The 57,671-nt window shown below is 40.4% G+C and carries 54 protein-coding genes (1 of these 54 running past the window's edge); 29 read left to right on the top strand and 25 right to left on the bottom strand.

The window, feature by feature from the left end:
- Both CSC79_RS15165 and CSC79_RS15160 read right to left on the bottom strand, forming a co-directional pair.
- Positions 1-2,764, bottom strand: the 5' portion of a protein-coding gene (locus CSC79_RS15165; protein ID WP_099296588.1) for a multidrug efflux RND transporter permease subunit. 347 nt of this gene lie to the left of the window's left edge; the window shows 2,764 of its 3,111 coding nt (coding positions 1-2,764); it begins with the start codon at positions 2,762-2,764; the stop codon falls past the left edge of the window.
- 11 nt (positions 2,765-2,775) lie between these two features.
- Positions 2,776-3,981: an efflux RND transporter periplasmic adaptor subunit gene (locus CSC79_RS15160; protein WP_237114037.1), complete on the bottom strand. Its 1,206-nt coding sequence runs from the start codon at positions 3,979-3,981 to the stop codon at positions 2,776-2,778.
- A gap of 262 nt (positions 3,982-4,243) precedes the next feature.
- On the opposite strand from CSC79_RS15160, the gene CSC79_RS15155 reads away from it, so the two are divergent.
- The 7 genes from CSC79_RS15155 to CSC79_RS15125 all read left to right on the top strand — a co-directional run bounded on the left by CSC79_RS15155 (position 4,244) and on the right by CSC79_RS15125 (position 10,352).
- On the top strand, positions 4,244-5,035 hold the full coding sequence (locus CSC79_RS15155; protein ID WP_099296587.1) for a crotonase/enoyl-CoA hydratase family protein: 792 nt from the start codon (positions 4,244-4,246) through the stop codon (positions 5,033-5,035).
- A gap of 100 nt (positions 5,036-5,135) precedes the next feature.
- Positions 5,136-5,522 (top strand): CidA/LrgA family protein, encoded by a 387-nt coding sequence (locus tag CSC79_RS15150; RefSeq protein ID WP_099296586.1) that lies wholly within the window; start codon positions 5,136-5,138, stop codon positions 5,520-5,522.
- Entirely contained in the window at positions 5,515-6,222 is a 708-nt protein-coding gene (locus CSC79_RS15145; RefSeq protein ID WP_099296585.1) for an LrgB family protein, read from the top strand. The genes CSC79_RS15150 and CSC79_RS15145 overlap by 8 nt, the downstream gene beginning before the upstream one ends.
- 45 nt (positions 6,223-6,267) lie before the next feature.
- Positions 6,268-7,092: a mechanosensitive ion channel family protein gene (locus CSC79_RS15140; protein ID WP_099296584.1), complete on the top strand. Its 825-nt coding sequence runs from the start codon at positions 6,268-6,270 to the stop codon at positions 7,090-7,092.
- 425 nt (positions 7,093-7,517) lie between these two features.
- The gene (locus CSC79_RS15135; RefSeq protein ID WP_099296583.1) at positions 7,518-8,660 is read left to right on the top strand and encodes a PepSY-associated TM helix domain-containing protein; all 1,143 of its coding nucleotides are present in this window, start codon (positions 7,518-7,520) and stop codon (positions 8,658-8,660) included.
- Complete coding sequence (locus CSC79_RS15130; protein WP_099296582.1) at positions 8,660-9,133, top strand: hypothetical protein; 474 nt, start codon at positions 8,660-8,662, stop codon at positions 9,131-9,133. The genes CSC79_RS15135 and CSC79_RS15130 overlap by 1 nt, the downstream gene beginning before the upstream one ends.
- Positions 9,134-9,194: 61 nt before the next feature.
- Positions 9,195-10,352 carry a hypothetical protein gene (locus CSC79_RS15125; RefSeq protein WP_099296581.1) on the top strand — a complete coding sequence of 386 codons (1,158 nt, stop codon included), beginning with the start codon at positions 9,195-9,197 and terminating at the stop codon, positions 10,350-10,352.
- 2 nt (positions 10,353-10,354) lie between these two features.
- Here the strand turns inward: CSC79_RS15125 and CSC79_RS15120 are convergent, their stop codons facing one another.
- From CSC79_RS15120 to CSC79_RS15110, 3 genes are read right to left on the bottom strand one after another with little or no spacing between them, the layout of a single operon-like run.
- Positions 10,355-10,936 carry a VTT domain-containing protein gene (locus tag CSC79_RS15120; protein ID WP_099296580.1) on the bottom strand — a complete coding sequence of 194 codons (582 nt, stop codon included), beginning with the start codon at positions 10,934-10,936 and terminating at the stop codon, positions 10,355-10,357.
- Between the two features lie 34 nt (positions 10,937-10,970).
- Entirely contained in the window at positions 10,971-11,966 is a 996-nt protein-coding gene (locus tag CSC79_RS15115; protein ID WP_099296579.1) for a D-Ala-D-Ala carboxypeptidase family metallohydrolase, read from the bottom strand.
- A 17-nt stretch (positions 11,967-11,983) separates the two neighbouring features.
- Entirely contained in the window at positions 11,984-13,348 is a 1,365-nt protein-coding gene (locus CSC79_RS15110; RefSeq protein ID WP_099296578.1) for a L,D-transpeptidase family protein, read from the bottom strand.
- A 427-nt stretch (positions 13,349-13,775) separates the two neighbouring features.
- Between CSC79_RS15110 and CSC79_RS15105 the strand changes: the two genes are divergently transcribed.
- Positions 13,776-15,968, top strand: coding sequence for a fasciclin domain-containing protein (locus tag CSC79_RS15105; protein ID WP_099296577.1), 2,193 nt, complete (start codon positions 13,776-13,778; stop codon positions 15,966-15,968).
- Positions 15,969-16,039: 71 nt separating this feature from the next.
- Here CSC79_RS15105 and CSC79_RS15100 read toward each other — a convergent pair whose 3' ends face one another.
- On the bottom strand, positions 16,040-16,903 hold the full coding sequence (locus CSC79_RS15100; RefSeq protein WP_099296576.1) for a PA4780 family RIO1-like protein kinase: 864 nt from the start codon (positions 16,901-16,903) through the stop codon (positions 16,040-16,042).
- A gap of 122 nt (positions 16,904-17,025) precedes the next feature.
- Here CSC79_RS15100 and CSC79_RS15095 point away from each other — a divergent pair, with 122 nt between their 5' ends.
- The 6 genes from CSC79_RS15095 to gbpA all read left to right on the top strand — a co-directional run bounded on the left by CSC79_RS15095 (position 17,026) and on the right by gbpA (position 21,412).
- Positions 17,026-17,244 (top strand): hypothetical protein, encoded by a 219-nt coding sequence (locus CSC79_RS15095; protein WP_099296575.1) that lies wholly within the window; start codon positions 17,026-17,028, stop codon positions 17,242-17,244.
- A 93-nt stretch (positions 17,245-17,337) separates the two neighbouring features.
- The gene (locus tag CSC79_RS15090; RefSeq protein WP_099296574.1) at positions 17,338-18,228 is read left to right on the top strand and encodes a dienelactone hydrolase family protein; all 891 of its coding nucleotides are present in this window, start codon (positions 17,338-17,340) and stop codon (positions 18,226-18,228) included.
- Positions 18,229-18,243: 15 nt separating this feature from the next.
- Positions 18,244-19,005, top strand: a complete 762-nt coding sequence (locus tag CSC79_RS15085) for a transporter substrate-binding domain-containing protein (protein ID WP_099296573.1) — start codon at positions 18,244-18,246, stop codon at positions 19,003-19,005.
- A gap of 32 nt (positions 19,006-19,037) precedes the next feature.
- Positions 19,038-19,406 (top strand): hypothetical protein, encoded by a 369-nt coding sequence (locus tag CSC79_RS15080; RefSeq protein ID WP_180270446.1) that lies wholly within the window; start codon positions 19,038-19,040, stop codon positions 19,404-19,406.
- Positions 19,403-19,786, top strand: a complete 384-nt coding sequence (locus CSC79_RS15075) for a hypothetical protein (protein ID WP_099296572.1) — start codon at positions 19,403-19,405, stop codon at positions 19,784-19,786. The genes CSC79_RS15080 and CSC79_RS15075 overlap by 4 nt, the downstream gene beginning before the upstream one ends.
- Before the next feature lie 165 nt (positions 19,787-19,951).
- Entirely contained in the window at positions 19,952-21,412 is a 1,461-nt protein-coding gene (gene gbpA / locus CSC79_RS15070; protein ID WP_099296571.1) for an N-acetylglucosamine-binding protein GbpA, read from the top strand.
- A gap of 168 nt (positions 21,413-21,580) precedes the next feature.
- Here the strand turns inward: gbpA and CSC79_RS15065 are convergent, their stop codons facing one another.
- Both CSC79_RS15065 and CSC79_RS15060 read right to left on the bottom strand, forming a co-directional pair.
- Complete coding sequence (locus tag CSC79_RS15065) at positions 21,581-22,054, bottom strand: VOC family protein (protein WP_099296570.1); 474 nt, start codon at positions 22,052-22,054, stop codon at positions 21,581-21,583.
- Between the two features lie 142 nt (positions 22,055-22,196).
- On the bottom strand, positions 22,197-22,724 hold the full coding sequence (locus tag CSC79_RS15060) for a GAF domain-containing protein (RefSeq protein ID WP_099296569.1): 528 nt from the start codon (positions 22,722-22,724) through the stop codon (positions 22,197-22,199).
- 217 nt (positions 22,725-22,941) lie between these two features.
- Here CSC79_RS15060 and CSC79_RS15055 point away from each other — a divergent pair, with 217 nt between their 5' ends.
- Positions 22,942-25,314 (top strand): TonB-dependent receptor, encoded by a 2,373-nt coding sequence (locus CSC79_RS15055; RefSeq protein WP_099296568.1) that lies wholly within the window; start codon positions 22,942-22,944, stop codon positions 25,312-25,314.
- A gap of 77 nt (positions 25,315-25,391) precedes the next feature.
- Here the strand turns inward: CSC79_RS15055 and CSC79_RS15050 are convergent, their stop codons facing one another.
- From CSC79_RS15050 to CSC79_RS15040, 3 genes are read right to left on the bottom strand one after another with little or no spacing between them, the layout of a single operon-like run.
- The gene (locus CSC79_RS15050) at positions 25,392-26,537 is read right to left on the bottom strand and encodes an ABC transporter permease (protein WP_099296567.1); all 1,146 of its coding nucleotides are present in this window, start codon (positions 26,535-26,537) and stop codon (positions 25,392-25,394) included.
- On the bottom strand, positions 26,534-27,268 hold the full coding sequence (locus CSC79_RS15045; protein ID WP_099296566.1) for an ATP-binding cassette domain-containing protein: 735 nt from the start codon (positions 27,266-27,268) through the stop codon (positions 26,534-26,536). Before CSC79_RS15045 ends, CSC79_RS15050 begins: the two co-directional genes overlap by 4 nt.
- Positions 27,269-27,271: 3 nt before the next feature.
- Positions 27,272-28,786, bottom strand: a complete 1,515-nt coding sequence (locus tag CSC79_RS15040; RefSeq protein WP_099296565.1) for an alpha/beta fold hydrolase — start codon at positions 28,784-28,786, stop codon at positions 27,272-27,274.
- 94 nt (positions 28,787-28,880) lie between these two features.
- On the opposite strand from CSC79_RS15040, the gene CSC79_RS15035 reads away from it, so the two are divergent.
- The 3 genes from CSC79_RS15035 to CSC79_RS15025 are packed head-to-tail and all read left to right on the top strand — an operon-like array spanning position 28,881 to position 31,338.
- On the top strand, positions 28,881-29,261 hold the full coding sequence (locus tag CSC79_RS15035) for a GntR family transcriptional regulator (protein WP_099296564.1): 381 nt from the start codon (positions 28,881-28,883) through the stop codon (positions 29,259-29,261).
- Positions 29,258-30,094: an ABC transporter ATP-binding protein gene (locus CSC79_RS15030; RefSeq protein WP_099296563.1), complete on the top strand. Its 837-nt coding sequence runs from the start codon at positions 29,258-29,260 to the stop codon at positions 30,092-30,094. Before CSC79_RS15035 ends, CSC79_RS15030 begins: the two co-directional genes overlap by 4 nt.
- On the top strand, positions 30,091-31,338 hold the full coding sequence (locus CSC79_RS15025; RefSeq protein ID WP_099296562.1) for a hypothetical protein: 1,248 nt from the start codon (positions 30,091-30,093) through the stop codon (positions 31,336-31,338). Before CSC79_RS15030 ends, CSC79_RS15025 begins: the two co-directional genes overlap by 4 nt.
- 395 nt (positions 31,339-31,733) lie before the next feature.
- Here CSC79_RS15025 and CSC79_RS15020 read toward each other — a convergent pair whose 3' ends face one another.
- From CSC79_RS15020 to CSC79_RS14995, 6 genes are all read right to left on the bottom strand, one after another.
- On the bottom strand, positions 31,734-32,441 hold the full coding sequence (locus CSC79_RS15020; RefSeq protein ID WP_099296561.1) for a TorF family putative porin: 708 nt from the start codon (positions 32,439-32,441) through the stop codon (positions 31,734-31,736).
- A 9-nt stretch (positions 32,442-32,450) separates the two neighbouring features.
- Positions 32,451-33,668 carry a BCCT family transporter gene (locus CSC79_RS15015; RefSeq protein WP_099296560.1) on the bottom strand — a complete coding sequence of 406 codons (1,218 nt, stop codon included), beginning with the start codon at positions 33,666-33,668 and terminating at the stop codon, positions 32,451-32,453.
- 171 nt (positions 33,669-33,839) lie between these two features.
- A complete protein-coding gene (gene betA, locus CSC79_RS15010; RefSeq protein ID WP_099296559.1) occupies positions 33,840-35,510 on the bottom strand; it encodes a choline dehydrogenase in 1,671 nt (556 codons plus the stop codon).
- Positions 35,510-36,973, bottom strand: coding sequence for a betaine-aldehyde dehydrogenase (gene betB, locus CSC79_RS15005; RefSeq protein ID WP_099296631.1), 1,464 nt, complete (start codon positions 36,971-36,973; stop codon positions 35,510-35,512). The genes betA and betB overlap by 1 nt, the downstream gene beginning before the upstream one ends.
- Position 36,974: 1 nt before the next feature.
- A complete protein-coding gene (betI, locus tag CSC79_RS15000) occupies positions 36,975-37,565 on the bottom strand; it encodes a transcriptional regulator BetI (protein ID WP_099296558.1) in 591 nt (196 codons plus the stop codon).
- 499 nt (positions 37,566-38,064) lie between these two features.
- Positions 38,065-38,595 carry a hypothetical protein gene (locus CSC79_RS14995; RefSeq protein WP_099296557.1) on the bottom strand — a complete coding sequence of 177 codons (531 nt, stop codon included), beginning with the start codon at positions 38,593-38,595 and terminating at the stop codon, positions 38,065-38,067.
- Positions 38,596-38,797: 202 nt separating this feature from the next.
- On the opposite strand from CSC79_RS14995, the gene CSC79_RS14990 reads away from it, so the two are divergent.
- Complete coding sequence (locus CSC79_RS14990) at positions 38,798-39,826, top strand: substrate-binding domain-containing protein (protein ID WP_099296556.1); 1,029 nt, start codon at positions 38,798-38,800, stop codon at positions 39,824-39,826.
- Positions 39,827-39,908: 82 nt separating this feature from the next.
- Positions 39,909-42,080 (top strand): exonuclease domain-containing protein, encoded by a 2,172-nt coding sequence (locus CSC79_RS14985; protein ID WP_099296555.1) that lies wholly within the window; start codon positions 39,909-39,911, stop codon positions 42,078-42,080.
- Positions 42,081-42,133: 53 nt separating this feature from the next.
- Here CSC79_RS14985 and CSC79_RS14980 read toward each other — a convergent pair whose 3' ends face one another.
- The 4 genes from CSC79_RS14980 to CSC79_RS14965 form a co-directional block, all read right to left on the bottom strand.
- Positions 42,134-43,354: a hypothetical protein gene (locus CSC79_RS14980; RefSeq protein WP_099296554.1), complete on the bottom strand. Its 1,221-nt coding sequence runs from the start codon at positions 43,352-43,354 to the stop codon at positions 42,134-42,136.
- The gene (locus CSC79_RS14975) at positions 43,329-44,741 is read right to left on the bottom strand and encodes an MBOAT family O-acyltransferase (RefSeq protein ID WP_099296553.1); all 1,413 of its coding nucleotides are present in this window, start codon (positions 44,739-44,741) and stop codon (positions 43,329-43,331) included. The genes CSC79_RS14980 and CSC79_RS14975 overlap by 26 nt, the downstream gene beginning before the upstream one ends.
- A gap of 214 nt (positions 44,742-44,955) precedes the next feature.
- Positions 44,956-46,500 (bottom strand): M56 family metallopeptidase, encoded by a 1,545-nt coding sequence (locus CSC79_RS14970; protein WP_099296552.1) that lies wholly within the window; start codon positions 46,498-46,500, stop codon positions 44,956-44,958.
- Between the two features lie 26 nt (positions 46,501-46,526).
- The gene (locus CSC79_RS14965) at positions 46,527-46,907 is read right to left on the bottom strand and encodes a BlaI/MecI/CopY family transcriptional regulator (RefSeq protein ID WP_099296551.1); all 381 of its coding nucleotides are present in this window, start codon (positions 46,905-46,907) and stop codon (positions 46,527-46,529) included.
- 213 nt (positions 46,908-47,120) lie between these two features.
- On the opposite strand from CSC79_RS14965, the gene CSC79_RS14960 reads away from it, so the two are divergent.
- Positions 47,121-47,900 (top strand): DUF2189 domain-containing protein, encoded by a 780-nt coding sequence (locus CSC79_RS14960; RefSeq protein ID WP_099296550.1) that lies wholly within the window; start codon positions 47,121-47,123, stop codon positions 47,898-47,900.
- A gap of 4 nt (positions 47,901-47,904) precedes the next feature.
- On the opposite strand, the gene CSC79_RS14955 is transcribed toward CSC79_RS14960, so the two are convergent.
- Positions 47,905-48,879, bottom strand: coding sequence for a hypothetical protein (locus CSC79_RS14955; protein WP_099296549.1), 975 nt, complete (start codon positions 48,877-48,879; stop codon positions 47,905-47,907).
- 168 nt (positions 48,880-49,047) lie between these two features.
- On the opposite strand from CSC79_RS14955, the gene CSC79_RS14950 reads away from it, so the two are divergent.
- Both CSC79_RS14950 and CSC79_RS14945 read left to right on the top strand, forming a co-directional pair.
- Positions 49,048-49,509: a DUF4920 domain-containing protein gene (locus tag CSC79_RS14950; protein ID WP_099296548.1), complete on the top strand. Its 462-nt coding sequence runs from the start codon at positions 49,048-49,050 to the stop codon at positions 49,507-49,509.
- Positions 49,502-50,074 (top strand): PepSY-associated TM helix domain-containing protein, encoded by a 573-nt coding sequence (locus tag CSC79_RS14945; protein ID WP_099296547.1) that lies wholly within the window; start codon positions 49,502-49,504, stop codon positions 50,072-50,074. Before CSC79_RS14950 ends, CSC79_RS14945 begins: the two co-directional genes overlap by 8 nt.
- Positions 50,075-50,227: 153 nt before the next feature.
- Here the strand turns inward: CSC79_RS14945 and CSC79_RS14940 are convergent, their stop codons facing one another.
- Both CSC79_RS14940 and CSC79_RS14935 read right to left on the bottom strand, forming a co-directional pair.
- Entirely contained in the window at positions 50,228-50,761 is a 534-nt protein-coding gene (locus CSC79_RS14940) for a cytochrome b (RefSeq protein WP_099296546.1), read from the bottom strand.
- Positions 50,748-51,833, bottom strand: a complete 1,086-nt coding sequence (locus CSC79_RS14935) for a catalase family peroxidase (protein ID WP_237114036.1) — start codon at positions 51,831-51,833, stop codon at positions 50,748-50,750. Before CSC79_RS14935 ends, CSC79_RS14940 begins: the two co-directional genes overlap by 14 nt.
- Before the next feature lie 211 nt (positions 51,834-52,044).
- Here CSC79_RS14935 and CSC79_RS14930 point away from each other — a divergent pair, with 211 nt between their 5' ends.
- The 3 genes from CSC79_RS14930 (at position 52,045) to dps (ending at position 54,620) form a co-directional block, all read left to right on the top strand.
- Positions 52,045-52,464, top strand: coding sequence for a CBS domain-containing protein (locus tag CSC79_RS14930; protein ID WP_099296545.1), 420 nt, complete (start codon positions 52,045-52,047; stop codon positions 52,462-52,464).
- A 160-nt stretch (positions 52,465-52,624) separates the two neighbouring features.
- Entirely contained in the window at positions 52,625-53,806 is a 1,182-nt protein-coding gene (locus tag CSC79_RS14925) for a diguanylate cyclase (RefSeq protein WP_237114035.1), read from the top strand.
- A 298-nt stretch (positions 53,807-54,104) separates the two neighbouring features.
- Positions 54,105-54,620 (top strand): DNA starvation/stationary phase protection protein Dps, encoded by a 516-nt coding sequence (dps, locus tag CSC79_RS14920; protein WP_099296544.1) that lies wholly within the window; start codon positions 54,105-54,107, stop codon positions 54,618-54,620.
- A gap of 75 nt (positions 54,621-54,695) precedes the next feature.
- Here the strand turns inward: dps and CSC79_RS14915 are convergent, their stop codons facing one another.
- A complete protein-coding gene (locus tag CSC79_RS14915) occupies positions 54,696-55,202 on the bottom strand; it encodes a DUF3087 domain-containing protein (RefSeq protein WP_099296543.1) in 507 nt (168 codons plus the stop codon).
- 410 nt (positions 55,203-55,612) lie between these two features.
- Here CSC79_RS14915 and CSC79_RS14910 point away from each other — a divergent pair, with 410 nt between their 5' ends.
- The 3 genes from CSC79_RS14910 to CSC79_RS14900 are packed head-to-tail and all read left to right on the top strand — an operon-like array spanning position 55,613 to position 57,424.
- Positions 55,613-56,251, top strand: a complete 639-nt coding sequence (locus CSC79_RS14910) for an energy transducer TonB (protein ID WP_099296542.1) — start codon at positions 55,613-55,615, stop codon at positions 56,249-56,251.
- A 23-nt stretch (positions 56,252-56,274) separates the two neighbouring features.
- Positions 56,275-56,826 carry an RNA polymerase sigma factor gene (locus tag CSC79_RS14905; RefSeq protein WP_099296541.1) on the top strand — a complete coding sequence of 184 codons (552 nt, stop codon included), beginning with the start codon at positions 56,275-56,277 and terminating at the stop codon, positions 56,824-56,826.
- Positions 56,813-57,424, top strand: a complete 612-nt coding sequence (locus CSC79_RS14900) for a hypothetical protein (protein WP_099296540.1) — start codon at positions 56,813-56,815, stop codon at positions 57,422-57,424. The genes CSC79_RS14905 and CSC79_RS14900 overlap by 14 nt, the downstream gene beginning before the upstream one ends.
- Positions 57,425-57,671: the final 247 nt, after the last annotated feature.

Here is a 57,671-nt window from a genome sequence, read left to right as displayed (position 1 = left end):
CATAAATATTGTTTTCCATCCCCAATACATATAGCGCAAGCATTGCACCAAACATAGCCAGCGGTATAGCAGCGATAACCGAAAACGGAATAGTCCAACTTTCATACTGTGCCACGAGAAACAAGTAGACAAAAATAACCGCTAAACCAAATAAAATTGGCGCCATATTCCCCGCTTCAATCTCTTGCTTTGACTGTCCTGCCCATTCAAATATATAACCATTTGGTAATTGCGCTGCAAGCTCTTCCATAGCCGCAATGGCATCACCACTGGAAAACCCAGTTGCTGCTTGGCCACTAATACTGGCACTTCTGTACAAGTTAAAATGGTTCAATGTGGTAGGACCAAGGATAGGCTCTAATTTAGCCAACGTAGTCAGCGGAACCATATCACCTTGATCGTTGCGGACGAAGTAATGCTGTAGATCACTGGGGTTTTTCCTAAACTCACTTTCAGCCTGCATGATTACTTTGTAAGTTCGGCTAAACTGATTAAAATCATTAATATACAGTGACCCTAATTGAGCCTGTAAGGTAATAAATATATCACTCAGTGCAACGCCCTGTGCCTTCGCTTTATTTCTATCAACCTCTAAGAAGTATTGTGGCACATTTGCACGGAACGTACTGTATACATTTGATAAGCTAGGGTGTTGATTAGCCTCATAAATTAGACCATTAAGCACTTGTGCTAATTCGTTAGGGTCACGTCCTTCACTATCTTGTAGACGGAATTCAAAACCTGAACTATTGCCAAGCCCTGGGATTGGTGGCGGGTTAAATACCATTATTTGGGCATCTGGCATCGCCCATAATTGCCCCATCAAACGGCCAATCGTTGCTTTTAAACCAAGTTCTGGTGTCGTTCTCTCCTCCCAGTCTTTTAAAATTACAATACCAAGTGCATTGTTCGAGCCAGCTCCACCAATTAATGAAAAGCCTGATACCGCAATAAAATCGGTTGCAGTGGGTTCATTTTTAATTACTTCGCCAATCTTCTTCATCACCTCTTCTGTACGCCCTGAAGCAGCGGCATCTGGTAATTGAACATCAACAAATACAAAGCCCTGATCTTCTGCTGGTACAAAGCCTGTAGGCACACTTTTAGCGAGCCATGCAGCGGCAACAAATATAACAATAGCAAACAAACTCATACGCCCTACGCGCTTGAGAATAAAGTGAATAACCTTACTGTAAGCGGAAGTTGATTTTGTGATGCTATGCTCAACAGGTGCTAACCACTTTATTGGTTGCATCGCTTTTTCATTAAGCAATAAAGTGCACAATGCTGGACTCAAGGTCAGTGCATTCACAGAAGAAATTATGACCGCAAATGAGATTGTTACAGAAAACTGTTTATATAGCTCACCCGTTATCCCTGGCATAAATCCTACAGGAACAAACACAGCGAGTAGCACTAAGGTAGTGGCAATAATAGGCCCTGTCACTTGCGCCATTGCCTTTGTAACAGCTTCTTTAATTGGCAGCTTTTCTTCTTTTAAAATTCGCTCTACGTTTTCAATAACAATAATTGCATCGTCTACCACAATACCAATCGCTAAAACTAAGCCAAATAAAGTAATTAAATTGATTGAGTAGTCCATCGCCATCATAAATGCAAAAGTACCCACTAATGACACTGGGATAGCAATTGTTGGAATTAATGTCGCGCGCCAATTTTGTAAAAACAAAAACACCACAAGCACAACCAAACCAACGGCTTGAAATAAAGTAACAACAACTTCTTCAATAGAGCGATTGATAAATTCAGTTGTATCATAAGGAATAGAATATTTGACGCCGTCTGGTAACTGCTTAGCAAGTTCAGCCATCGTCGTCTTAACATCTTTAGCTACCTGTGTCGCATTGGCATCTGATAGTTGATAAATAACCAAAAAAGCGGTGTCTTGTTGGTTCAATTTTGCCGTTGTACCGTAACTGGCCGAGCCAAGTTCAATACGGGCAACATCATTTAACCGAACAAAGTTCCCGTTTTGATTTGCTCGTATAATCGTTTGACCAAACTCTTCAGGTGTTTTTAAGCGGCCTTTTGCTTGAATTGAATATTCGAATTGCTGACTGGGCAGTGATGGCGCAGCGCCCAGTTTACCGGCTGCGACGATGGTGTTTTGTTCCTGTAGTGCTGCTTTAATCTCTGTTACTGTTAATCCAAGAGAAGCCATTTTATCGGGCCGCAACCATAAGCGCATAGAGTAAGTTTGCTCACCCATTACTTCTGCTGATGCAACACCATTAATGCGCCCTAGAGGCTCGGTTAAATAATTCGTAGCGTAATTACTTAAGAATATTGCGTCTATATTTTCTTTATCAGAATAAAGGTTAATACCAAGCAACATTGCGCTCGACTTTTTCTTTACAGAAACACCTTGACGTGACACTTCAGTAGGTAATCCTGGTTCGGCTAATGCCACCCTATTTTGAACATTAACTTGAGCAATATCGGTGTCGGTACCCACTTTAAAGTATACAGTAATAACTGCTGTGCCATTATTACTAGCGCTGGACTCAACATACATCATGTCCTCAACACCATTGACTTGCTCTTCAATGGGTCTAATAACCGACTCTTCAACAACTTGCGCGCTAGCGCCTGGATAAACGGCGGTGATCTGTATTTGCGGTGGCGTAATTTCTGGGTACATATTAACTGGCAACAAGCCAACAGAAATCAAACCTGCCAGTGTGATCACAATCGATATCACTAAGGCAAATTTGGGCCGCGCGATAAACGTTTTACTTATCATAAGCGCTCCCTTTAACTCGCTGAGTTTGATTTATTTGAAATGGTACCTGTTGTATGATCGACTTCTTTCTCAACAGCTTTAACTTCAACGCCTTGGCGCACTTTTTGAAGACCCTCAACAATAACCCTTTCACCTTCTTCAAGGCCAGACTCAACAACCCACATAGCATTAATTCGTCTGCCAAGTGTTACTATACGTGTTGCTACTTTATTATCATCACCTACCACTAACACAAACTTACCTTGTTGGTTTTCTTGCACTGCAGCTTGCGGTATAAGTGAATGAGCCTGTTTATCTTTACTTTCAACAATTAGTGTTACGAATAAACCCGGCATAACAATTGCTTTTTCATTCGCAAATGTGGCACGAAGCTCAACCGTCCCTGTACTGCGATCAATCTTTGTGTCAGCAAAATCAAGTTGACCTTTAGATTCAAAATTAGTGTTGTTTGGTAGACGAAGCGCTAAGTCTATTGCTACATTTTTTGGGTTATCGTTTGTGTTTTGATGCTTTTGACGATAGCTAATATAATCAGCCTCTTCTACCTGAAAATTAACATAGATTGGATCCACATCGGTCAGTTCAGCAAGCTCGTTTGAGCCAGGCCCTACAACGTTGCCCACATCATAATTTACCTTACCAATGCGCCCAGCAAACGGCGCTCTAATTTCGGTATAGCTCAGATTAAGTTTTGCTTTTTCCAGGCTTGCTTCAGCTGACTTCACGGCTGCTGTTGCTTGATCGAAGTTGGTGGTGAGTTTGTCTAAGTCTGACTGAGAAATAAAACCTTGGGCTGCAACCTCTTTACCTCGTTTTAAGTCACGTTCAGCGCCATTTGCACCCGCTGTTTTACTTTTTAAATCGGCCTCAATTTGTGCCACACTCGATTGATACTCTGAAGGGTCTATCTTTAATAACAATTGGCCTTTTTCAACATAAGACCCCTCATCAAAATGGCGTTCAATTAACTCACCTTCAACGCGAGCTCGAATTTTAACTTCTTGATGTGCCTCTGTACGAGCAACAAATTCACGATAATTACCCACTTCTTGAGTAATCACGTGAAACACTGATACAGCCGGTGCTGGTGCAGCCTGTTTAGCTGAATTATCATCAGAGCAACCAGCTAGCGACGTAATTAATGTAATGGCTAAGGTGCCTTTAATAGCCAACAGCATATATGTGATCAACATACTTGGCATTAAGCGTTTAAACATGTTTTTATTCTCCTTGTAGTTTAAAGCTAAACTACGGTTTATGATTATTTTTAATACAGGTAAACGCTTTACACGTTTGTCGGCTAATATTGATGGATAAGATAGCAATTTGTTCAATTAAAAATATACACCACTTTGTTACTTTTTGTAGGTTAGGTTAACAATTTAAGCGCTAAATACGCTTTATTTATCAGCAAATATCCCAGACTTTACATCATCCTAATTAACTCGTAAGCTAACCAAACAGGTCAGAGGAGTTGACATGGTTAAATTAGAAATTCAACAGCATACCGCTTTTGTAACACTTGCTAGAGAGCAAAAACAAAATGCACTTAGTTTCATTATGTTTAAACAGCTCAACGAGATTATTAAAAAAATAAAAAAAAATAAATCAGTTCGCGCTGTCATTATTCAAGGTGAAGGGGAGCACTTTTGCGCAGGTCTTGATGTCAGCTCTGTGATGAAAAATCCAATGAATATCCTCCAATTGCTATTTAAATGGTTACCTGGAAATTGTAATTTAGCGCAAAAGGTTGTGTTAGGTTGGCAATCGTTGAGCGTACCCGTTTTTGCTATTATTCAAGGTAACTGCTTTGGTGGCGGCTTACAAATAGCCTTAGGCGCTGATTATCGACTTGTTCATAGCAATGCTAAATTAGCCGTTATGGAAGCACGCTGGGGGCTTTGTCCTGATATGGGTGCAAATGTTATTTTGCCAAGTTTGTTACAGCGTGACCAGGCGCTTTGGTTAGCCAGCCACGCCAACCCAATTGATGCAGAAAAAGCACATCAACTTGGTTTAGTCACTAAAGTTTGTGATGGCCCTTTGCAAGAGTGCCTAAATATGATCACTATTTTATCAAGCCGTTCTCCCGATACGCTGGCAGCGATAAAACGAGTTACTCAGCAAAGCTATGCAACTCCCCGACGACATATACTCGCCAAAGAAACATTTAGCCAGATTAGACTGTTGGTCAATAAAAATACCAAACGTGCAATCGCCAAAGCAAAAGGTGACGATAACATTGAGTATCAAAACAGCAAACGTTGGTAACACTTTCACTATGCTTAGCTATAAAGTCGCATAGTGAAAAAATTCAAAACATGATTAAGTTTTGTTTCCTTAAGTAAAACCAATATTTTAGAGCATTGATATGTCTGCCTTTACTCTTTCACTAAAAGCAAGTGCCCAGCTTTTGCTCAGTATAGCAATCATTCTAGGCTGCCTCGCAGCTGCAAAAGTAATCATGCAATTCACTCAAGGCAGCTTTCCAGCACCTTTGCTCGGTATGCTTTTATTATTAGGGCTTTTGCTCACTGGTTTAATTAAAGAACACCATGTTACCCCTAGCGCATCTCCCTTGTTGAATTATATGCCTTTATTTTTTATTCCCGCAGGTGTTGGCTTTATTGAACATTTAAACTTAATTTCATTACACTGGCAGTTTATCGTTGCCTGCCTAATTTTAGTTCCTTTAACTAGCCTGCTATTAATTAGCCATCTAATAGCCGTCTTCAAAGGGCGAGCGCAGCATGATTAATTTGTGGTGGTTGTGTATACCCGCTGTGGTTACAGGGTTTATTTTACTTAAACATTTAAATAAACTGAGCCAGTCTACAACCTTTATTGCGCTAACCACCCCTGTATTTTTAGCAATTGTTTTTTCAGCCTTAATACTGATCTTATTTAATATACCTTATGAAACTTTTAGTTATCACACCCAGTTTTTGAGCTGGTTGTTAGAACCCGCCATTGTCGCCCTCGCACTCCCGTTATATAAGCAATTTTTACATGTTCGAAAAAGTGCTTTGCTTATTTTCATCAGTAGTGTTGTTGGCATTGTTAACGCAACCGTTGTCGGTTTTCTATTAAGTATCGTATTTGCTGTCCCTAAGGAACTGGCACACTCTGTTGCCGCTTTGTCAGTAACAACACCTATCACTTTAGTGGTTACGGACTCCCTTGGAGGAATTGCTTCTTTAGCTGCTGCAATGGTTATTTTTATCGGTTTGCTAGGCGCGCTTTTTGGATTTATTATTTTGCAATGGAGTGGCGTGTTAAATCATCAAGCCCAAGGCGTTGCAATCGGAACTGCGTGCCATGCAATTGGAACAGCTGCTGCACTGAATAAACACCCGCAAATTGGTGCTTTTTCGTCTGTTGCTATGGCATTAAGTGCACTACTGACGGCAATTATAGTACCTTGGCTTTATCCTTATCTCAGCCAACTTCTGCTATGATAACTTCCCTCACTTAATTGAATTTTATTTACTTATAGGCTTTTCATGATCAGTACAGAAATAGAGCAAGTTGAAAAATACTACACAATGATCAGTGAGTATTTGGTCAAATACAGCATGCAGTTAGTGGGTGCGGTACTCATACTCATTTTTGGATTATGGATAGCGCAAAAACTGTCTAAAGTAGTTGCGGGTATTATGACTCGTAACAATATTGATATTACCTTAACTAACTTTGTCAGTAATGTGGTTAAAGTATTATTGATAATTATGTTTATTATTATAGCGCTTGGCAAAATAGGTATTAGTGTTACCCCTTTTGTTGCGGCAATTGGTGCTGCATCGCTCGGTGCAGGTTTAGCACTGCAAGGCATGCTGTCAAATTATGGTGCTGGTCTTGCAATTATTGCTACAAGACCTTTTATCGTTGGCGACACAATCGAAGTCAAAAATGTTAGTGGGCAAGTTAAAACCATTGAGTTGGGCCATACTGTGCTTATTAATGAAGAAAAAGTAGAGATCACTATTCCTAATAAACATATTGTCGGTGAAATTCTTCATAACTCATTTAACTATTCACTGGTAAAAGGCGAAATTGACATTGCCTATGATGCCAGTGCAGACCAAGCAATTAACCTGATAGAAAACGTGCTAGCCCAACATGATTTAGTGGCTGATAACCCACATTCACAGGTTGGCATAGAAGCCTTTGCCGAAAGTGGCGTTACTATCAGTTACCGTTATTGGGTTCCAACGACCAAAATTATTGAAACAAAACTTGCTGTTAACGGCGGTGTTTATAGTGCTATTCAAGGCGCTGATATTGAAATACCCTTTCCGCAACGAGTGGTTACGCTTAATAAAGAATAGCAAAACACTAGTCTGTTGATTTTTAGGTTAAATCTTAGAAGTCTGTTTGGCATTTAGGCAAGGCAGCATCTATGTGGTGTGGTTATTCCCCATAAATAGGCGATAACGCAGCATCAATACCAAACAGGCGCTGCCCTTCGGGTTCTATCTAGGGCGATATACGCTTTGTTGCCTAAATGGTGCTAAGGGGCGTGAGCAGGACACGGAAGCTTTGCTCGGTTTTGACTTAACCCACTTGGTTACAAACCTTGCGCCGCGATTAATTCGCCCCTCTTTGAACAAATTTCAATCCGCAAAGGTCAACAGACCCTAACTTCCCCCCTGTAAGAAGAGCATTTAGCAAAGCAATTGAGTTTCTCTAAGCTTTAGTAGTACAATCGCAAAAAGAATTGATAATACTTACTATTTACAATACAGGGGTTAACATGGCAAAGGTAAGCCAACGGTTTTGGTTTCAGTTGCATGGTTGGTGCTCGCTACCAATCTGGGTTTTATTTTGTTTTATTTGTGTCACTGGAACCGTATCGGTAATTAGCCACGAGTTAACATGGTTGACAAATTCTGCTGCAAGAGCAACAAACCCAGATAATTTACCAGAAAAATCAAAAGACACACTGATTGCAAGCTTAAAAAGTCAGCACCCTAGCGCCGATGTCATGAGCATTCTTAGCTATGAGCCTTACCTGGTTAACGCGATAATTTTTACCGACACAGATAAACCTTACGCTGTTGCTTATGTAAACCAATATACTGGTGAAGTGCAGGCTATCAATCAAACAATTTCCTTCGTTGAGTTTATGCGGACGTTACATGGCTGGTTATTTTTCCCATGGCAAGAAGGCTATAGTGTTGGTTATTACCTAGTCAGTGCTATGGCAATCGTTATTCTAGGGGCATTGATCACCGGCTTAATCATTTACAAAAGTTTTTGGCGCGCCTTTGCCCAACCTAAAATTCGCTTCAACCAAGGTCGTAAAACTCTACTAAAAGATTTGCACACGGTCAGTGGTGTGTGGTCAATTTGGTTTATGGCCATCATGAGCTTAACTGGGCTTTGGTACTTGGCTCAATCAATTATGTGGCATAACGAAATTGATATTGAAGAGCATGCGCCTTTAGTAAGCGAAGCTCAATTACCCAGTTCTAAAAACACTCAACCTATTAGTTTAGATAATGCTGTTGCCTTGACTAAAAATAAATTTGGCGATTTTACTCCTACTTATATCATGCTGCCTGAACACAATCGTGGTATGTACAACATCATGGGTGCGGGTGATACAATTTTTTACGATGGTTACTCATATTCGACCTCTGTGAATCCATGGTCAGGTGAAATAGCCACGAGCAAAAGCCCTGAAACAATGACCACCTTACAAACATTATCTCACATTGCAGACCCTCTGCATTACGGCACAATTGGCGGTATCTGGACCAAGGTAATTTGGTTTATTTTTGGTGTTATTCTAAGTGGCATGTCAATTACAGGCTTTATGATGTACTCAAAAAAACTAGTTAAAGCTAAAAAAACAAGCTCAGCAATTATCAGCAATACTGCGGAGGCAAACTAATGGCGCGTTTACAAAGTACTTGGTGGCAACAAAAAAAATACTTACTCAATGCTTTGGTTTTGATTTTACCCTGTATATTTATTTACCAAGCTTTAAACCCAACCTTTCCTGACCTATGGCAAGAACAAACCATTGGTGGGTTTAAAATAGCCCCCATGCCACTTAACATGGAACAGCCATATTCTCACCACAACGAGTATGTTAAAGATTTTTATCTAGCGTTTAACCAAGGTGAAATTAATAATATCCGTCAGGCATACTTGAATATAGGCCCTGCACCACTCCCATTAAGTGAGTTTGCTAAAAGTGACGAAGGTATAATGCATGGCACGGATCACGGCCAGCACGCTCATGCAATTGCACCTGTGACTATTGGCCAAAATGACAAGCTTTGGGTCACTATTCAAACGTGGCAAAATGAATTACTCCAGCAAAGTTGGGACATTCCGCAACAACTCATTGGTGATAAATAATTGGCAATAGGTGTTGTTCACTTTATAGTGAATAACACCTATTTGTTTATTAGAGGTTCGCTTGCCTTTTACTTCACACCAAGTCATTAAGTACATACTACTAAGTAGTTTAGTTTTACTAGCTTGGTTACCTCATTTCCAGAGCTTTATTCTGGACTTCATTGATCAAGCATTATTACAGTCAGGTATTCTGTATGCCTCATCGCGCTCTGTAAATGCCATTATCTCGCTATTACAATCCGCTGAGGTAGGCATAGGCATTGCTAGTATTCAACCAGCACAATTGCTCGACCCTGTTAATGATTTAGCTGAATACATGTCAGATGCGATGCGCTTAGCACTAGGCTCTTTATTTATACAGCGTATTTTATTTAGCATTGCCTCGGGAGAACTTTTTAGTGCTCTATTTACCTTAAGCGTTGGGTGCTATGTTGTGTGTGATTACTTTGGTTACTTAAAAAAACTGAGTACGAACGTGTTAGCAAGCTTCATATTAATGCGTTTTTTAATTCCACTGGTGGTAATTACAACAGGGTTTGCAAGCCAAGTATTTTTAGATGATGACATTGATGCGCAAAGTAAAGCAGTAAGTCAAACGGTCGACAAACTAACAGATCAGGCAAATGCCACCTCAGCATTATCTGAAAATATGCGTTCGCAAATTACTAGCCAAAAACAAACAACATTAGATGAGTTAACACTGCTCAGCACTGAACAACGCCAATTAAACAAAACTGTTAAAGATAACCAACAACAATTAAAACAACTTACGGCTGATATCGATGCAATTCAAGCTAATCGTAGCCTGACACAAAAGTTGACAATGACACAACTAGAGCAGGCTAAGCCACTTATTAAGCAACAACAAGATTTAAAACAACAACAAGCCAAACTGAATAATCAGCTTGCGGCATTACACACTAAAACAGAGCAATCAAAGCAACAGGTTCAGCGCTACAATGACCAATTAACAGGCAATACAGGAAATATGGTGAGTAAAGTAGCTGATGCAGTGACATCGGGGATTACTGAAATGGTTACGTCTGTGGAGGCGCTCTTTGTAGACTTCATCAATCTTTTATCTTTGTTAGTTGTGAAACTCATTTTAATGCCACTGCTTTTTTTATACATGTTTAACAAAGCTATTAAAGCTATTTGGCAGCGCTCAATTCAATCTAGTTTTACACTAATGAGCGAGCAACTACCAAATAAACACTAGACTTATAGAGTACTTAACCACCATGCGATCAAAACCAACCCAGTGACAAAAATGAGAGCTTTCGTCTTGTGTTTTTTAATCACCTTTTCTGCTTGGTCGCCAGCATAGTAAACCACCAGCGCGAGAGCAAAGTACCGAATTGAGCGAGCGATAGTTGTCGCCAGCAAAAACAGCATCAGCGAGTACTTAGTCGCTCCAGCTGCTAACATGGCTATTTGAAATGGAATCGGCACAATCCCTAAGGTCAGCACAAACCAAAAGCCTTGTTCCTGCATTTTTTGTTTAACATTTTCGAACTGTTCTGGACTTGAAAATGTATTAATAACCCAATCACCAATGAAATCAAATAAGTAATAGCCCAGCGCGTAACCCACCAAAGCGCCAGCGATACAGCCAATTGTTGCCATTAAAGCAATTACCCACAACTTTTCTCGACGAGCTTGCATCAGTGGCACCATGACCGCCTCAAGTGGAATCGGCACAATGGTCGATTCTAGAAATGACGCAACCGTGATCCCGCTGAGCATATGTTTAGAGTCAATAAACTTACGTGTTTGCTTTTTTAAACTCTTCCCAATAGACATACATTTCCTTGTTAAATCGTATTTAAGTAATAACTTAAGGTTTTCTCCAACGAGCCTTAAAACCCCGCGTGTCAATGTGAATAAATGCACCACGATGAGACTTCGGGCCATATACACCAAGACCACCCATTAACCCTTTAAATGAATCTCGCTTACTAAGTGACTCAACAACATCCGCCATTACATCAGCATCCGCAATGGTGAATTTACCATCGTTATTCAAATCATCCATGCGGTAGTTACCATTATTATCAATAAAAACGTCAGCTGCATCACCAAAAACATGACGGCTAAATTTAACATTGCCAATTGATTTGTTGTAATAAGGTGTGCGATACCCACTCATCACCACCATATTAGAGACCGGGTAACCTTCTAAGGTCATTTCTTTACGAATTTTTTCTAATTTAAGTAATAGCTGACCCTTTAAATAAACATATTTAGGAAACTTACTGCGTTGTTTGCTGATAAATTCTTTCAATTTAAAATGAGGAGACACTTGCATATTCTTATTTTTTTCGGTTACTTCTATATACCCATCAGGCACAATATAGTGCTCTTTGCCCTCTAATTCTGCTTCATTGGGATAATGACCTATGTGAAAGTACTTAAGCTTGCCGCCTTCAACGCGCTCGGATGGGACTTTTACAAATGCGTTAATTTGCATTTTCTCATCACCATTCGCCGATTCAATCATTAGTTTATAGGCACCGGGTTCTTGAGGAGCACGCCACAGCCAGCGATTTTTAGACTTTGCCTTAAGCTCTTTATCAATATCTTTTAAAACATAGCCGCTATCTGATTGCGAATAAAGAACCTCAAATTCAATTTTTTCATTAGGTAATACAAACACAGAAAAGATGGAATACGGAACCACTATGTCATCTATTTTCAAGCTAAATTCCGCATCAGGAAGTGCTGCTGTATTTTTTATTACCACGGCCTGATGAGTCACCTTTGATTCTGCAAACGTCTGCGCAGATAATAAAATTGTGGTAATTAACAGTGTAAAAATATATGCAAATTGCATAACGAATACTCCTTCTATTAAGGCGCTGTGTTCATATTTTTTAATGAATGATTAGCAGCAATCATTGGTTCAGTCGAATGTAATAAATGAAGATTTTTATCCTGATTATAAATATCAGTTCTAAAATTAACGGTATTATTTTCATCTACCCATGCTGTCCAGTAAACCAAATGGATAGGCACTGGTTTTTGTAAGTGAAATGTACGGGTTTCGTCTGTCGTTCTAACATTCTCAATATTAGGAGTAATTCCATCAAGTTGATGTTGTTTAATGATTGCTTTTGCTAAAGAAAACGGGCGCTCCATACGAATACAACCATGCGAGGCAGCACGCTTTGGTTTTTTAAACCAGTTTTTAGCTTTGGTATCATGAATATAAATAGCATTCACGTTAGGAAATAAATATTTGATTTCACCTAAGGGGTTATCTTTTCCTGCACGTTTAACTAAGAAATGTTCAAAATCATAAGGTTCAATCTCATCCCATACAATTTTGTCTGGATCTATCAGGTTTTTATCCAGGTAACTATGTTCCCTAATTTCAATATTTTTCTTTTCTAAATAGTCCGGGTCGTTCGCTACTTTAGGAGCAATCTCTCTAGTGGCGATTGACAGTGGAATACGCCATGTGGGATTGACAACAAACTTTTCAATTTCATCGCTGAACGCTGGGGTTTTCCAGCTTGGCTTACCAACGACCACGCGATTTTTTAAAACCACATCGCCTTTGTTGATGTAGCGTAATTTAAATTCAGGAATATTTACTAATACATATTCTTCATCGGTACGCCCGGGAAACTCGGTCATACGTTGAAAATTTAACTTCAACTGCGCATAGCGTATTTTAGCGGGTACATTTAAATGCCTGAGAGTTTTTCTCCCAACTACACCATCTATCAATAATCCATGGCGTTGTTGAAATCGCTTTACTGCATCTTCAACGCGTATATCAAACACACACGGCGATATATCTTTTATAGGATTGGTAAATATATGAACTTTGCAGGTATCTTCAGTTAAATCTCCGCCAAGTACCAGCCTATTAACCAGCTCGGCTACAAAAGGACCTTCACTTCCTAGCGCTAATACATCATCAAGGTTTAGCTGTTGCCAGCCTCCTCTATTAACAATTTCCTGATGCCAGGCGATTACGTTTTGCATCCTCTCAATTTGCTTTGTTGATTTAGGATCTATATAGATACTTTTTGACACATCACTGGCTTGTTGATTTGCCATTTTGTTAGGTATTTCATTTGAGATGTTTGCTAATAAAGTAGATGTATAGAACCCAGCTAAACAACTTAGCAGTACAGATCCATGTTTAGCTACCTGCTTTAGACCATGCGTTGAATGCTTATGTCCTATTTGTTTAATCGACCTCATTACTTTCACCTATCAGTTAATTGATATGCCAAGCTCAAAAATTTTCTGTAAGAGCGGTTATTGTTTTAACTAATTGCAATACAGGTGCCAGCACTCAGATAAAAAACAACCTATTGATTATTAGTGACTTTTCAGTATCACCACTTAAATTACAATAGCGTCACAACATGCTAAAAATGTAAAGTCGCTACTTTAATGTGTAAAAATGGCTGAATGTATTCGCATTGAAATCTAAGCATGTAGGCTTGCAAGTCACGCGGGAGTAATCGTTAAGTACTAAGTTATATAGATATTAAAAAGCCGACTTTTTTAAAATGGAATTTACCACCGTCCCAATCTGAATAACAAAAAATAAATATGATCACTTTACATAATTACTGCGTAAAGGTTATTCGATTGTTAATTAAATTGTTAAAAGGATTACAAGATGGATAAGTTCGTTAAGCTCTTACTTATTATTTTAACCCTTACGTTTATACAAGGGTGTAATGATGACGATGATGACAAAGAAAATGGTGTAACCCCCCCAATAGAATCTCAATCAACAATTGTTGATGTTGCAGTGAACGCAGGAAACTTCACTACCCTTGTTGCAGCGTTACAAGCTACTGGCTTGGACGACACTCTTGCAGACACCAGTAAATCATATACAGTATTTGCACCCACTGATGATGCTTTTGCCCTGCTTGGCGAAGACACCATCAGTGCATTGCTCGATGATACTGACAAATTGAGCAAAATACTGACTTACCACGTTGTGGAAGGTTCGGTTGACGCTGAAGCTGCCATTGGTTTAGCTGGCACGACGGTTACAACGGTAAACGGTCAAGAAATTGCGTTATCGTTAAGTGGCGAAACCTTACTTGTTAATACAAGTTCTGTTACCAATACAGATATTGCGGCTGACAATGGCATTATTCATATCATTGACGCCGTTTTAATGCCAAGCGAAGAAAACCAACCAGCACCGACTAGCAACATTGTTGAAACTGCTCAGCAAGCTGGTAACTTTACAACCTTACTAGCCGCCCTCGAAGCGACAAACTTAACCTCAGTATTGTCTGATACATCTTCTGAGTTCACAGTATTTGCTCCTACAGATGCTGCTTTTGAAGCCATTGGTGAAAAAATGCTAAACACTTTACTGGCAAACCCAGATGTACTTGCCAGCATCCTAAAGCAGCATGTTCTAGCGGCAAAAGTTGATTCTGTAACAGCCATGTCACTCAACGGCAAGAGCGCTGAAACCGTTCAAGGTAATCAACAAGCAATTGCAATTAACAGTGAGACAGACACCCTGACATTTGGTGGCGCAAACATAACAACAACTAACATCAACACAACAAATGGTTTTATCCACGTAATTGATGCTGTGGTTGTAGGTGACATCGAACTACCACAAAGCTATGGCACATTGGCAGATGTTGCTACGAGTAACGGCAATTTCACAACATTACTCGCAGCACTCAATGCAACAGGCTTAGATACGCTTGTCGCTGATCCAACAAATACTTTTACTGTTTTTGCACCTACCGATGCTGCATTTGCAGCTCTGGGCCAAGACACAATTGATGCGCTCCTTGCGGATACTGATAAGCTTAAAAACATTTTACAGTACCACTTAATTGCAGATGCTAAAGTACTTCAAGATGCGGCAGTAAGCGTCGCTACCAGTGAAAGCAATAAAACAACAATGGCGAACGGCGACATGGCTGCTTTATCGTATGTTGATAGTGCGTTGTTTATTAATGATGCCGCAGTCACTACAGCAAATGTTACTGCTGACAATGGTGTAATTCATGTTTTAAACAAAGTTATTATGCCACCAAAAGACATGGGCACACCGACTAAAACTATCGCAACAGTTGCAACCGAAACTGAATCACTTTCAACATTAGTAACTGCGTTGCAAGCAGCCAACTTAGTAGATACTTTTAACGATACATCGAAAATGTTCACTGTATTTGCACCGACTAATGACGCATTCAAAAAGATTCCATCAGAAACATTAAATTCGCTTTTAGCTGATAATGATGCCTTAACTCAAGTGCTAACTCAGCATGTTTTAGGCGCACAAGTAAGCTCAACGGATGCATTCGCTGCAAATGGTATGATGGTTGAGACTCTAGCGGGCAATAACTTATCGGTTAATATAGTTGATTTTACCAGTACAGCTAACACTCAAGCAGACATCATTGCATATGACAGCACAAACAGCCGTCTTGTTACTGGCATGGGCTCAAGCAATTCAGGAGCAACTGTGTATGTATTTAATGCCGACTTAGAGCAGTCAATGAGCGTGTGTAACGACACCTGTGCTCAAACATGGCCACCGGTTATTGGCAAAGAGCAAAGCATTGCGAATATTCCAGGTCTTTCACTTATTGAACGTCAAGATAGCACCATGCAAGTGGCTTATTTAGGTCGCCCACTTTATACCTACTCAGGTGATGAAGCACCGGGCCAAGCGAATGGCCAAGGTGTGGGTGATAACTGGTGGCAAGTAAGTTTACCTGCGACTTCATTACAAGTGGCTGGTAGCAATGTTGTGACTACTGATATCTACACCAGCAATGGCGTAGTACACTTAATAGACACCGTAATTACGCAAGCTAAATAAACTAATTTATGGGTAAAATTAAAAAAGGGGCTGATTAGCCCCTTTTCTTGTATCTACAGAAGATTATGAGCTTATTCGTCGTCAGCTCGCTCTGCCGCTTTGATTCGCTCTTGGTTTTCTTGCATTTGTTCAAATGCCGCTTTAATTTCATCAAGCACAGAATCGACATCAGCGGAGCTATTATCTTCTTCTAAATCACCATAGAGCGTTGTCTCTGGGGTAAGTTCACCCGCTTGGTATAACGCCCACATTTCTTCGCCAAACCGTGTTGCAAGAATCTCAGGCGCATACTGGCCATAATATTGGCGCATATTACGCACATCGCGCAAAAACATTGCTTGTGCGTTGTTATTCGCTGATGCATTAACCGCTTGCGGCAAGTCAATGATCACCGGGCCATCGCTGTCCACCAGCACATTAAATTCAGACAAATCACCATGCACAATACCGGCACATAACATCAACCTAATGTAATGAACCATAGTGGCATGATCTTCAATAGCCTGCTCTGCGGTCATGCTAACATCGTTTAAACGTGGTGCTACATCACCATCATCGTCCGTAACTAAATCCATGATCAATACACCATCGTAACACCCGTATGGCTGTGGCACTTTGACACCCGCTTTAGATAATGTGAATAACGCATCGACTTCTGCATTTTGCCACACACTCTCTTGCTCTTTGCGACCAAATTTAGACCCTTTTTCCATGGCACGGCCACGTCGGCTGTTACGTACCTTTCGACCTTCTTGGTATTTAGCAGCCTGTTTAAAACTTCTGTGTTGAACATCTTTATACACTTTGGCGCAGCGAATAGCCTCTCCACAGCGTACAACATAGACTGAGGCTTCTTTACCACTCATTAATTGGCTGATGACTTCATCAACAATACCGTCTTCGATAAGCGGTAAGATTTGTTTAGGTGTTTTCATACCGCTCTTATACCGCACTTAGTGCGTATATGTAATCCCCTATTGATAAAATTACAAAAAACTTGACTAATTTAGTTAAATACACAAACTGCAAATAAAATTTTTCTAACAAGAGGCCCAATATGAACTCAGAAATACGCTATCGTTTTCAATCAGCACAAATTGCCAATCGCTTTTTAAATGAGCTCAAAGACTGGCCTATTGCGAAAGTAAAAACCAGGCTACTTAACGGTGGCTTTGATGTCAAAGTTAGCTATCAATTTGATGGTACTGGGTTTGATTATACCTGTTCAGAGTTAGATGATTTAGCCTCCCAACATCAAGGTGTCGAAGTGAATTAAATTAAACCTATTCGGTTATTGACTATAGATTGATATACATTTGCGTATAGCTACGTTAAATTAGTGTAAACATTGTTAATTGTAGAGATATCTATGAATAAGCCTGCCTCTGATCATATCCCTCAAGAAGCATTCGATTGGTATGATGAATATGCTCACGGCACGATGGATAGACGCACCTTTATGAAAAAACTAGGCTCGCTAGCAGTCTTAGGCTATTCAATGGCGACACTCACCACAGCCTTACTGCCTAATTATGTGCTAGCTGAGCAAGTTTCGTTTAACGATGATGATATTAAAGCAACCTATCAAACTTTTAGTTCACCGAGTGGCCATGATAAAGGGCAAGGTTATTTCGTTGAACCGGCGAATATAGCTGGCAGGCGCCCCGTTATACTGGTTATTCACGAAAATCGTGGTTTAAACCCTTATATTAAAGATGTTGCACGGCGCTTAGTAAAAGCTGGTTTTATCGCATTTGCACCTGATGCACTCTACCCACTTGGTGGATATCCCGGTAATGACGACGAAGGTCGTGCAATGCAACGCTCGATGGACAGAGAAAAAATTCAAAATGATTTTCTAGCTGCTGCAAAGTTTTTAAAATCTCACCCTCGCAGCAATAACAAGCTTGGCGCTGTTGGCTTTTGCTTTGGTGGCTATATTGTCAATTACCTAGCTGCTATTGACTCAACACTTCTTAACGCAGGTGTACCATTTTACGGCACGCCAGCAACAAAAGAATTGCGAAAAAATATCAAAGCCCCTTTAATGATTCAGCTTGGCGAACTAGATAAGCGTGTAAATGCCAGTTGGCCTGAATACGAAACGGACTTAAAAGTACATAATGTTCCCTATCAAATGCATATGTACCAAGGCGCCCATCATGGTTTTCATAACGACTCTACTAGCCGATACGATAAAGACAGTGCTGAGCTTGCTTGGCAACGAACATTAGCCTTTTTTACACATTCACTCGTTTAAGGTAAACACCTCTACATGAATAAAGTTTTGTACTTCATAGCCACAGTTTTCGTTATCGTAAATTGTATTAAAAATCCTGCATTAGCACTGACATTTGTGGCCGAAGATCTTCCCCCATACCATTATAAAAATGAGCAAGGCGAAGTTGTTGGCGCATTGGTTGATTTATCAAAAGCGGTATTGAATAAAGCACAGCTCGATGGAACATTCGAAATTATGCCGATGGCACGGGCATACCACCGATTCGAAACACATTCTGACATTATCATGATGTCATTATTAAAAAACCCAAAGCGTTTAGAACTATTTGATTGGATTGGCGCGGTATATTTTGCAGACGCTTATTTAATAAGCTTAGATACCTTTAAAGGTAAAGTAGACAATTTAGAGCAAGCTAAAGAGTACAGAGTAGGCACAATTAATGGTTATTCTAGCGAGCAATACCTTCGTGATGCAGGCTTTTCAGATAACGAAAACTTAGTACTTGTTAGCCACTATACCCAGCTATGGCAGATGCTATTTAAACAACGTTTAGATTTTGTATTAACAAATACGCTTACTTTAAAAAACGAATTAAAACTCGCTGGGTTCGATGTAAGCCAAGTTAAAAAACAAGTACATTTAAACGACTACCCAGCAACACTTTATTTTGCAGCCAATAAAAAACTCGATAAACAAACCAGCCTACAACTTAAACAAGCTCTACTAAAGGTGAAAGAGACCGGTGAGTATCAAGAAATTTTATCAAAATGGCAGTTACCGATGAACTCTTTATAGATTAATTACGGCGCGTCATTTACTCTATTCTAATGACTAAATTTTTTATTTTAAAATACGTTGCTTTTTATTTAGGGTGTAGCCTTTGCTTCATTTTTCACACCCAATTTGCAATTCCACCGCTAATTTCCTCATGTTTAGTTGGCTTGGTCGGCAGCTTTATCCCTGCACCAAAGTCATATGGGCAACATCCCCACTCTGCAATTTATGCCGGTAGTTTTGCCGGAATGTGCTCTGAAGGCCTGATCACTGGGTATTGGGAGTTAGCCGTTATTTCTTTGATTGGCGCTGTGTTATACGCAACAAGCACAAAATTATTTACCGGTTTTGGTGGAAAGCTTGGCAGTATAGCCTTTGTCAGTATTGCACTTTTTGTCATTGCTCGAGGTATTGTTATATGAGCTTACTGTCAATTTTAGTATCGCTATTAGGGGCTTTTTTAACATTTTTTTTAGCCAAGTATGACCGTATTGGGGCCATTAGAGCATCTGCTACTTTATCTATTATCGCTTACACCCTATTTTTATTTTTAGGTCTCAATGCTGAACTCTATTCAATGCTATTCTTTGGCGGTACGTTCATTGGCATGAGCGCCCCCAAGCGCTTCGGCTTTTACACCTTATGCTCTGCAAGTATACTTTTTTCTATTTTATTTCATTACCTTGTACCACTACTTTATAGCTATGGCGGGGCACTGGGGTTAAGTGCTTTCCTCTCAGTCTGTGTATGCCACTTAGCTATTCTTCTCGGCGCACCAAGAAGCCAACCTAAAAACAAATGAGCATATAGGCCAATTGTTTGACCGCCAATTAAAAACACTAAAGAACTAGATAAAAAATTAAAAGCAATACTTTTTGATAATAAAGGGTGATTGTTTCATTGCCACATCTAAATTACCATTTATTGGTACAAATAATGATACGCGATAACATTACCTTGGAAAACAATGAAAATAATGACTAAATCACTGCTTACCCTCAGCCCCGTTGCTCTAGCACTCTTACTACCAATGTCACACCAAGCATCAGCCCATGGCTATATTTCAAAACCAGAAGCTCGCGGTTATTTATGCCGCCTAAGAGAAAATACACACTGTGGCAATGTAGTGTATGAGCCACAAAGTTTAGAAGGACAGGATCGCTTCCCGCAATCAGGGCCGATTGATGGTCATATCGCCAGCGCGGGCTTAAGAGCATTTGGCGCTTTGGACGATCAATCTATTAACCGCTGGACAAAACGCCACATAAAAACAGGCCCGAATGAGTTTAGCTGGCGCTTTACAGCTGCGCACTCATCACGAGACTGGCGCTATTTCATCACAAAAACATCATGGGATCCAAATAGCCCATTGACAAGAGACCAGTTTGAAACAGTCCCTTTTTGTGAGTATCAAGGGTATAACCGACAACCGCCAAAAACGTTAACTCACCTGTGTAATGTACCTGAACGAACTGGTTACCATGTTGTACTCGGTGTATGGGACGTTGCCGATACCCCTATGAGTTTTTATAATGTGGTCGATGTTATGATTGATAACGACGATACACAAAAAGCAACTTGGCAAGATGTGGGTGATATCGTCACTGGTCGCGATTTAAAAGTGGGCGATAAAGTAAAAACTCGTGTATTTGGTGATTCTAAAGAAATTCCATCTCTTCAAACTGTATTAACAATTAACAATGAGAACGAAGGGTTAAATAAAAACTGGACCATCGCGCTCGCTGAGAAAATTAATGCATCTCAATCTTGGATCCAAGCAGGCCAACTTAACGAGAACAATGAAGTAAAAGTCACTGTTGGGCGAAATGAAATTTTTGCTCAGAGCAATGCAGGAATAAGCTCTGTGGAGCTTGAATTTGAAATGGCGCCGTTACCTAAGCCTGATTTTTCTGTTACAGGTGTTTCGCATAACTATTTGATAGAGGGCGACGCTGTCAATTTCGACTTTACTGTTAATTTAGATGCGAATGCACAAATCCAAGCGACATTAAATAAATCGTATAACAGTATTGTTACTAAAGCTTACGAAGTGGTTAAAGGTCAATCTCAACTTTCGCTTAACTACCCAAATGCAGAAACAGGCCATTATAATTTAACTATTAGCTATATTACTAATGAGGGTGTTACAGATGAAAAAATGTTTCATTTAAACATTGTAAACTCTGAGCTCCCTGTAGAACCAACTCCACCTGTTGTTGAACCAATTGCAGATGTCGAATTTATTTTCCCAGAAAGTTTAGCTCGTTATAAAGCGGGTACTGTGGTTTTACAACCTAAAAATAACAAGGTGTATCAATGTAAGCCTTGGCCTTACAACGGCTACTGCGTGCAATGGTCACAAACCGCTAATCAATATGAACCAGGTGTTGGTTTATATTGGAACATGGCATGGATCGAAATAAAATAAGTTAGAGGAATCACCTCAGACAAAAGCCACTTTTACTAAGTGGCTTTTTTATTTACATATTGCCAGAATAAAAGAATATGGTTTGATATTAGGGGCGGTTTAATCGCGGCGCGAGATTTGTAACCTAATGGGCTAAGTCAAAACCGAGCTACAAAGAGTAAATCGCCCCTAGGCATCCTGATCTTTACTCATAAAATCAGCCATTCGCTGATTAACCTCTTCATTGGTCAGGTCTTCTTGGTGAGTACCAATAGTCCAAACATGACCAAATGGATCTTCTAATGTACCCGCTCTGTCACCATAAAATTGATCATGCACCGGGCGTACTTCTGTTGCACCTAACTTAATCGCATTATCAAAAACTGTATCAACGTCATCAACATAAAGCATTAAACTCACAGGTGTCCCCCCTAGCTGACTGGGACTTTTAAAATGTGCCTCTGGACACATATCCGAGAGCATCAGATGAGAGTCGGCAATTTTTATCTCAGCATGTGCCACCCCACCATCAGGCAAGGGCATTTGCATAACGAGCTTAGCTGAAAACGCTTTTTTATAAAATTCAATCGCCTTTGTTGCACCGTCAACAATTAGGTAGGGCGTCACCGCATGAAACCCTTTAGGAATAAATGAAACAGACATGTTGTGCACCGTTTTAGAATATCGACTGTTAACAAAAAGTAGTCAAAAATTCTTCATAAAACAAGCAATGCTAGGACGTGCTCACCTATGACCATTCCTTTTAAAAAGGAACAACGAAGAGAGTAAGTGCCTGCGAAACGCTCTAGCCTTTACACAATTGCAATGCCCTCCCCAATAAGTCAGCAATAAAAAATAATTGAATCGCTTCCTCTTTTGTAAAATCGCCACTAAAACGCGCCACATTTAGTGTTCCAAAGCATTGTTTTTGATAAGTAATAGGAGCATCCATACAGGTAGTTAACCCCGCCTGTGCGAGCATACGACAGTCTTGCTCTTTACTTAAACTTAGATGCTTGCAAATAATCAATTTTTTTGTTTTGTACACACGTCCGACCAAGGTGAAATCTATCGGCAATGGGATTTCATTTGTTATTGCTTCGCTTCCAAACGCAGAGACTAAATTAAGGTAGCCTTCATAGTGTGCTAACACCACACTTGCTCTATCCCAGTTAAACAAAAAAGGCAACCAATGCGTCAAAACACGCAATATAGCTAAGCGTTTATGAGCTTGATTAAGGTCTTTAATGAAACGGTTAGGCAAGCATACCTGCTGATAAAGTGGGTGTTCTAAAAAGCATTCATAACTCAGATGGTACTCGTTCGAAGACATACATATAGATTCGTCAGTTATCGTACCGAAAGTATATTATTTAAGCGCAATAAAAAACGTAAGAAAATTCAGTTTTTAGCAATAGAAAATAAAAACGGCTCAATATCAACACCTCACACCAAATACAAATGAAAATAGTTATTGATTAGATTTACGCTTTCTGTATTATACCCGCCGTCGTACCTAATTGTTGTAAAATAATAAAGAGATGAAATCAATGTCATACCTAGTAAAACCTAGCTTAATCGCACTTGCTGTGGCAGCTAACTTTTCTGTTCACGCCGATGAAAAAATTCCTGAAAAAAACATGGAACGTATGGTTGTTACAGCAACTGGCTTTGAACAAAAAGTCACTGAAGCACCAGCAAGTATCTCTATCATCACTAATGAAGATATTAAGTCTCATGCTTTCACTTCAGTTTTAGATGCAGTGCAATATTTAGAAGGCATTGATGTTGGAACTACACGAGACAAAACAGGTCAAGGTAGTGTAAGCATGCGCGGTCTAACGGGTGAATACACACTATTACTGATTAACGGCAAACGCCAAAATAACCATGGCGACATCTACCCTAATAACTTTGGCGGAAATGCCTTTAATCATGTTCCACCTGCTGATGCCATTGAACGAGTTGAAGTGATACGTGGGCCAGCATCAACGCTATACGGTGCAGATGCACTCGGTGGCGTCATTAACATCATCACGAAAAAGCACACTGCAGATTGGGGTGGCGCAGTCTCATTTAGTCGCTCATTGCAACAAGATGATAGCTTTGGCGATGACATAACAACAGACATTAACGTTTCTGGTCCACTTATTGAAAATGTATTAAGTCTTGGTTTTCGCGGTAGTGTTTACGAGCAGCAAGCGTCATCACCGACTTTTGAAGCTGCGACAGATCCAAACGGAGTTGTTCATGCTCGCTCTTTAGGCTTTGGCAGAGGCGGACGTACGGTTGATAACACCAATGAGCAGTTTGGTTTTACTATTAACTATTCACCATTTGAAGATCATCATTTGAGTTTTGATTATGATAATTCGAGCCAAGTTTACGATAATAGCCCAAGCTATGATCTTGAATCAGGTAGCATCACCTATCCACTTGGCACCAAGGATAATATTGAATCTATTTGGGCAAGCAGAAGAGGAAAAGTAAACCCACGTGCAGGTTATGCAGCAGACCAAAAGTTTGACCGTCAATGGTGGTCTTTAAGCTACGATGGTGAACTTGAATGGGCCACAGTTAAAGCGTCTGTTTCTTATGTTGATACTCAGAATAATGGCCGTACACTTCCTTTAAGTGTTGCAGAGCGCCTACAGTTACAACAAATGTATGACGGTACTGGCGAGTATGCAGATATGGACGAGCAAGCACGTAAAGACCTTGCTGAAGAAACATTCTTACCACGCCCTGTACGTCCACTAGAAAGCAGCCAATATACCTACGATTTACGTTTTGATATTCCAATGAGTGGCGCATTAGGCGATCACAACTTTGTAGTGGGTGGTCAATTAATTGATGGTGAACTAAAAGACGGCGTATTTGGTTTAGAAAGCAATGAAGCAGGTAAAGTACAAGAACAAAACATGTACTCTATTTTTGCTGAAGACAACTGGATGATGACAGACAACTTTACGCTTACAGCGGGCGCTCGTTTTGATAACCATGACGTGTTTGGTAGCCAAGTGTCTCCTCGTTTATACGGTGTGTATAACGTAAATAACACGTGGACAGTGAAAGGTGGTATCAGCACAGGTTATAAGACGCCAAAAACAACGGATCTATACGATGGGATTACAGGTTTTGGCGGTCAAGGGACGAGCCCATTTGCTGGTAACCCTGAGCTTGAGCCTGAAACCAGCGTAAATTCAGAAGTTGCCCTGTATTGGAACTCGTTAGGCGGTGAGCATAACTTTAACATCACCTACTACAACACCAAGTTTGAAGATAAAATTGCCCGTGGTGATACCGTTTTCAGCTGCGAGCAAACCAACGATGTTCGCCCGTGTGTGAACTTGGGTCAATACGACCAACTTGGTTATCAAAGCTATAGCCAAAAAATCAATATTGACGAAGTTGATTTACAAGGTATTGAAATTGCAGGCCAATATACACTCACAGAGACCATTTCATTAAATGGTAACTATACGTGGACTGATAGTGAGCAACAAAGTGGTTCACAAAAAGGCCAACCGCTGACAAACAGTGCTGAACACATGGCTAATATCACCCTAAATTGGGAAGCCACAGACTTCATGGAAATTTATCTTCAAGGTGTATACCGCTCTGATCGTTACCGTGGTTGGGACAATGTTCATGATCAAGCGCTTTATTACAAAAACTATAACCTATTTAATTTAGGTGCTCAGTTTTACGTAAATGAGTACATACAAATCAATGCTCGCGTTAACAACTTGCTTGATGAAGATTTTACCTCGTACAGTACAACCTATACTGATCTTAACGGTGATGGTGAATACGAATATTTAACAGGCCGTGGAGTTATTAGCGAAGTGAGCTTTACCGATGACTACAATGTAAAAGACAAAGGCCGTAACTTTTGGGTTGGCGTAACAGCTTACTTCTAAACAGTTAAGTTAGGTGTATTAAAACACCGACTAAACAACAAAAAGCGGCCAACTGGCCGCTTTTTTAATCACCACTTTTATAAGCCAAATACCACCTTTTCACTTTTAAGCATGCGGGCACTTAAAAAGCTAAACAGAGCAAATAGTACAACCGTTACCCCTGTTGACAATATCAACTGTGGAACAGGGATTGGATTACCTTTAATAAATTCCATCAGGGCAAACTGCTGCGCAGCAATAGGAAGCCACTGCACAATGTCCGTCGCAATATCATAAGTAGTAACCATACTTAAAGCCATTGGGATAAATAACACCATGGTGACGTAAGATTGCGCTTCTTTAAATGACTTAGCCATAAAAGAGACAAACACTTGTAAGCTTGACGACATCAATGCAATTGGGAAACATATCGCAATACAAAACAGCATAAACTCTGGCGTAATCGTTATGCTAAACCCTAATTGCTCCCATGCCACCATAGGGTAAACTACTTTAGAAACAATCAAAATAATCACCAAGCCCAACATTGAAAACGCCGCTATTGCGCCCACTTTGGCAAGCACAATATGCAAACTACTTAACGGATGGCTCAGCAATAAACTTAACGAATTACGCTCACGTTCGCCTGCACTGGTATCGATAGCTAGGCTCATTGCCGCATAAAATAAGGTTAAAATAATAGAAAATGTGACCAGCCCTAAGATCATCCCACCTTTAGAATCAGGAGTTGCTTGATCATTAACTTCAATGGCGAGCGCGCGCATTAAGTTAGGGTCAATACCGCGAGACACCAAACGTAAACTGGCAATTTCTGAACTATAAACGGCCATTGCTTTTTCAACACGATTGATATGCTTACCCAGTTTATCATCTGACTTATCAGCAATTAGCGTCACTGTCGCTGGGCGGCCCTCACTCATATTTTGCTTATAATCATCACTGATAATCAGCGTAATCGCTTTAAGCAGGGGATCATTTTTATCATCGGCTACTTTAATATCACGACTGGCTAAATGAGCAACTAAACCCGGAGCATTGTTTGCGTTTTCAATAGTAATTTTAAGCGCATCAGGAGAAGCTAATTGCTGTAGTAAAATGCTCATCAGTAAGCACATACCAATCGGCGCACCAATCGCATAATAAAGTCCCGCCATCACAGAGCGTTTATCACGACTTGCATCTGTTACTTCTTTTTTAAACAGTACTTTTAATATATTGATCATGCTGCAATCCCCTCATCGCTACCTATTAATGCAATAAATGCTTCTTCTAATGTGTCTTTGCCTGCTTGATCACAGAGCTGCTCAATAGACCCCTGAGCAATCACCTGCCCTTTTGCCATAATGACAACGTGGTCACATAAAGCCGCGACTTCTTGCATCACATGCGATGAAAACAAAACACAATGTCCTTGTGCTTTAAGTAGCAATAACAGCTCTCGTAAAATGCGTGTACTCATTACATCGAGGCCACGCGTTGGCTCATCTAAAATTACGTTTGTTGGGTTATGAACAACCGCTTGTGCTAATGCCGTTTTCATTCGTTGGCCTTGCGAAAAACCTTGGCAACGACGATCGGCAATATCATTCATACTCAATTTATCAATTACTTGCATAGTCGCTTCCTTTGCTTGCGAAGCACTAAGGCCGCTCAACTGAGCAAAAAAGCTGATATATTCCCGCGGTGTAAGTCGCTCATATAAACCACATGGGTCTGGAAATAGTCCCAAGTTTTGTTTTGCTTGCATGGGCTGTTTTGCAACATCAATACCGTCAATTTCAGCAAATCCGCTGTCTGCTTTTAATAAGCCAAAAACAGTGCGTAAACAAGTGGTTTTACCGGCCCCATTAGGGCCTAACAAGCCGGTGATTTTGCCATTCTCTGCACTAAAACTTAATCCGTTTAATGCGTTAACATCACTAATCTTTTTGGTCAAATTAGATACATTAATCATGACTTACTCCTTGTTCGCTGTTGGTGTTGAATACGTGTTTGCAACCCCATTAATGTTCATAAAAAATTGCTTATCATTTTCTTCACTGATGCAATCGGTATTAATATCTTGCATGGCTTTTTGATCAATAAACTGGGCGATAATCTTTGGCGCACAGGTTTGTGAACCAATGCCATGTGTAGCGGTTGGGGCTACTAGATGTGTCGCATCGGTCATATTCACCATTGCAAGTTCCGCCCAGCTTGGGGGTGTTGCTGGGTCGCGTGCGCCGGATAACAATAAAGTTGGTTTATCGCTTTGTAATGGCTTATAAAATGTTTTATCCGTAGGTTTAACTTCTAAAATTGGACAGACAATATCAAGCCCTTCAATCATGGTTTTACCCATGTATGTATTACTGTATTTACTGCGAAGTTGAGGTGTCAATTGGGGCCAATCTTCTGAACATACAATCGCGTTATGCATGCCCATTGCCAGCGATTGAGTTAAATCTGCGTTTGCCATTAAACCTGCCAATGGCGAAAAATCACCTTGAGCTGCTTTAGTAATCACTAGCGGTAAAATCGAACGCGTTGTGTGGCTATAAAGCGCTAAACGAATGGCACTGTAAAACTTCATTTTAGTGACAGTAAAAGGGATGAGTTCATAAGTGCGAGGGTGCCTGACTTGCGCTTCAATGGGTTGTTGCTCAAGTTTAGCTAGAAACTCATTAAAACGCGTTTCTAAAGAGGGGAACTGCTCATTGCAGGCAACATCATTTTTACAACGTTCGAACAAGGCAAGCAATGAATCGTCTATGGCCTCGCCGATAGCAGCAAAGCTTTGCTGCATGGGGACCACACCGTCTAAGGTGCTTGTAATAACAGAAGCAGGAAATTGACGGGTGTACTCTTGCGCTATACGTGTGCCATATGACACCCCATATAAATGAAAGCCTTCATAACCCAGTGCAACACGCACCGCTTCAAAGTCTTTTGCCGCAGCAGAGGTCGTAAAGTGGCTTAAATCAACGTTGAGCTTCGCTTTACATTGCTCGGTGTCTTGTTTGCTCATGGTTTGCAAATCAGTTATCGCATCATTAAATGCAAACTGTGTTTTTAAATCATCGCTATCACATTGCAGCTGATTTGAATAACCAGTACCGCGCTGATCAACAAGTACAATGTCACGTGTTTCACGGGCAAAACGCAAGTTACGATTAAACACACGCGCTAAATCAACCGCTCCTTGACCAGGCCCACCAGCAAACCCCAGAACAGCCTCATCAGGGTTACTTGGTTTTATTGCTGGTATAACTGCAAAGTGAATATCGATTTCACCATCGGCTGGGTTATCTGATAATGGCTGAGCAATACTGCCACACATTAATCTATCCGATAGGCCCTCCATGTAACATGGCGTTAATTTTACAGGATTATTGTTGTTTTCTTGTCCCTGTATCATTGCTGAATTTGCGATTAAAAAAGGTAAAATTGCTAATTTTATCAGCCTATTACGATATTTGAATGTACTTTTCATTGCGCTTTCCCTTATTTGCATTTTACACCTAATGTGATAACTTAGTATGTAGTGTATCGGTGTATTAATGTATTAATACAGTAGAGAAAGAATAATGCTAGAATTTATTAATGTCAACCCTAATAGTGGCGATCCAATATACAAACAATTGCATGAGCAAATTGTGCGCTTGATTGTGGGCGGCCAATTAGCAACTGGGGACGAGTTACCTTCGGTGCGAAAAATAGCCGATCACTTCGCTGTCAACCCTATGACAGTATCAAGAGCAATCGGCCAGTTAGTTGATCAAGGCTGGCTTGAACGTCGCCGTGGCCAAGCCACTCGTGTTGCGCAAAATATAGCCCAGCAATCAGATCAACAAGAAGCCTTACTTTATAAAGCCATTGATCAGCTTATCCAACAAACCAAGCAGCTAGATGTACCGCAAACAACTTTAGTCGAACTTATAAAAAAACGGTGGGAATTAGAACAATGACACAGCCACTTCTTTGTTATCAAAATGTCTGTAAAAGCTACCAGCAACGCCAAATATTAAATGATGTAAACCTTGAAATAGAACCAGGCATGGTGGTCGGTTTATTGGGTAAAAATGGAGCTGGTAAAACAACTTTATTACGTTCAGCGCTAGGACTTTTAACACCTGAACAAGGCAACGTTTACGTTTTTGGCGAAAAAAGTGATCAACTTAGCGCCCAGAGTAAAGCAAGGATTGGCTATGTTGCGCAACAAACCTTCGGCTATGAAGGCTTTAAAATCGCAGATGCCCTCGCCTTACACCGCAGTTTTTATCCTGATTGGGATTGCGAACTTGAAAATAAATGGCTTAAACGGTTTGATCTTGACCCAAGCGCTGCCATAAACAACTTATCGATAGGCCAACGTCAAACATTGGCGCTTATCATGGCCATGGCCTATCGCCCACAGTTACTAATACTAGATGAACCTGTCGCGAGCTTAGATCCCATCGCACGTCGTGAGTTTATGGGCGATTTATTTGATTTGGCACTCGACTCTGATTCAGGAATTTTATTTTCATCACATATAACGTCTGATATCGAGCGCGTTGCCAGTCATATTGCATTGATAAAAGATGGCGAACTATTGATCATGGATGAACTCGATTTAATTCGTGATACGGTTAGAAAAATTAGTTTTTCTGACTCAGGTATCGATTTAAGCGCTTATAACGTACTTAATTTACAAAAAAACAGTGCCATCATCTATGGATACACAGGCGATACAATTCCAGGCGCTATTGCAACTAATACACTGTCATTAGAGCAATTATTTGTGGAGCTGCATGGATGATGCAAGTAGTTAATCGACCTTGGTATCAAGGTATAACCAGCCTATGGTTTAAAGAACCTGGCTGCGCCAGTTATTTTATAGCAGCCCTTGTATCTACTTTACTGTGCTTAGTAGCAACCGGGATGGATGAAGAGCTACTCGAATTAATGATCTTGTTCTCCACTATCTGTATGTACAGCGCTGTTGCTTGGCAAAGCGTAAAAATGCAAGCCACTGAATGGCAAGTATTGGTACCTGATTATTGCAAACATGTCATGTTTCAAGGAAAAGCTTTTCTTGTCTTCAATAATATAATCGCTTTATTGAGTATCACCATTGCAGGTAATGCAGCCCTGCTAACAACACTTTGTGTAGCGAATCTACTTGGTATTATTATTTGGTTTTTAAATCGCTCTAATAGCCGTTTATTTACAGCTAGTTGTTATATCTTCTTTCTAATTAGCATACTTACCTCTGTATTAATCGACCAGCTACCACTTTGGCTAGCACCCGTTAGCACTCTTGGTTTTATCGGTATTGTTTTGGCACATAAAACGTTTACCAATGCATACCGATGGCACTCAAGCTCTTTGGCTAACTATCGTCAAGGCCTTCAATCTGGTTGGTCACCCATACCCAGTGGCTTTTTATCCAATTACGGTAACGCAATAAACAAACAACTCTTCCCGCTCAGCTACTTTGTTGGCGCAAGCTTATCGCAGTATTTGATACTCATCGCTCTTTTTTGCGCCATGGCTGTCGCTGCAAACTTATTTATTAATATTGTAGAGCATGCCGTATTCATATTAACCTTGCTTTTATTCACCATAGTAACATTAAGTTTATGGAGTAAAATTCAAAAGCAAAACTCGTGGGAGCTATTATTTACCCTGCCTATTTATAACTCCAGCCACAACGCAAAAGTAGCGCTTAGTCACAGCGCGTTAAAATTAGCCATTATGATCGCAAGCTTGTTTTTTGTCACTGTATTGGCGCTAGTTATACCTTATGAAGAGTTATTTATTTTCAACACCTTAAGCTATGCTTTAGCCTGCGCTAGTGGCGTATTGGTTAGCTTTGCAATCAGTAATGTATGCAAAAATATAAACGTATTGAGTGTATTTCTTTGCTTGGCGTTTGGTTTTAATATGGGGTTAGCGAACTATATATTCGATCATGGCGATAGCTTATTTGTACTTGTTTTAATAAGCCTATATACCGTGTCAATGGCTGGATTGAACCGCTTTACTGTGAGGTATATGTAGTCTGTTATTAGGGTCTGTTGACCTTTGCGGATTAAAATTTGTTCAAACTAGGGGCGGTTTAATCACGGCGCGAGGTTTGTAACCTAGTGGGCTAAGTCAAAACCGAGCAAAGCTACCGCGTCCTGCTAGCGCCCCTTACCTACATCCATGTAGGCAACAAAGAGTAAATTGCCCCCAGGCTGAACCCGAAGGGCAGCGCCTGTTTGGCATTGATGCTGCGTTATCGCCTATTTATGGGGAATAACCACACCACATAGGCGCTGCCTTGCCTAAATACCAAACAGACTGCTGCAAATTTAACCTTGAAAGGTCAACAGACCCTAGCATTCTGATAGATAAAAAAACGGCCATATAATATGGCCGTTTTGGTGCTTAAACAAAATAATTTTAAACGTTTAAAGTGAGAACGTGCGACCTATTGAAAGCACAATGCGCTCATCAGCCGTATCAATATCTAGGCTAGTGTTTTCCGCAGCCACCTCAATATCAAATCCTTCAAAGCTAGTTTGATAGGCTAAGCGATAGTGATTGTAAGATTTGCCATCGGTATCCCAAGCAAACTTATCGCCATCAAGCGAGTTTGAAATATCAAAACTAGCGCGCAGTGCATGATTAGGCGCAAGTTCAATGGTATGTGCAACCATAGAGATCACATGCCCAGCACCAGTACCAAAGTAGTCCCAGCTGTACCAAAAGTTAAGTTCTGTTTGGCCTAAATCGCTGGCATAACCAAACTTAGTGTACGCTTCAAAGTAGTTACCATCGCTTGAATTGCTTTGCCCATGGTAGCTATAGTACGCTAAACCATAATCAACGCTTAGCGCATCATTTAACTGTGCATAACGACCAAAATACGCATCCCACTCAATGTTGGTATCGTCACCAAAATCCACGTTTGATGCCCACGTTCCAGCATACATGCCCGACTCACCAAATGAATAATCAAGGCTTCCTTGAATTGCTGGGTCGTTTTGCGTTTGGCTCACACCATTAAAAGTATAGTCTGATACGCCTGTAATCGTTGTTGACCAATCAGCCAAAGCTGATGTTGAAAAAAGAGCAAATGGTAGTGCTATTGCAAGTAGTGTTTTTTGTGTTGTCATGTTAATTCCTTAGCTTACTGATTCAATTTTTGTATAGTCAATTTTGTTATCTTTTGGCGAGCTATCGATATTACTCACAGTCTTAAACTTGCTATAGGCAATAAACCCTGCGCAACTAAAGAACAACGCAATTACAAGTGCACCAACCCACTGTATTTGCAAAAAGTTTAGTTTAAATAATAAAGTTAGCAATGTCAGAGCCACTACATTTAAGATAATGTAGTTAAATTTGCCTAAACGTTTTACCGTCATATTTAAGTTATCCGTGTACAAGCGGATAAGTGAATCCAGTGAATTGATAACAAAAACAACACCAACAAAAACCATGGCAATATTTTTAATGCCTTGCGTCGGTATACCTGCTTCATGATAGTGATAAAGCACACCGAACCAAATTGCGATGGGGATTGAAGGGAAAATCAACATTGCACCAAGCACTTGGTAGGTTTTCAGTCCACCAACAAAACGGGAAGTAAATTGACCAATCATTATGCTCCAAGCAAACCACCAGAAAAGATAAAACTCGTGGTAATCATTCAGCGGTAAAATAAACTCATTTAGGTTGCCAAAGTAGCTGCCAATTAACGCAAGGTTATTGGTAAAGTCTGACACCTGACCGTTATCGCCTGTAAACGCACCAACCCACATAAAGCCAATTAAAGCAATAAACAGCCAAGTTGTAGAGATACTTAGAAAGCGCACATATTTAATATCTGTGCTTGAATACACAGCAAAACATATCGCTGCAAAGACGATTAAGTAAAACGAAGGAATAATTGATTCGCCATCACCTAACGCAGGTAAGTACCAAGGTAGGTTTGAGAGGAGTAAAAAGGCAGTAAATGCACAAGTACCAATAATTACTACATTATTGATTAATTTAACCAAAGGAATTTCGAAAAATTTTACTTTAGGTTCTATTACACAGAAATAAAAGCACGTAAGGAAATAAAATCCCCAGATAAGAAAGCCCCAATAACCAAACTCAATGGCCATCGGATTGGCAAACGCATATTCTGGGCTTGCTTTTATGTCTGCATAACCTGCAAACTCTGTTAGTGGAAACATTATCAAGCCGACGTCTAAGCCTGAAGTAAATAAGATTGCGATGAAGGTAAATGTTCTAACCGGTGTAACGCCTACACACTTCACATTTCCCCATTTTACTAAAATTGCGATTATTGCCAGTAGGGTAAAAATAATGCCAGCACTAAGCCATAAGGTCATAATTTGCCCCCCAAAATAAATGATAATATGTCATTTTTTCTCCGTGTGTTTTATCTCGCATTAACGCACCACAAACAACTTGTAGTGCGCGCCACTGCAAGCCCCACAGCAAAAATATGCTGCAGGTGGCGTTTATACCCAACCACCTCATGAAGCGAGTTTGGGTATTTATTAAATCTCCGAGCTACGCTGCTTTGTTTGCCATTGTGATTCCATGGCAACCGCTGCATGCGATTTAGTAAGTGGTGGCTTACCTAATATTAAGTCTGCCGCTTTTTCTGCCACCATAATGGTAGGCGCATTCAAATTACCGTTTGGTATGGTTGGGAAGATTGACGAGTCAACCACTCTCAAGCTTTCTAGGCCATGTACTTGTGTATTTGAGTTCACGACGGCTAGCTCATCTTCACCCATTTTGCATGAACATGACGGATGGTACGCACTCTCAACAGCTTGGCGAACAAATGCATCAATTTGCTCATCGGTTTGGATGTCTTTACCGGGTTGAATTTCATCATCGCGATAGTCATCAAATGCGTTTTGCTCAATGATTTCACGGGTTAAACGTACACACGCTCTAAACCCTTCAATATCATCTTGATGCTGTAAGTAGTTAAACTGAATTTTTGGTGCAACTTTGGCATCGGCTGACTGTATTGATACTGCCCCGCGGCTTTTAGGTTTGTTATGACCCACATGCACTTGGAAACCATGTCCATCAAAGGCACTTTTACCATCATAGCGAATTGCCGCAGGTAAAAAGTGATATTGCAGATCAGGCCATTCAACTCCAGGTTTTGAGCGAATAAACGCACACGACTCAAAGTGATTGGTTGCACCTAAGCCACTGCGATTTAACAACCAACGGGCACCGATAAGGCCTTTAGAAATTAACCCTAACTTGCCGTTTAAGGTAATAGGTTGCTTACACTTGTATTGAAAATAAAATTCCAAGTGATCTTGCAGGTTTTGACCAACACCAGGTAGATGATGCTTCAGTTCAACGCCTGCTGCTGCAAGTGTTTCGCTGTCACCAATGCCTGAAAGCTGTAATAAATGCGGTGAACCAATAGGCCCCGCACTTAATACCACTTCTTTGGCGGCAAATACTTGCTTAGTTTGACCATTGATACTGTACTCAACACCCGTGGCTTTTTTACCTTCAAGCAATACTTTTTCGGCTAATGCACCCGTTACAATAGTTAAGTTACTGCGCGACTTAACAGGGTCTAAATATTCACGACTAGCCGAGCTGCGCACACCGTCTTTAACAGTCATGTGCATTGGCCCAAACCCTTCTTGCTGCCCTGCATTGTAGTCATCGGTAGCGGCATAACCGGCTTGCTGACCGGCATTAATAAAAGCTTTATACAGAGGATTGGCCATTTCATTACCGTTATTAACGCCCAGCGGGCCGTTACCGCCACGGTATTCATCTTTGCCTAAATAAAAGGTTTCGGCTTTTTGAAAATACGGCAAGCATGACTGGTAATCCCAACCCTGTGCGCCATGTTGTTGCCATTCATCAAAATCTTTTGCATGACCACGTACGTAAACCATGCCGTTAATTGATGACGAACCGCCTAGTACTTTGCCACGTGGGCAATGCATTTCACGGTTATCTAAAAACGGTTCAGCTTGGGTGTGAAACTGCCAGGCGTACTTATCCGTATTCATCGGGATAGACAGCGCTGTTGGCATTTTGATAAAAATGCTTTTATCGCTGCCACCAGTCTCTAACAATAAAACACGATTATTGCTCTCTTCAGACAAGCGATTAGCCAATACACACCCTGCTGAGCCTGCACCGACTATGATGTAATCATAAGTTTGTGCAGTCATTAAAATGGGCTCTCTATATCTGTCATACCAACATAAATTGATTTAGTTTGGGTGTAATGATCAAGTGTTTCGATACCGTTTTCACGACCAATACCCGACTGCTTATAACCACCCACAGGCATTTCAGCTGGCGAGTTACCGTAGCTGTTGATCCAACAAATACCCGCTTGTAATTGATGAATAACACGGTGTGCACGCTTAATATCTTTGGTAAATACACCCGCAGCTAAACCCAAATGGGTGTCATTAGCGCGGCGAATTGCATCGTCTTCATCATCAAACACCAGTACGCTCATTACAGGACCAAAAATCTCTTCTTTAACGATAGTCATGTTATCGGTGCAATCAGTAAAGACCGTAGGCGCGACAAAGTAGCCATTCGGTGCAGATTCTGGTTTTAGAGCTTTACCACCCGTAAGTAAGGTTGCCCCTTCGCTAATGCCTTTGTCGATGTAACTCATTACCAAATCGTGATGATTTTTTGAAATAAGCGCACCTAAGTTCACCTCAGGATCCATTGGATCGCCAGCAATAATGTTTTGTTCAGTGCGTGTTTTAAGTTCTTCAATGAATTGCTGATACACGTTTTTATGGACATAAATACGGGTGCAGTTAGTGCAAATTTCGCCTTGAGTATAAAAGTTACCCAGCATAGCCGCACTCACCGCTTGCGAAATATCAGCATCATCAAATACCAATAGTGGCGATTTTCCACCCAGCTCCATGGTCACATCTTTAAGCGAGCCTGCTGCACTTGCGACCACTTTTTTCCCTGTACCTACTTCACCAGTGAACGATACTTTTTCGATATCATCGCTTTGTGTTAACCATTGGCCAACCTCAGCCGCACCTTGTACAACATTAAATACACCTGCAGGGACTCCTGCTTCGATGAATATTTCCGCTAATTTAATTGCGCCAAGCGGTGTCTCCTCAGATGGTTTAAATATAAGCGCATTACCCGCAGCAAGCGCAGGGCCTGATTTCCAACAGGCAATTTGTAACGGGTAGTTCCACGCACCAATGCCTGCACAAATACCTAATGGCTCTTTACGGGTATAATAAAAGTCTTCACCGACCATTTGCTGTTGACCAACTTGCGCAGGGGCAAGGCCTGCAAAATACTCAATAACATCCGCACCGGTTTGTACATCAACACACTCAGCTTCTTGCCAAGGCTTGCCCGTATCAAGTACTTCAATTTTTGCCAACTCATCGTTACGTGCGCGCAGTATTTCTACAGCTTTTAATAAAATCCGACTGCGTTCAATTGGCGTCATAGCAGACCAAGCAGCAAAACCTTGTTTGGCGCTTTCAATAGCTGCGTTTTGTACAAATGCATCGGCGACTTCTACATGGTAAATTACTTCATCTGTAGCAGGATTTTTAACTGCAAAAGTATCGCCACTTTGATTCTTTAAAAAGTGACCGTTGATAAAATTTTGATAAACAGGTGTTGTCACATTAAGCCCCATACTGTTTGATAAGTGAATGTACATAGCCTTTGGCTAATTGCTCGCAATGTTCAAATTGATTTTCGTCAGACTTGCTCAACACCGCTCTTAACCACAGCCCATCAATCATTGCTGCGCATAGCTGTGCGGCAAGCTTGGCATCAGCATCGTTCATTAATTGCTTGAATGAACTCGTTAAATTGCTTAACAGGCGACGGCTATTGACGTTTTGTAAGCGGTGTAATTGCACATCATGCATTGACTGCGCCCAAAAACTTAACCACGTTTTAGTGGTGTCGCTTTGCAGTTGTAAACGAGCGAAGTTTGCTTCAACAATAAACATCAAGCGTTGCGTGGGTGTTGTTGTTGCACTAACGCGATCAATAAGTTCATGCTTCAAGTTGGTGAGTAAATAACGCACCGTCGCTTCAATTAATCCCTGTTTGCCACCAAAATAGTGGCTAATAATGCCTGACGACATGCCCGCCTTTTTACTAATGCTATTAATAGTTGTGCTTTGTAAACCAAGCTCAGCTACTGACTCAATCGTGGCGTCAATTAGCTGCTGACGACGGACAGGCTCCATTCCAACTTTAGGCATAATTTTTATTAATTGATCGTTCAATAAAAATAAAGGTTAGAGTAATAGAACTGATAATTCAAGGTTGACAAACTGTGAACAACCTAAACCAAATAGGCTAAAGTGCCGCTAAGTACCTGTAATAATGCAGCTAAAACGGATATGAAAAATAGATTAAAAAAATTATTAAAAGTGTCGTTTTTCTATGAAATGTTTATAAATGCGTGTATTTTCGAGTAAATAACAAGAATAAGAAAAACTTTAAAAATGACTTTAAACGAGGGTTTATTGCAAAAAAGGTTTACAGTAAGTAGCTCATAAAATAAAGCGCTCACTACATCAAGATTGAGAGAACCACATCGGATGTTGTGGTTCATTTTAGTGCCATACTCAAACTCGCCAAGGGTGCGAGCATCGATGAAATTACAAGCGATTTAGCCAAGGCATTGATTGCCGCAGTAGTGGTTCTATTTTTAAAATCAATAACGCAGTGTAAATCGCTTTTAAACCACCTATCGGGCTATTTATTTTTTGCCAACACTGCTTTTAGCTGATTGAGTGCTGACACTGAAAAGCCTCGGTCATAAAAATACAGAATTTTTCCTGCTTTATTAATTAGCACAACGCGGCAGTTGTTTGGATTTTCATTTCCTGTAAAGGCCTGTACTTTATCACCGTCTTTGTAGATTGTGATAACACCAGCCCAAAGTTCCTTAGGTATACCTTTACGCATGCCGTTATCAATTAATGTACTAAACATACGCGGCGCCATACCTTGTATAGTCGGCAGCTCATAAGTTGGAATAGAAACACCTGACATATCTAAGCCTATAAGCCAACGGTCAATATCAAACTGGCTATCTTGTTTGTAGCCAATTAACAACAAAGAGTGTTCATTATTAAAGTCGTCTGGTATCACAATGTCTTGTTTAGATAGGCTTTCACCACTAACAGTTGGGAACTGCTTTCCTACAGGTGTTTGATTAGGGTACTGGCTTGAACATCCAGCTAAGAGCATGATAAATAAAATAGAAACGAGGTTTTTTAACATAACGGTGGTTTAAATAAGGTCTGGTTAAATACACTACGTTCGCTAGTCATTCTTAGATCTCACTGAGTGTAATTCGTAGCCAAGCTTGTATATGGAATGGCTTATCGCACACATAAAATGTAAGCAAAATGCTAACATTAAAATAACTTCGTGCTAATCTAAAACGGTCTAAACATACTTTATTCTTGAAAAAGCGTTTTTTATGGAGCATGTATCTTTGTTTTTAACTAAACCAACGCGCCGCTATCCAACCAAAATATTTAGTGCACTGATATGTTTAATCGCCTGCTTACCATTTTTTTTACAAGCAAAATTTGTCATAGGTATAGTGGGGAAAACTAAAAACGACAGCTTCTATATTCAATCTTACAAAGGCTGTATGGCTTTCGCCAAGTCTCACCCTGAGATCACTTGCTTATATGATGGGCCTGATGACTATCAAGACATTCGCACACAAGCTCTAATTATTAATGATATGGTTAAAAGTGGTATCGATGGCTTATTGGTTTCAACAACAGATTCTGACTACCTAGTGAATCGCGCACTTAAAGATCTGTACGAAAAAAAAATCCCAGTCATTACGTTTGACTCCGATTTGCTACCCAAAGATAGCCGTTACAGAATGGCTTACGTTGGCACAAATAATTTTGATTTTGGTGTTGCTCTGGGAAACCAGCTCAAGCAAATAACAGATAAAAACACTAAAAATATATGCATTCAATCAGGCCATCAGACTGCGCCTAACTTAAACGAAAGAATTGCTGGCGTAAGATTTGCTCTTTCGGGGCAAAGTGAACAACGTTTGTCGGGTCAAAACGGCTGGAGTGAATTTAGCCGCTGCCCCCTTTATAGTCTAGGGAAAAGAGGGCTTTCTCTAGAGCAAGTTGTCAACATAGTAAAAATGAAACAGCCCCCTGCTTTTGTAGCTGTGGCAGGGTTTGCACAATTTAACCCTCAATACGTTGAATTACTTATCCCTTATAAAGATTCGCTTGCCTTAAATGAAATAACTATCATCTCAGCAGATACAGAACAAATACAGTTAGACGCGTTACACCAAGGGTTATCATCTGCTAATGTTGGACAAAATCCATTTGAGATGGGCCGGCTAAGCGCTCAACTAATGTTTGAGGTAATTGTTAATGATAAAAAACCCGCCAAAGAATTTTATTATTTAGACTTTCATTATTGCCAACAAGCAAATGCACTGACATGTACTATAAACCATTAAATTATTATGCTTTGATTTATTGAAAAAGCATTACAATTACTAGATACTGTTTTTATATACAGTTATATTGTGTGGCCGACTAATGAAAAAAGAACTACCCGCGAAATACTATTTAGCTCATTTTAAAGAACTCATCGACTTTATAAATGAGCAATGTGGGCAATTATTAGAGCAAACACATACTGATTTTATCAACAAGGTAAATACACTTGGCGAGCAGGCTCAATGCATGCTTGCGCGTATTTATTCTCGCAAGCCTCGCTTTGTTGCGATCAGTACCCTTAACTACGCCGAAATAGATAACGCACCGCTCGCAATTAAACAATTAATCCAAACGGGGCTAATTGCACACCCAACAGATAACGACTACGACGCTCTTTTACATCACTTGACCAAACCTGCGTTAATTGAACTATTAGCGTCTTTTGATCCTGAATTAGTGATAAAAAAAAGCACCTCGAAGGCAGCGCTTGTTATTCAAGCCGTAAATTTATTTAGAGAAAATCGCGAATATTTAGCACCTATCTACAGTCAATTTATTATAAATAATCGCAGTGATGTGTATGAATATTTTGAGTTTTTATACATTGGCCGTCTAAGCGAAGGCGATATAAATCATCAAAACAGTTTTGTGCTGCGCGATCTAGGTGTTAGAGCTACGCGCCAAAGCCATACTCAGAGCTTGGCACGCTTTGATACTTTAGATGAGGCAAAGTCGAACTATGCGTTAAACCGCTTTCGCTTGGCATTTAAAAATATTACAGCTGACGAGCAATACCAAGGTTTAGCTCACGAAGTTATGGCGCAACACGCACAAGGCACACTGGCAATAAGCCTTAAAAATAAGCTTTTACTGAGGCTTTATCAGCAGCTCAAAAAAGTAGATCCACCGCTGAGCTTTAGTATTTTAAATGCCTGTGAAAACAGCCCTGAAGCGATTGAAATACAAATACGCGAGCAATATCGCCAAGGCAATAAAGACTGGGTTAAAGCCGAGCTTGAAAGCATTATTGAAGATCCACTAACGGATGATTTGCTGTATTTTGCTGATGATTTTTTAATGCGTAAGTTTAATAAGCAAACCCGCTCTCGCTTAAGTGCCATGCTTGCGGATACACAGTGTGTAATCGAAATAGATGAGATTTATCGCGGTGATGTAGAGCAAGGAGTGGCACAATATTATGAAAACCAAGGTCTGCGAGCATTTAACACCGAGAACACGCTCTGGCAAAGCCTATTTGGCCTGGTATTTTGGCACGAGCTATACGTAGAAACCCCTCACCCACCGTGTAATGAATTTGATTTGTTCCCACACGTATTACGCACTAACACTTTTTATCATACACAACAGCAACAGATTGATGCTTTATTTGAACAGTGGCAAACACCTGAAGATTTACTAAAGTATGTATGCAAAAACGCAGCGCGCTATTTTGATCAACCAAATGGCTTATTTCGTTGGCATAGTGAGCTGTTAAAGCCACTAGAAGTATTGATTTTACATAGCCCTATCACAGCGTTAAAAAGCCACTTAAAAAATATGAGCCTACGTTTTTTAGAACTTAAAGACGGCTACCCAGACTTAATGATTTTAAAAGACGGCACCGTCTATTTCGAAGAGGTAAAAGCGCCTGGTGATAAACTTAGGCGTAATCAGCTGACCACCATCGACAACCTTAAAAACTCTGGGTTCGATGTACACATTGCAGCCGTTAATTGGGTTAATGATCCTAATCGCATTTACAGCGTGGTCGATATTGAAACGACTGGCAGCTTAAAAGGCGGCAACAGGATCACTGAAATCGGCATGGTTAAAATACAACATGGCAGGGTTATCGAAACTTGGTCCACACTGCTAAATCCACAAATGCGGATTCCAAAATTTATAGTGTCGCTGACCGGTATTACAGATACCATGGTTGCCACTGCACCACGCTTTAGTGAAATAGCTGACACCCTGCTACATAAGTTAAAAGGGAGTATTTTTGTTGCTCATAATGTCAATTTTGATTATGGCTTTATCCGCAAAGAGTGCGAAATGGCAGGTCACTACTTTAAAATGCCAAAGCTGTGTACGGTTGTAGAGTCACGTAAAGCATTTGCCGGTCTTAAATCGTATTCTTTAGGTAACTTATCTAAGCACTTTGAGTTAGAGCTCACTAATCATCACCGCGCACTTGCTGACGCCACCGCAACCGCAGAGTTGCTTTTACTAATAAAAGAGCAGCAAAATGAAGCCACACCGTCGCGCTAAATTCATTGTTAAAACCCGCCAACGTTTTAATTTACGTTGGCGAGGGCTTATCCTCACAGTATATTTTGGTACTGCTGTATTAAGTAATTAGTGTACGCAATGTCACCTCTATAACGAGATAAGTGCGTCGTGTCACGATACATAGCCGACGTAATTTGTGGTAAGTTTTGATGATCTTTCATTTTAATCCCTGTCGCTTCTTCAATTTGCTTCACCACTGCCGCTAAACGCTTTTCTGCCGCAGGGGTGGTTTTTATCCATTTACTATTTTTTGGTAGCATCATCACTTCAACGTTTTCGGAAACACGTTGAAAGTTTTTTATTATATTGATGAAGTGCTCAACCAGCAGAGGCTCAAAATTTAATTCCTCTATATCAGCACTACGAATACGACTAAGGCGGTCGTTTTTCATCATGTTGTCAGTCTGCGTTACACGATAGTAGTCATCAAAAATGGCTAGTGTTTCCTCTGACCGTTCTTGTGGTATTGTGCCTCCACCTTGCCATGTGTAGCTCCATGCCTCGCCTTTATAATTTGGGTATTCTTCATCAAATTTTTCACCCAATAAACGCCCTAAACGACCACGCTCAGCAATAATTTCATCATCGTCTTTAAACGTTTGATGGGCTTGCGGTGGAAATAACTCCCGAGCAAAAAAGCTGGTGATCATTTCAGCCGAAATACTACCGCGTAAATACTTAATGTTAAAAAGCCTGATGCCACGGGTTAAATCCGTTTTAGCTATTTCCATTAACTCTTCATCATTGGCTAGCAAGGTTAAAAACGAATCGAGTACGGGGGATGCATTATTCCAACGTGTTTGAGTCGTTTGAAAAGGGTTAAATTCAATCATTGCGAGCTTAATTTTGCGATCTTCTTTGACAAACTCATCTGCAATACGACGTGATAAAAAATCCTGAAAATACGGGTTAAGTCCACCGAAACCAAAATTAAACGACTTAACCTGCTTGCCCTGCTCGGCTAGATCAGCGTCAAATTTACGAGGTGAGAAACCAGCACGTGTCATTGAAGAGCCAAAAAACATAACTACTTCGTTTGGCTCTTTCACTATTTTTGGTAGCGCGGCACGAGACTCTGTAACTCGGCCTAACGCCCCTTGTGAGTTAGCGCCCATTCCTTGCAAAATTAAATGTATACTAAGCAGTGCTAACGCAATACATAAGCCTATTGCAAAGATTGTTTTGCCATATAATTTTTGTGATGTCATTGGTGACTTACCTTGCTGATTAGAATTGGAAATAGATAAACTCATTACTTGGCTCCCCGATAAATAGACATACTCCCTGACCCAACATCATTAACAACCAGAATAACCACGGTTTATTTTCCAATTTGTCAGCCCCTTTAATTACATAAAAATCCATAATGTGCACTAATAACACCCACCCACAGGTCAAAATGAAAATAGTCATGGCATTATTACCTGATGCAATAGTTGAATTAAGCACATGTAAATTCGTAATAATATCAATGGCTGATGTAAGGTCGTTTGCAGCAAAGAATACCCAACCAATCAAAACTAAGTAAAAAGTGATCGCCCATTTAATAAAGTTAACAAGCCATGTTGTAGATTGATTAAATCGGGCGAATATTCTAAGCCCTGCAAGATAATGCGTAGCAGTAATAATGGCACCATGGAATGCTCCCCATGCAACAAAGGTCCATGCAGCACCGTGCCATAAACCACCTAATAACATGGTTAAAAACACATTACGTGTACGGTTACCATGCCTATTTCCCCCCAGTGATATATACAAATAATCACGTAACCAAGTAGAAAGCGAAATATGCCAGCGACGCCAAAAATCAACTGGAGAAAGTGCAAAATAAGGCACCCTAAAATTGAGCGGAATGCTAAACCCTAAAATCAATGCAATCCCTATTGCCATATCGGTATAACCAGAAAAATCGCCGTATATTTGCCCAGCAAATGCCAGCACCCCCGTCCAAAGCTCTAAAGTACTAATAGGGCCTTTGGCTTCAAAAGCATGCTGCGCCGGAATAGCTAAGATATCTGCGCCTGTTTTCTTAATTAGGCCAACCGTTATTAATAAAAAACCATGCTTAATAGCTGTAAATTTAGGTAAAGCGATTGCATGCATTTGCGGTAATATATGGCTTGCCCTTAAGATAGGTCCAGCAACTAACTGAGGGAAAAAAGATAACGCTGCCACAAACTCCACCAGCCCTTTACGTGGTTTCATATCACCGCGATAGACATCAATGGTGTAACTTAAACTCTGAAAGGTATAAAAAGAGATACCAACGGGAAGCACCCAACCCAATGTGTCTAATGAAGCATGATAGCCCAGCGTAGTCAGTAGTTCTGACACCGAGTTCAGTGCAAAATCAGCGTATTTAAATACCGCCAAAAGACCTAAATTTAAAACAATTGAAAGCGTGACCCACTGCTTCTTGCGTTGCTGCGTTGGCGCTTTATAAATCGCTTGGGCAATAAAGTAATCCGCCAACCCACTGCCTACCAGCAAAGGAATAAAGCTGTAGTTCCATGCGCCATAGAACACCAAACTACCTACTAGAATTAAATAAACTTTGGGTTTTTGTTTTAAAAACACAAATCCATAAAACAAAATAAAGATGGCAAAAAACCAAAAGAATATGGGGGTATTAAATATCATATAGCCACCTTTTTTATAGCAAGCCTGGTAGCAGCGTTATGAAACAGTGTAAACATGCTGATTTCCTTTTTTTAGAACGAGTTTGGCCAGCCCACTAAAAAGTAGGTTCAAAATCATTCAATCATTAATTAGTTAAATGTGTTTGTTGGCGCTGATTAACGAAATGTAATCAGCGTTAGCATAAAATTATGGGGCCCAAAACCACTACCGCATTTTATTGGCGCGCCCCATTAGCAATAAGAAGTGATTTAATACGCTCAGTGCGCGCACGATTCAAAGGTGAGCGTCGTTGATAGCCATCTGATGCACCTGTTGTGACAGCCAAGTTAACATCGGCACCTCGTTGAATGAGCAACTCTGTCATGGTATAAAAGCCAAAATAACTTGCGTTGATAAGCGCCGTTTCATCCCTTGGTACAACCGCGTTTACATCAGCGCCGTTATTTAGTAGTAATCTCGCCAAGTCTAGGTTGTTACTCATTGCGGCAACTATTAGAGGGTTACCATCGCCGCTGGATGATTGATTTACATCGGCTCCTAGATCGATTAACTCTTGCGCCATTACTCTATTGTTTTGCTTTACAGCAATCATCAGTGCAGTGCCATCGCCAATTAGCGGAATGTTTATATCAACCCCTTCGTTTTGAAGTGCTTTTACCGCTTCAATATCATTTCGAGAGACAGCTTCTATTAATAGATTACTTTCAGCCTGAGGTAATAATGAATAATGTCGCGCATCTTTCACCGTGTGCTTAATACTAATTTTAGGTGAAAACACTTGTGTAGCTTGAATTGTTGTGGCTGTTACAGCCGCACAAATTAAGACAATAGTAGCGAACCGTGGCTTTTTAAATTGCTTATTATTTAGCACGACACCAACGCGATAATTCAACTCTTTTTTCTTACTAAACAATCCCATAGCCAGCACACTGCGTTGTTGTGTGATCATTAACTTAGCGCAATCTATTAACGATTGTGCATATAACTGAGTGCTTTGTAGTTCATTCACCGCACGTAAATCACAGGCTATCTCGCGCTCAACATGAATACGTTTGTTGAGTAAACGAATCACCGGACTCCACCAAAATAAAATGGCAATAACTTCTTGAAATAAACCAAACCAATTGTCTTTACGCTTAATGTGCGCATGTTCATGTAAGACGATTGCGCGTAATTGCTCATCTTTAAGTTGTTCGGTCAGACTTTGAGGAATAATAATTTTTGGCTCTTTAAAGCCAATAACTAAAGGAGAAGATACTTTATCTGAGGTATAGACCTGGGTATCGATATGCGTTGAAAGGTGGGGTGCTTGCATAATGGTAGAGCGTAATAAAAATCGCGTTTGAATGTATGATGAAAGCACCGTGAAAGTTCGCCATACACTACCAGCAAACCATATAAACACTCCTAAACTAAGCAAAAACGAGAAGTTGAATACAATTTCGCTGGGTAAGTGCCAGCTATCATCTGATGTATTGACGGTATCTGTTTTGCCAAAGTGTGGCATATTAGACGCCTGATTAGATACAATAGTTGGCGCCGGAGTATTCACATTCACTCGCGTATTTTCGTTACCTTGGGTGATCAAACTAAAAGGAATCACCGTTGCAGCAACAAACGCCGTCATCCAAAGCCAACTTTTTAATTCTGCACTTCCTGCTACGCATCGGTTAAATACCGACAGCCCTATCAATAAAATAAAGCCAATTACTAGATGGTGAAATGCCAAGGTTGTTAATAAGGTATATTCAATCATCATTGTCTTCACATCCTTATCTGGATTGATTAATCTTTGCTTTCATCAACTTTACGTTGCAGTGCTTCTAAATCATCAAGGTCTATATCAGTCTCTTGCATTAAATGCTGTGCTAACACCTTAGGAGAGCCACCAAAGAACTTGTTTAACATTGAAGTAAGCGCACTTTGTCGTGCTTCTTTTTGGGTGATTTTAGCGGTGTAAATAAAGGCTTTACCCTCCTTTTTAAAATCAGCGTAACCTTTCTCCGCCAAAATCTTACACAGTGTTTGTACCGTGGTGTACGCTGTTTGTTTTTGTTTTGATAACTCATCCGTTATGTCGCGAACAGACGCATCTCCTTTCTTCCAAAGCACTTCCATAATGCTCTGCTCACCGTCAGTTAACTGAGTCGATTTATTTCTAGCCATTGTGTTTTCCTTTAAACTTTCTACTAATTAATTAGTTTTAAATACTATAGCGCGCAATTTTCACTCTATCAACTAATTAATTAGTTTTTAATTTTTGTGCGCACCTAAACCATCAACCAACAAACAAGTTGGTAACAAAAAAATCCTTAAAAATTTGTAAATAATACCCGAGTGTTCTAAACCTAAAGAGTAGCCCCAATAGGAGACTCATTTATGCCGTCAACGAACACTATCGATAAAAACAACGAGTTTGCACGTTGCTTAGAATGCAACAAAGTCGATACTTTTGCTGCTTTTCATTGGCTTGCGCTAGCAGTAAAAGATATGACCCGCGCGCCCTTGCTTAGCCTTATATATGGATTAATTTTTACAATTATTCCTCTAGCAATTATTTACAGCGCCCTGTACACAGGGACCCACCTTGTTATTTTACCTGCAACTGTTGCATTTGCCTTAATTGGCCCTGCATTTGCTGTGGGTTTATATGATGTGGCCTGGGAGCTTGAAAAAGGGCATAAACCAACGTTAATGCATTCGTTAAAATCGATGTTCAGAAACCCGGTTGGTGAATGGGGGTTTGCCATACTTTTAATGGTTATAATGATTATTTGGATGCGTCTAGCCGCTTTGGTACATGCGTTATACCCAAGTCATGCCAACCCAACATTTGAAGAACTGTCTGCATTTTTAACACTGGGCAGTATTATAGGTGGCATCCTGTTGGTTACTGTATTTGCCATTTCAGCGTTTACACCGCAAATTATGATGGAACGACGTGTTGATATTATGACCGCCGTTATGTCTTCAATGAATGCAGTTAAAAGTAATTTCTCAGCAATGATTGTATGGTCGGTTTGTATATTTGTGTTGGTTGCTGTGGGCTTTGTAACTGGCGGCACCGGATTTATTGTGATAATGCCACTGCTTAGTTATGCCAGCTGGCATGGCTACATTGCCATTATTAAAACCAAAAAATCACGTGGATATGAATAACGGCTTATAGAAACAATTGCGCTGGGAGGTAAAGTTCTTGGCGCAATAATTTACGCCCTTGTTTGAGTGCATTCTTATATGAAGGCCTATTGCTTGCATCAATATAACCAAAAAAAAGTTCAAAATCATTTATATGCTGTTGATAATATAAACGCTGCATCGGCGAGGCTAAACCTTGGCCTCTAAATTGTTTAGTAATAAAAATATCACTCACCAATAAACCATTAAAGCCTAACTCTTCACTTACCTCCCCCATAACCATTCCTAGGGGCTGGTTTTGATAGAATGCCATGCTACATAAGCCAGCTTCAATGGATTCTATCAGCTCTTCTTTATCGCTGATTGGCACTATGTTTGCCATTGCTGGGTTTTCTGTTAGAAACTGGTTGTATTCCTGCTTATACCAAGGCCAATCTTTCTCAAGCTCAAAGGGCTGTAAAGAGATATCCGCTTGTAAAGCGTCACTCACATCAAGCAATGGCGTTTGGCTGCCTAATAAGGAGTCAACAGCGCGAGCACCAAGTAATGACAGTAAGTGCTGTACTTGTGGTGATTCTGGCGCAGGCCAAACACAAATGTGCACAGGTGTGCACCAACAAAAAACCTTACTAATATAGGCCACAACTTCTTTTAAAACCGCTTCTGTTAATGAATGTTCGCTAAAGATTTCAAACATAGTTTCGTCATCATCATTACGGCAAACACTGGCTACGAATAAGTTACCATTATTATCTTCAATTACTTGAGCAAATAAGTCGTCGTCAGGTACATCATCACTGATATTTCTCCGCTGGCGTAATTCAATAAAATCATCACGCGTGCAATCGTCATTTAATGCAAGTAAATCAAGGCACTCTTTGTTGATAGCTTTTTCAGTATCTAGATTGGTTATATGAGTTAGGTTATAAGTATTAATCACCCCCACTCCTAGGCGGCGTAAACGCACTTCGTCGATTTTATAGAGTGGATAGTGGCGCATAATTTTCCTTTACAAACCTCAAGAAAACCCTCATTTGGGTACAAGCAAACTTTAGGGCTTACCCTCTGAAATTGCAATAACTAATTACTTATGATTATATTAAAAAAATTATTAGTCCGTAACTTTAAAATGGTTTGACTAAATTTCACTGAACATAAAGGATCTAGGATGAATTTTTGCAAACTCTTAGTTTTAATTATTGTCACAATTGGGCTTTCCACTGCCAACGCAGAACAATTTGGCAAACCCGTTGATAATGCAAGCTTATTAAAAATTTCGACAATAATGGCCGCACCGGATAGCTTTTTAGATCAACAAGTAACCATTGAAGGGACTGTTGTAGGTGTATGCGCTAAACGAGGGTGCTGGATGACGATTGCCTCTGATAAGCGTTTTCAAAACTTGAAAATCAAGGTTAATGACGGCGATATGGTATTTCCTATGACTGCCAAAGGCAGCAAAGCAATGGCAACAGGAAAGCTAAATAAAATCCAACTCAACTTGACCCGAACTAAAGCTTTGTTAGCACACCGAGCACAACAAGCAGGGAATGAATTTGACGAAAACACAGTGACAGAGCCAATGGCAATTTATCAACTTGTGCCTACAGGTGTAGAGATTATTGAGTAAAACAAAAAGAAGAATTAACTGGTATAAATTAAACCGTAGTTTACATCGTGATATTGGTTACTTTTGTATGGGTTTAGTGATCATTTTTGCAGTATCGGGGATTGCGGTTAATCACAAAGATGACTGGAATCCTAATTACCGTGTTGAACAAGCTGTAATATCTGTCTCAGCCCAAAAGTGGTCACTTGATAACGACACTAAACTCATTAATCAATTACTTGCAATAAGTGAAGTTAATGAAAAAGTTAAGGCCTCATATTGGGCATCACCAACTCAATTTAAACTGTTTTTTAAAAATGGCAATAACCTACTATTAAACCTTAAAGATCAGCAAATAGTGTATGAAAAAATAACTCCTCGCCATGTATTTCAAGCATTTAACCGCTTACATCTGAACGAGACAAAAGCATCTTGGGTTATATTTTCAGATGCCTTTGCTGCGTTACTCATTTTTTTAGCGCTAAGTGGTCTGTTCATGATTAAAGGGAAACACAGCCCTTGGGGTATAAGATCACTGTGGATACTCAGCGGTATCGCCTTACCCGCTTTGTATATATTGATGTAAAAAGTGAAGATGAGCACCTTCACTTTATTTCACTATTAGCGCTTAAACCGCCCCTAGTTTGAACAAATTTCAATCCGTAAAGGTCAACAGACCTTAATAAAAGATAAGTGAAGGAGGTTCACCATTTTGGATATCTACTATTGGTGTCACGCGTTACCTACCTTTAAACATTGATGAAAAAACACCGTCGCTTTTTATTAACCCATGATAAAGCGCAGCGCTTATATGCATAAATATCAACAGTAAAAATACCCACGCAGCCAACGCATGTACTTCACGAAAAAACGCAAAATAACGAATATCAACTGCAATCAAATTTGGCAAACTAAACAGCCCAAATACATTCACAACCCGACCATCCGCATTTTGCATTAGCCAACCCGATAACGGCATTAGCAACATCGAAATATAAAGCCCGGTATGCGTTGCAGACGCCGCGATACGCTGCAGCTGGCTAAGTTCATTAGGAAGAGAAGGCGACACACTGCGCCAGGTATTGATAAGCCTGATAATCACCAATATCAGCGCGACAATACCAAACGATTTATGCAAAGCGACCGCTTCAACTTGCCACACAGCTAAACTTTGTACCATGGATAAGCCCAGAAAAAGCATTGAAATCAACAGGAGTGCCATTGCCCAGTGTAATAGTCTGCTTGTTGCTGAGTAGTGTTTAGTTGCGTGCATCACCTGCTCCTTCTTTATCTGTTATATGCTGATTGAGTAATGTCTCTGTTGCTCTGCGACGAAATGATTGCGCATACGCTGCACCTCTAGCACGTAAAATAGGATCTGCAGTTGCACTCATCCCTTTAGGTAAAACGAGTGGATCAAAGTTTTGTGCCCCACATGCCCCTTCATTTTGAAAACGCCAATCTGCAATAACTAAAGACCCCGCATTAATGACTTGGCGCGATGAAGGCCATGGAATGGTTGGATTATTTTCATCGTCATTGCTATCAGCCAACGTAAACATTAAATCAAACCTAACTGGTTGCTTTTCTAATTGTGAGATAAGTTGCTGTTGTAAGGCATCAGGTGATTGCTGATCAAGTCCAGCGACCTCTTGGTCACTCATTCTGGGCACAGCCTGCCAACGCACGGCTTGCCTTTTCCCTTGTGCATCGTGCAAATAAAATGCATTTATACTGTTATATCGCTCCGTAGCAAAACTATTGGCTGGCGTATAGCTGGCTTTCCATTCGTTAAATGCCTTACTCTCTGGATGAGCTTTAAAGAATGCGCTAATTTTTTTTGCATCTCGCTTCCCAGTCTCAGGATTTGGTGCAAGAGCTTGTAGTTGTTTGTAAAAAGCATCGGGCGTGGCCACAGCCATAACCGGCGGTGTATTCATCGCAACTCGCCATTCATCATCAGTGGCAGTATTTACCACAAACGCCAAACTACGCACAGGTGCCTTTAAATCAGGTGCCGTTGGGTTATTACCTGCGATAGAAAAACGCCCGATAAAGGGTGTATTGCCAAGTTTAAATACATTGGCGGTTGAATACGCTGACAACAACCCGGTAGATTCAAAATTACCCGAAACACATATCCCTTTAGCATGTGCCCGCCTAAATCCGGCATGCACCTTACTACCTTGCTGCAAGTCAACAAACGCTTGTGCTGTTACTTGATCGTCGTTAAAAGCCCCGGCAAAATATAATGTAGCTGTTGCAAATACCCCCATTGATACTGCCAACGCACATACACGAAAAACACCAATAGTAGGCTTGTTACTGCGTGTTGTTTTTGTCATCTTTAAATAGCCTTTTATTTACGATTTAACCCTCCCCTACAGACCGCCATTTTATAAAATCCATTTCAATATAAATGTTTATTCTGGTAATCGTCGTTTTAGTACAGCCATAGAATCACCTGTTTTTTTAACTAAACATTGATCTCACTACGGTGTAATCAGCCATATTAAAGCTACACTTATTACAAACTCATTTAAGAAGGATTGAACTATGATTCACCAAGTAGCTGATTTAATGACTCCAGCTCCCTTTGCTATTAACGCAGATAATACCTTGCATGATGCACACAACTTAATGAAAGAAAAAAACATCCGCCACATTCCTGTCATTAATGAAAGCGGTGGTTTAGTGGGCATGTTAACGCAAAAGATTTTAATTGCTCAGGTCATGGGGATCATGGCGAACTACAGCTCTACAGCCCTTGAACGAAAAGAAAAACAAATCAAAATCCACGATATCATGGCAACGGACTTTACTAGCATTGAACCTAAACAACCTTTACATGAGGTTGCTAACTTCTTTGTCGAAAACCGACACGGCTGTATGCCGGTGGTAGATGAAGATAACGATTTAATCGGTATTTTGACATCGTCAGACTTTGTGCGTTTAGCTGCCGCGCTATTATCATAATTGTTTAGTGTAAGCTGGGGCTGCCTTAGCGGCTAACTGATTACTTTATTGTGCAAATTAAAATACTAGCGCTATATTTAAAGTGATAGGAAAAACAACATCATAGCCGAGCACAAATATCATGCTTATTTTACTTAGTACGTTTTAAGGCATAGCCACATTGAACGACGAACAAACGAGCGACACTATTCATAACCCTCGAAGAATGATGACTAGAATTTACGTTATCTCTTTATCTATTATTGCTCTACTCGCTATTGCTGCCCACATGTTATTAAATTCAGTAATTGAGCAACAACTACAAACTGGCAAAATTATTAATATCAGTGGTCAACAGCGTATGCTAACCCAGCGTGCAACCTTGTTCACACTCGACTATTTAGAAACAGGCTCCAGTGATGCTAAACGCACAGCGCAGCAAGCCATAGACCAAATGATCTCAAATCATCAAACGTTACTATCTGAGCACTATAAAGCATTATCAAATAATCAGCCTTCGGGGCTTTCAAACGACATGCTCAACCTCTACTTCAACAAAGATAACAATGTAGATAAACAACTAGCACGCTTTGTAAGCCTAATATCAGACACTCTTGCGTCGCCACCTCGCAATATAGAGGTTTTTAGTTCTGAAAATTTAGAATTCAAACAAATGGCAAAAGAGCCATTATTAACTGCACTTAATGATGTAGTTAGCCTTTACGAAAAAGAAAGCCTAGATGAAGTAGATAACCTGCGTTCTGCTCAACAAGTCGTGCTTATAATCACCATTTTTACTATTTTAATTGAAGCCGTTTTTGTGTTTAGGCCCATGGTTTCAAAAATCAGCTCATTTGCACGCAGATTGCAGTGGGAAGCAACCCATGATTACCTTTCGGGTATTTATAATAGACGTGCCTTTTTTATGATTGGTGAAAAACTACTGCATAGTAGTAAACGCAATAAAAAACCATCCAGTATCATCATGATTGATATTGATAAGTTCAAAGTTGTTAACGATAACTATGGTCATGCTGCGGGCGATATTGCCATTCAGCATGTTGCGCGTATCACAAAAGAAAATATTAGAAGTTCGGATGTGTTAGCAAGGTTTGGCGGTGAGGAGTTTGTAATTTTGCTGCCTGAAACAAATGCTAATGGCGCTGTGACTTTAGCTGAAAAAATTCGCATAAAAATTAATGAAACCCCGCTATCAGTCAAAAATAAACACATCACGATCAGTGCCAGCTTTGGTGTGTCTGCAAGTTCACTTAGCGATGACTCCCTAGAGCTATTAATCCAAAAAGCTGACGACCGCTTGTATGTTGCCAAAGAGAGCGGGCGAAACAAAGTAGAGGTATAGTTAATGCTTTTTAGAGTTCTGTATTCAGTGGCAATACATGACAGCATCCACATTTAAAACAATTCATATAAAGATTCAAGTCCCTATTTTACACACTGAATAATTTACACTCCTCGTGCATAATTTTCATATGATGATGGTGACGATTTTATCCCCTCTCTAAAAATAAAATAAAAATAACTAAATAACAGCAACTTAAATTTTAATAACAACTAGGCATAGTGCTTGCTCCTATTCATACAACACAAAATACAAGCCGTAAATCAGGTTTGATAATTATCTAAAACGAGGAGTAGTGATGAGTAACACTTCAAAAGTAGCAGAATTTACAGCACCAGGTATGACGAGCGAATCTGCAGAGCAAGCAATATCTCAACTCGACAATCGCATGGTAGCGCTAATTGATTTACAACTAACTTTAAAGCACATTCATTGGAATGTGGTTGGCCCCAACTTTATTGGTGTTCACGAAATGCTGGACCCACAAGTTGAAACTATTCGCGAAATGACCGACACCATTGCTGAACGAATCGCAACATTAGGTGGCGTACCTGTAGGTACTCCTAAATCAATCGTTGACCGTCGCTCTTGGGAAGATTATTCAATTGGTAAAGGGCTGGTGAAAGATCACCTAGTCGCACTAGATAAAGTATATAACGGGGTTAACGCTGATCACCGTAAAGCAGTTGATAAACTAGCTGAACTAGACCCTGTATCAGAGGATATGATCATCGCACAGCTTGCTGAGCTTGAGCAATTCCAATGGTTTGTAAGAGCCCACATTGAATCATCAACCGGTGAACTACAGAGTTAATTACCTAAGGGTAAATATAAAAGAGCTCGGCAATTGCCGAGCTTTTTATTGCTTATGGTTTACCTAATCACATTATTAAAATGCTTTCAAAATCGCATCATCATAATCATCGGCATTGAGCATTAAGTTAAATTTTTCAGCAACGCTATCAAGTTCAGCTTGCTTAATAGCTAATTCATCCATGGTGATGGTGTTGTCATCGAGCTGCCACAACAAACGTGACCCCGCATAACTATAATGAATAGCAAGCAGCGCATCCGCATTACCTTCACGACCTGCGGCTTTAAGCTTTGGCATTTTACGAGTTATTTTATTAAGCGCTTGTTTAAGCTCCCATACATAAACAACTTCTGTCATAAAGTCATGCTTACGGTATTTATTTAACGCATACGCAATGGCTAAACTGGTTACCACCACACCCAATAAGTTCCAATGAAAATGGCTGCCGCTTTCATCCGGAAACAATAAAATTAAGGTTTGTGAAATAGCTAAACTGCCCGCAGCTAACCCCAAGCCGCAGCCAATAATTACGCGGTTTAAATGCTTACGATAACGCGCTTTATCAATTTGAATTAGTTTCATAACTGCCCAATAAATTTAAAAAATACTATACCCAAACCACCTCAAGGTGCGAGTTTCAGTTGGAATTAAAAGCGATTTAGGCAAGGCATTGATTGCAAATAATAGTGGTTCTATTGTTAAAATCAATAACGCAGTATAAATCGCTTTTAAACCAACCCATGGGGCGCTTCACAGGAACTTACTCTCATCGTTGTTACTTATTAAAAGGGATTGCCATTGTTGCAAAGTAACGCCTTGATATTAAGCCCCTGTGAAACGCTGAATTCTGCACCTTGAGGTGGCTTGGGTATAGATGCCATTGTAACCAAAGCCCGCAAACAAAAACGAAACTTTTTAAAACTATTTCACCCCTTTTTAATTTACCGCACGTTTTAGTGATAAATACATCATTAATGACCGAGGATTTGCTTATGCAAACAGTAGACTTTCCCCAAACTAATAGCACATTAAAAACAACCACCGCGATTGTGGGCGGTGCAGCCATGACCTTTGCCGCCTTTGCCTTTATGCAGTACTTAATAACCGGTGAGCAACGTGCAACCAACTTTAACGGCGACACTGTGGTTGTTGAGATATTCAAAGTACCCGAAGACACTAAAGTGCAACAAAAGCAAACATTGCCACCGCCACCAAAAATGCAAACGCCACCCAAAGTGCCCCCGCGTACACCGCCAAGCACAGATACGAACGTCGTTACTACCGCAATTACGCCTGACATTAGCATTGATAAAATAGGCAATGATTTCAACACAAACCTAACGCGCCCAACGGGCGATGCCACGCCCATTGTGCGTATAAACCCTAAATACCCCACAACCGCAGCACGTGATGGCATTGAAGGTTGGGTACAATTAAGCTTTAATGTATCTCCAACAGGGGAAGTGATTGATGCGAAAGTGATTGATGCAGAGCCAAAACGTATTTTCAACCGAGAAGCATTAAAAGCAATCAAACGGTGGAAGTATCGCCCTAAAGTGATTGATGGCGTAGCACAGGTGCAAACAGGCCAAAGCGTGCAGCTTGATTTTAGATTAGACCAAACCCAGTAGCGCAATACAAATTGATGGTGCCTATGCTTACAAGTTTAAAATCATGGTTTATTAGTCAGCCAAGTGACGATCACTTAGCTGACTACGCAAAAAGTGGCGACACACGCCACTTAACCAAGCTCGTCACCTTGTTCGGTAACGACTTATATCATTATTTAGTAACGCAAAGTAACGAGCAACTCGCCTTTGATATAAGCCAGCAAACATGGTTAAAAGTGATGGAAAAACGCCATCACTATCAACCTCAAGCAAACCCAAAAGCCTGGCTATTTCGTTTAGCTCGCAATGCGTTAATTGACGAATACCGCAAACAACAGCGCTTTGTAGAGCTTGAAGACAGCACCGTAATTGCAGCAAAAAGCACAGAGCAACCTTTTGATTACGACAAGTTTAATGAGGCGTTAATGCAATTAAGCTTTGTCCAACGCGAAGCGCTCAGCCTACAACAAGAAGGCTTTTCACTTGACGACATACAGCATATCACCCAAAGCAATCATGAAACCGTAAAAACACGGCTACGTTATGCAAAACAAAACTTAAAAATCATATTAGGAGCTGACAATGACCAAGCATAACGAGCAATTTGAAGAGCAACTTGATAAGCATTTTAGCGAGCGTAAAAAACGCCATACGCTCAGTGCAGAGCAACGTGACGCATTAACGCAACTCTCAGATAATGCAGCAAACAAAAAGCCCACCCGCTTTTTACTCCCGCTCCAAATGACCGGCCTTGCCTGCGCGCTGGTCGTGCTCGGCTTTACCATGTTTAACACCAATGAAAAGCAAACGGCACTTAACACCTATGCAGTGCAGCAAAGTAACTATCATTTTATAGAAGTTCACCAAGTCGACAGTGCAGGGAGCTATTTAAGTGAAATAACAACACAAAAACAACAGCTCGACGATAAACTCGCCGCCGACCTACGCTTGCACCAGCAGCGCTACATTGAATACGGTAAATTAGTTAGCGTAGATGACGACTGGTACATCGCCAGCTGCCACAACGAAGTACTCATTCAAATAAAAGATTCATTATTGAATGACCTAAACACCAAACACGCCATTGAAAGCGGCATCACCATGGGCGACATGCTCGCCATGGCCCACAACAGCCAAGGCCAGATTATCGCCCTTAAGCATGCGGGAGATGGGGTAAAGGTGTGTAGGGGGTGACGAGTTATCAATAACTAAGGATTGAGAAATTCGAACTTAAAATAAAAATTTATTAAAAAGTAAGTAGTAAAGCTTAAGCTTTAAACAATAGGGTTACCGATATAAACAGGACTCTAGGGCCTGTTGACCTTTGCGGATTAAAATTCGTTCAAACTAGGAGCGGTTTAATCGCGGCGCGAGGTTTGTAACCTAGTGGGCTAAGTCAAAACCGAGCAACAAAGAGTAAATCGCCCCTAAGCAGAACCCG

This window comes from Pseudoalteromonas sp. 3D05 (assembly GCF_002723455.1).
In the GTDB taxonomy this organism is placed as follows: Bacteria; Pseudomonadota; Gammaproteobacteria; order Enterobacterales; family Alteromonadaceae; genus Pseudoalteromonas.
This window is presented reverse-complemented; position numbering and strand designations above follow the sequence as displayed.

Excerpts from the sequence above, each read along its gene's own strand:
- CSC79_RS15160 (WP_237114037.1), bottom strand. The coding sequence starts at position 3,981 with ATGTTTAAACGCTTAATGCCAAGTATGTTGATCACATATATGCTGTTG.
- CSC79_RS15155 (WP_099296587.1), top strand. The coding sequence starts at position 4,244 with ATGGTTAAATTAGAAATTCAACAGCATACCGCTTTTGTAACACTTGCT.
- CSC79_RS15150 (WP_099296586.1), top strand. The coding sequence starts at position 5,136 with ATGTCTGCCTTTACTCTTTCACTAAAAGCAAGTGCCCAGCTTTTGCTC.
- CSC79_RS15145 (WP_099296585.1), top strand. The coding sequence starts at position 5,515 with ATGATTAATTTGTGGTGGTTGTGTATACCCGCTGTGGTTACAGGGTTT.
- CSC79_RS15140 (WP_099296584.1), top strand. The coding sequence starts at position 6,268 with ATGATCAGTACAGAAATAGAGCAAGTTGAAAAATACTACACAATGATC.
- CSC79_RS15135 (WP_099296583.1), top strand. The coding sequence starts at position 7,518 with ATGGCAAAGGTAAGCCAACGGTTTTGGTTTCAGTTGCATGGTTGGTGC.
- CSC79_RS15130 (WP_099296582.1), top strand. The coding sequence starts at position 8,660 with ATGGCGCGTTTACAAAGTACTTGGTGGCAACAAAAAAAATACTTACTC.
- CSC79_RS15120 (WP_099296580.1), bottom strand. The coding sequence starts at position 10,936 with ATGTCTATTGGGAAGAGTTTAAAAAAGCAAACACGTAAGTTTATTGAC.
- CSC79_RS15115 (WP_099296579.1), bottom strand. The coding sequence starts at position 11,966 with ATGCAATTTGCATATATTTTTACACTGTTAATTACCACAATTTTATTA.
- CSC79_RS15110 (WP_099296578.1), bottom strand. The coding sequence starts at position 13,348 with ATGAGGTCGATTAAACAAATAGGACATAAGCATTCAACGCATGGTCTA.
- CSC79_RS15105 (WP_099296577.1), top strand. The coding sequence starts at position 13,776 with ATGGATAAGTTCGTTAAGCTCTTACTTATTATTTTAACCCTTACGTTT.
- CSC79_RS15100 (WP_099296576.1), bottom strand. The coding sequence starts at position 16,903 with ATGAAAACACCTAAACAAATCTTACCGCTTATCGAAGACGGTATTGTT.
- CSC79_RS15095 (WP_099296575.1), top strand. The coding sequence starts at position 17,026 with ATGAACTCAGAAATACGCTATCGTTTTCAATCAGCACAAATTGCCAAT.
- CSC79_RS15090 (WP_099296574.1), top strand. The coding sequence starts at position 17,338 with ATGAATAAGCCTGCCTCTGATCATATCCCTCAAGAAGCATTCGATTGG.
- CSC79_RS15085 (WP_099296573.1), top strand. The coding sequence starts at position 18,244 with ATGAATAAAGTTTTGTACTTCATAGCCACAGTTTTCGTTATCGTAAAT.
- CSC79_RS15080 (WP_180270446.1), top strand. The coding sequence starts at position 19,038 with ATGACTAAATTTTTTATTTTAAAATACGTTGCTTTTTATTTAGGGTGT.
- CSC79_RS15075 (WP_099296572.1), top strand. The coding sequence starts at position 19,403 with ATGAGCTTACTGTCAATTTTAGTATCGCTATTAGGGGCTTTTTTAACA.
- gbpA (WP_099296571.1), top strand. The coding sequence starts at position 19,952 with ATGAAAATAATGACTAAATCACTGCTTACCCTCAGCCCCGTTGCTCTA.
- CSC79_RS15065 (WP_099296570.1), bottom strand. The coding sequence starts at position 22,054 with ATGTCTGTTTCATTTATTCCTAAAGGGTTTCATGCGGTGACGCCCTAC.
- CSC79_RS15060 (WP_099296569.1), bottom strand. The coding sequence starts at position 22,724 with ATGTCTTCGAACGAGTACCATCTGAGTTATGAATGCTTTTTAGAACAC.
- CSC79_RS15055 (WP_099296568.1), top strand. The coding sequence starts at position 22,942 with ATGTCATACCTAGTAAAACCTAGCTTAATCGCACTTGCTGTGGCAGCT.
- CSC79_RS15050 (WP_099296567.1), bottom strand. The coding sequence starts at position 26,537 with ATGATCAATATATTAAAAGTACTGTTTAAAAAAGAAGTAACAGATGCA.
- CSC79_RS15045 (WP_099296566.1), bottom strand. The coding sequence starts at position 27,268 with ATGATTAATGTATCTAATTTGACCAAAAAGATTAGTGATGTTAACGCA.
- CSC79_RS15040 (WP_099296565.1), bottom strand. The coding sequence starts at position 28,786 with ATGAAAAGTACATTCAAATATCGTAATAGGCTGATAAAATTAGCAATT.
- CSC79_RS15035 (WP_099296564.1), top strand. The coding sequence starts at position 28,881 with ATGCTAGAATTTATTAATGTCAACCCTAATAGTGGCGATCCAATATAC.
- CSC79_RS15030 (WP_099296563.1), top strand. The coding sequence starts at position 29,258 with ATGACACAGCCACTTCTTTGTTATCAAAATGTCTGTAAAAGCTACCAG.
- CSC79_RS15025 (WP_099296562.1), top strand. The coding sequence starts at position 30,091 with ATGATGCAAGTAGTTAATCGACCTTGGTATCAAGGTATAACCAGCCTA.
- CSC79_RS15020 (WP_099296561.1), bottom strand. The coding sequence starts at position 32,441 with ATGACAACACAAAAAACACTACTTGCAATAGCACTACCATTTGCTCTT.
- CSC79_RS15015 (WP_099296560.1), bottom strand. The coding sequence starts at position 33,668 with ATGACCTTATGGCTTAGTGCTGGCATTATTTTTACCCTACTGGCAATA.
- betA (WP_099296559.1), bottom strand. The coding sequence starts at position 35,510 with ATGACTGCACAAACTTATGATTACATCATAGTCGGTGCAGGCTCAGCA.
- betI (WP_099296558.1), bottom strand. The coding sequence starts at position 37,565 with ATGCCTAAAGTTGGAATGGAGCCTGTCCGTCGTCAGCAGCTAATTGAC.
- CSC79_RS14995 (WP_099296557.1), bottom strand. The coding sequence starts at position 38,595 with ATGTTAAAAAACCTCGTTTCTATTTTATTTATCATGCTCTTAGCTGGA.
- CSC79_RS14990 (WP_099296556.1), top strand. The coding sequence starts at position 38,798 with ATGGAGCATGTATCTTTGTTTTTAACTAAACCAACGCGCCGCTATCCA.
- CSC79_RS14985 (WP_099296555.1), top strand. The coding sequence starts at position 39,909 with ATGAAAAAAGAACTACCCGCGAAATACTATTTAGCTCATTTTAAAGAA.
- CSC79_RS14980 (WP_099296554.1), bottom strand. The coding sequence starts at position 43,354 with ATGAGTTTATCTATTTCCAATTCTAATCAGCAAGGTAAGTCACCAATG.
- CSC79_RS14975 (WP_099296553.1), bottom strand. The coding sequence starts at position 44,741 with ATGATATTTAATACCCCCATATTCTTTTGGTTTTTTGCCATCTTTATT.
- CSC79_RS14970 (WP_099296552.1), bottom strand. The coding sequence starts at position 46,500 with ATGATGATTGAATATACCTTATTAACAACCTTGGCATTTCACCATCTA.
- CSC79_RS14965 (WP_099296551.1), bottom strand. The coding sequence starts at position 46,907 with ATGGCTAGAAATAAATCGACTCAGTTAACTGACGGTGAGCAGAGCATT.
- CSC79_RS14960 (WP_099296550.1), top strand. The coding sequence starts at position 47,121 with ATGCCGTCAACGAACACTATCGATAAAAACAACGAGTTTGCACGTTGC.
- CSC79_RS14955 (WP_099296549.1), bottom strand. The coding sequence starts at position 48,879 with ATGCGCCACTATCCACTCTATAAAATCGACGAAGTGCGTTTACGCCGC.
- CSC79_RS14950 (WP_099296548.1), top strand. The coding sequence starts at position 49,048 with ATGAATTTTTGCAAACTCTTAGTTTTAATTATTGTCACAATTGGGCTT.
- CSC79_RS14940 (WP_099296546.1), bottom strand. The coding sequence starts at position 50,761 with ATGCACGCAACTAAACACTACTCAGCAACAAGCAGACTATTACACTGG.
- CSC79_RS14935 (WP_237114036.1), bottom strand. The coding sequence starts at position 51,833 with ATGACAAAAACAACACGCAGTAACAAGCCTACTATTGGTGTTTTTCGT.
- CSC79_RS14930 (WP_099296545.1), top strand. The coding sequence starts at position 52,045 with ATGATTCACCAAGTAGCTGATTTAATGACTCCAGCTCCCTTTGCTATT.
- dps (WP_099296544.1), top strand. The coding sequence starts at position 54,105 with ATGAGTAACACTTCAAAAGTAGCAGAATTTACAGCACCAGGTATGACG.
- CSC79_RS14915 (WP_099296543.1), bottom strand. The coding sequence starts at position 55,202 with ATGAAACTAATTCAAATTGATAAAGCGCGTTATCGTAAGCATTTAAAC.
- CSC79_RS14910 (WP_099296542.1), top strand. The coding sequence starts at position 55,613 with ATGCAAACAGTAGACTTTCCCCAAACTAATAGCACATTAAAAACAACC.
- CSC79_RS14905 (WP_099296541.1), top strand. The coding sequence starts at position 56,275 with ATGCTTACAAGTTTAAAATCATGGTTTATTAGTCAGCCAAGTGACGAT.
- CSC79_RS14900 (WP_099296540.1), top strand. The coding sequence starts at position 56,813 with ATGACCAAGCATAACGAGCAATTTGAAGAGCAACTTGATAAGCATTTT.